Source organism: Paracidovorax anthurii (genome assembly GCF_003269065.1).
Lineage (GTDB): Bacteria > Pseudomonadota > Gammaproteobacteria > Burkholderiales > Burkholderiaceae_C > Paracidovorax > Paracidovorax anthurii.
In genome coordinates this window covers 1-57671 of the sequence record NZ_QLTA01000013.1, presented here as the reverse complement: position 1 = coordinate 57671, position 57671 = coordinate 1, and the positions used below count along the sequence as shown (strand labels likewise).

The 57671-nt window shown below is 62.5% G+C and carries 52 protein-coding genes and 1 tRNA gene (1 of these 53 running past the window's edge); 14 read left to right on the top strand and 39 right to left on the bottom strand.

Features of this window, described 5'->3' with window-relative positions; genetic code table 11:
* Both AX018_RS08695 and sbcD read right to left on the bottom strand, forming a co-directional pair.
* Window positions 1-3153 carry the 5' portion of an AAA family ATPase gene (locus AX018_RS08695; RefSeq protein ID WP_111876900.1) on the bottom strand. The gene continues 303 nt to the left of window position 1, outside the view, so the window shows 3153 of its 3456 coding nt (coding positions 1-3153); it begins with the start codon at window positions 3151-3153; the stop codon falls past the left edge of the window.
* Window positions 3150-4370 carry an exonuclease subunit SbcD gene (gene sbcD / locus AX018_RS08690; RefSeq protein WP_111876899.1) on the bottom strand — a complete coding sequence of 407 codons (1221 nt, stop codon included), beginning with the start codon at window positions 4368-4370 and terminating at the stop codon, window positions 3150-3152. Before sbcD ends, AX018_RS08695 begins: the two co-directional genes overlap by 4 nt.
* A 131-nt stretch (window positions 4371-4501) precedes the next feature.
* Between sbcD and AX018_RS08685 the strand changes: the two genes are divergently transcribed.
* From AX018_RS08685 to AX018_RS08675, 3 genes are all read left to right on the top strand, one after another.
* Complete coding sequence (locus AX018_RS08685) at window positions 4502-4765, top strand: type B 50S ribosomal protein L31 (protein ID WP_111876898.1); 264 nt, start codon at window positions 4502-4504, stop codon at window positions 4763-4765.
* A 171-nt stretch (window positions 4766-4936) separates the two neighbouring features.
* Window positions 4937-6682: a hypothetical protein gene (locus tag AX018_RS08680; RefSeq protein ID WP_111876897.1), complete on the top strand. Its 1746-nt coding sequence runs from the start codon at window positions 4937-4939 to the stop codon at window positions 6680-6682.
* Window positions 6682-8040 (top strand): MATE family efflux transporter, encoded by a 1359-nt coding sequence (locus tag AX018_RS08675; RefSeq protein WP_111876896.1) that lies wholly within the window; start codon window positions 6682-6684, stop codon window positions 8038-8040. The genes AX018_RS08680 and AX018_RS08675 overlap by 1 nt, the downstream gene beginning before the upstream one ends.
* Here the strand turns inward: AX018_RS08675 and phoR are convergent.
* The 7 genes from phoR to pstS form a co-directional block, all read right to left on the bottom strand.
* Entirely contained in the window at window positions 7982-9397 is a 1416-nt protein-coding gene (gene phoR / locus AX018_RS08670) for a phosphate regulon sensor histidine kinase PhoR (RefSeq protein ID WP_111876895.1), read from the bottom strand. The two genes, AX018_RS08675 and phoR, sit on opposite strands and share 59 nt — an antisense overlap.
* Before the next feature lie 188 nt (window positions 9398-9585).
* Window positions 9586-10293, bottom strand: a complete 708-nt coding sequence (phoB, locus tag AX018_RS08665; RefSeq protein ID WP_111876894.1) for a phosphate regulon transcriptional regulator PhoB — start codon at window positions 10291-10293, stop codon at window positions 9586-9588.
* A 15-nt stretch (window positions 10294-10308) separates the two neighbouring features.
* The gene (phoU, locus tag AX018_RS08660; protein ID WP_111876893.1) at window positions 10309-11010 is read right to left on the bottom strand and encodes a phosphate signaling complex protein PhoU; all 702 of its coding nucleotides are present in this window, start codon (window positions 11008-11010) and stop codon (window positions 10309-10311) included.
* Between the two features lie 20 nt (window positions 11011-11030).
* On the bottom strand, window positions 11031-11813 hold the full coding sequence (pstB, locus tag AX018_RS08655; RefSeq protein ID WP_111876892.1) for a phosphate ABC transporter ATP-binding protein PstB: 783 nt from the start codon (window positions 11811-11813) through the stop codon (window positions 11031-11033).
* 32 nt (window positions 11814-11845) lie between these two features.
* Complete coding sequence (gene pstA / locus AX018_RS08650; protein WP_111876891.1) at window positions 11846-12730, bottom strand: phosphate ABC transporter permease PstA; 885 nt, start codon at window positions 12728-12730, stop codon at window positions 11846-11848.
* Window positions 12727-13740 carry a phosphate ABC transporter permease PstC gene (pstC, locus tag AX018_RS08645; RefSeq protein ID WP_111876890.1) on the bottom strand — a complete coding sequence of 338 codons (1014 nt, stop codon included), beginning with the start codon at window positions 13738-13740 and terminating at the stop codon, window positions 12727-12729. Before pstC ends, pstA begins: the two co-directional genes overlap by 4 nt.
* 77 nt (window positions 13741-13817) lie before the next feature.
* Window positions 13818-14858 (bottom strand): phosphate ABC transporter substrate-binding protein PstS, encoded by a 1041-nt coding sequence (gene pstS, locus AX018_RS08640; RefSeq protein ID WP_111876889.1) that lies wholly within the window; start codon window positions 14856-14858, stop codon window positions 13818-13820.
* 265 nt (window positions 14859-15123) lie between these two features.
* On the opposite strand from pstS, the gene AX018_RS08635 reads away from it, so the two are divergent.
* Window positions 15124-16602: a Ppx/GppA phosphatase family protein gene (locus AX018_RS08635; protein WP_111876950.1), complete on the top strand. Its 1479-nt coding sequence runs from the start codon at window positions 15124-15126 to the stop codon at window positions 16600-16602.
* Window positions 16603-16686: 84 nt separating this feature from the next.
* Window positions 16687-17184, top strand: coding sequence for a hypothetical protein (locus AX018_RS08630; RefSeq protein WP_111876888.1), 498 nt, complete (start codon window positions 16687-16689; stop codon window positions 17182-17184).
* A 28-nt stretch (window positions 17185-17212) separates the two neighbouring features.
* Here the strand turns inward: AX018_RS08630 and AX018_RS08625 are convergent, their stop codons facing one another.
* The 3 genes from AX018_RS08625 to AX018_RS08615 form a co-directional block, all read right to left on the bottom strand.
* Window positions 17213-17677, bottom strand: a complete 465-nt coding sequence (locus AX018_RS08625; RefSeq protein ID WP_111876887.1) for a SixA phosphatase family protein — start codon at window positions 17675-17677, stop codon at window positions 17213-17215.
* Window positions 17674-19767, bottom strand: coding sequence for a polyphosphate kinase 1 (gene ppk1, locus AX018_RS08620; protein ID WP_245951487.1), 2094 nt, complete (start codon window positions 19765-19767; stop codon window positions 17674-17676). The genes AX018_RS08625 and ppk1 overlap by 4 nt, the downstream gene beginning before the upstream one ends.
* A 192-nt stretch (window positions 19768-19959) precedes the next feature.
* Window positions 19960-20805, bottom strand: coding sequence for a GNAT family N-acetyltransferase (locus AX018_RS08615; protein ID WP_111876948.1), 846 nt, complete (start codon window positions 20803-20805; stop codon window positions 19960-19962).
* A gap of 252 nt (window positions 20806-21057) precedes the next feature.
* Between AX018_RS08615 and AX018_RS08610 the strand changes: the two genes are divergently transcribed.
* A complete protein-coding gene (locus AX018_RS08610; protein WP_211322399.1) occupies window positions 21058-23295 on the top strand; it encodes a sensor domain-containing protein in 2238 nt (745 codons plus the stop codon).
* Window positions 23296-23329: 34 nt separating this feature from the next.
* Here AX018_RS08610 and glmM read toward each other — a convergent pair whose 3' ends face one another.
* The 4 genes from glmM to AX018_RS08590 form a co-directional block, all read right to left on the bottom strand.
* Window positions 23330-24664, bottom strand: coding sequence for a phosphoglucosamine mutase (glmM, locus tag AX018_RS08605; protein WP_111876885.1), 1335 nt, complete (start codon window positions 24662-24664; stop codon window positions 23330-23332).
* Between the two features lie 38 nt (window positions 24665-24702).
* The gene (gene folP, locus AX018_RS08600) at window positions 24703-25539 is read right to left on the bottom strand and encodes a dihydropteroate synthase (RefSeq protein ID WP_111876884.1); all 837 of its coding nucleotides are present in this window, start codon (window positions 25537-25539) and stop codon (window positions 24703-24705) included.
* A 147-nt stretch (window positions 25540-25686) separates the two neighbouring features.
* A complete protein-coding gene (gene ftsH, locus AX018_RS08595) occupies window positions 25687-27609 on the bottom strand; it encodes an ATP-dependent zinc metalloprotease FtsH (RefSeq protein ID WP_111876883.1) in 1923 nt (640 codons plus the stop codon).
* A gap of 201 nt (window positions 27610-27810) precedes the next feature.
* Complete coding sequence (locus AX018_RS08590) at window positions 27811-28473, bottom strand: RlmE family RNA methyltransferase (RefSeq protein ID WP_111876882.1); 663 nt, start codon at window positions 28471-28473, stop codon at window positions 27811-27813.
* 20 nt (window positions 28474-28493) lie between these two features.
* Here AX018_RS08590 and AX018_RS08585 point away from each other — a divergent pair, with 20 nt between their 5' ends.
* Both AX018_RS08585 and AX018_RS08580 read left to right on the top strand, forming a co-directional pair.
* Complete coding sequence (locus tag AX018_RS08585; protein WP_111876881.1) at window positions 28494-28967, top strand: YhbY family RNA-binding protein; 474 nt, start codon at window positions 28494-28496, stop codon at window positions 28965-28967.
* Between the two features lies 1 nt (window position 28968).
* A complete protein-coding gene (locus tag AX018_RS08580) occupies window positions 28969-29721 on the top strand; it encodes a glycosyltransferase (RefSeq protein ID WP_111876880.1) in 753 nt (250 codons plus the stop codon).
* Between the two features lie 39 nt (window positions 29722-29760).
* On the opposite strand, the gene AX018_RS08575 is transcribed toward AX018_RS08580, so the two are convergent.
* From AX018_RS08575 to AX018_RS08505, 15 genes are all read right to left on the bottom strand, one after another.
* Window positions 29761-30174 (bottom strand): DUF4149 domain-containing protein, encoded by a 414-nt coding sequence (locus AX018_RS08575; RefSeq protein ID WP_111876879.1) that lies wholly within the window; start codon window positions 30172-30174, stop codon window positions 29761-29763.
* A 40-nt stretch (window positions 30175-30214) separates the two neighbouring features.
* Window positions 30215-30691 carry a transcription elongation factor GreA gene (gene greA, locus AX018_RS08570; protein WP_111876947.1) on the bottom strand — a complete coding sequence of 159 codons (477 nt, stop codon included), beginning with the start codon at window positions 30689-30691 and terminating at the stop codon, window positions 30215-30217.
* A 213-nt stretch (window positions 30692-30904) separates the two neighbouring features.
* Window positions 30905-34162, bottom strand: a complete 3258-nt coding sequence (gene carB, locus AX018_RS08565) for a carbamoyl-phosphate synthase large subunit (protein WP_111876878.1) — start codon at window positions 34160-34162, stop codon at window positions 30905-30907.
* The gene (gene carA / locus AX018_RS08560) at window positions 34162-35325 is read right to left on the bottom strand and encodes a glutamine-hydrolyzing carbamoyl-phosphate synthase small subunit (RefSeq protein WP_111876877.1); all 1164 of its coding nucleotides are present in this window, start codon (window positions 35323-35325) and stop codon (window positions 34162-34164) included. The genes carB and carA overlap by 1 nt, the downstream gene beginning before the upstream one ends.
* Before the next feature lie 251 nt (window positions 35326-35576).
* A tRNA-Pro gene (locus AX018_RS08555) sits at window positions 35577-35653 on the bottom strand.
* A gap of 30 nt (window positions 35654-35683) precedes the next feature.
* Entirely contained in the window at window positions 35684-36106 is a 423-nt protein-coding gene (locus AX018_RS08550; protein WP_111876876.1) for a MerR family transcriptional regulator, read from the bottom strand.
* Between the two features lie 115 nt (window positions 36107-36221).
* The gene (locus AX018_RS08545) at window positions 36222-36575 is read right to left on the bottom strand and encodes an integration host factor subunit alpha (RefSeq protein WP_111876875.1); all 354 of its coding nucleotides are present in this window, start codon (window positions 36573-36575) and stop codon (window positions 36222-36224) included.
* Window positions 36575-39016 carry a phenylalanine--tRNA ligase subunit beta gene (gene pheT, locus AX018_RS08540; RefSeq protein WP_111876874.1) on the bottom strand — a complete coding sequence of 814 codons (2442 nt, stop codon included), beginning with the start codon at window positions 39014-39016 and terminating at the stop codon, window positions 36575-36577. The genes AX018_RS08545 and pheT overlap by 1 nt, the downstream gene beginning before the upstream one ends.
* A 78-nt stretch (window positions 39017-39094) precedes the next feature.
* Window positions 39095-40147, bottom strand: a complete 1053-nt coding sequence (pheS, locus tag AX018_RS08535) for a phenylalanine--tRNA ligase subunit alpha (protein ID WP_111876873.1) — start codon at window positions 40145-40147, stop codon at window positions 39095-39097.
* 111 nt (window positions 40148-40258) lie between these two features.
* A complete protein-coding gene (gene rplT / locus AX018_RS08530; RefSeq protein WP_111876872.1) occupies window positions 40259-40621 on the bottom strand; it encodes a 50S ribosomal protein L20 in 363 nt (120 codons plus the stop codon).
* Window positions 40622-40645: 24 nt separating this feature from the next.
* Window positions 40646-40849, bottom strand: coding sequence for a 50S ribosomal protein L35 (rpmI, locus tag AX018_RS08525; protein ID WP_011795946.1), 204 nt, complete (start codon window positions 40847-40849; stop codon window positions 40646-40648).
* A gap of 176 nt (window positions 40850-41025) precedes the next feature.
* On the bottom strand, window positions 41026-41619 hold the full coding sequence (gene infC / locus AX018_RS08520; RefSeq protein WP_111876871.1) for a translation initiation factor IF-3: 594 nt from the start codon (window positions 41617-41619) through the stop codon (window positions 41026-41028).
* Window positions 41620-41702: 83 nt separating this feature from the next.
* Entirely contained in the window at window positions 41703-43622 is a 1920-nt protein-coding gene (gene thrS, locus AX018_RS08515) for a threonine--tRNA ligase (RefSeq protein ID WP_111876870.1), read from the bottom strand.
* A 289-nt stretch (window positions 43623-43911) separates the two neighbouring features.
* Window positions 43912-45231 carry an isocitrate lyase gene (aceA, locus tag AX018_RS08510; protein WP_111876946.1) on the bottom strand — a complete coding sequence of 440 codons (1320 nt, stop codon included), beginning with the start codon at window positions 45229-45231 and terminating at the stop codon, window positions 43912-43914.
* A gap of 248 nt (window positions 45232-45479) precedes the next feature.
* Window positions 45480-45908: a gamma-glutamylcyclotransferase family protein gene (locus AX018_RS08505; protein ID WP_111876869.1), complete on the bottom strand. Its 429-nt coding sequence runs from the start codon at window positions 45906-45908 to the stop codon at window positions 45480-45482.
* A 62-nt stretch (window positions 45909-45970) separates the two neighbouring features.
* On the opposite strand from AX018_RS08505, the gene AX018_RS08500 reads away from it, so the two are divergent.
* Window positions 45971-46921, top strand: a complete 951-nt coding sequence (locus AX018_RS08500; protein ID WP_111876868.1) for a DMT family transporter — start codon at window positions 45971-45973, stop codon at window positions 46919-46921.
* A gap of 51 nt (window positions 46922-46972) precedes the next feature.
* On the opposite strand, the gene AX018_RS08495 is transcribed toward AX018_RS08500, so the two are convergent.
* On the bottom strand, window positions 46973-47464 hold the full coding sequence (locus AX018_RS08495) for an Lrp/AsnC family transcriptional regulator (protein ID WP_111876867.1): 492 nt from the start codon (window positions 47462-47464) through the stop codon (window positions 46973-46975).
* 92 nt (window positions 47465-47556) lie between these two features.
* On the opposite strand from AX018_RS08495, the gene AX018_RS08490 reads away from it, so the two are divergent.
* The 4 genes from AX018_RS08490 to AX018_RS08475 all read left to right on the top strand — a co-directional run bounded on the left by AX018_RS08490 (window position 47557) and on the right by AX018_RS08475 (window position 51138).
* Window positions 47557-48483, top strand: a complete 927-nt coding sequence (locus AX018_RS08490; RefSeq protein ID WP_111876866.1) for an EamA family transporter — start codon at window positions 47557-47559, stop codon at window positions 48481-48483.
* A gap of 173 nt (window positions 48484-48656) precedes the next feature.
* Entirely contained in the window at window positions 48657-48959 is a 303-nt protein-coding gene (locus AX018_RS08485; RefSeq protein ID WP_111876865.1) for an SWIB/MDM2 domain-containing protein, read from the top strand.
* Window positions 48960-49170: 211 nt separating this feature from the next.
* Window positions 49171-50226 carry an extracellular solute-binding protein gene (locus AX018_RS08480; RefSeq protein WP_111876864.1) on the top strand — a complete coding sequence of 352 codons (1056 nt, stop codon included), beginning with the start codon at window positions 49171-49173 and terminating at the stop codon, window positions 50224-50226.
* Between the two features lie 153 nt (window positions 50227-50379).
* Entirely contained in the window at window positions 50380-51138 is a 759-nt protein-coding gene (locus AX018_RS08475) for a 3-hydroxyacyl-CoA dehydrogenase (RefSeq protein ID WP_111876863.1), read from the top strand.
* Window positions 51139-51158: 20 nt separating this feature from the next.
* Here AX018_RS08475 and AX018_RS08470 read toward each other — a convergent pair whose 3' ends face one another.
* The 6 genes from AX018_RS08470 to AX018_RS08445 all read right to left on the bottom strand — a co-directional run bounded on the left by AX018_RS08470 (window position 51159) and on the right by AX018_RS08445 (window position 55962).
* Window positions 51159-52064, bottom strand: a complete 906-nt coding sequence (locus AX018_RS08470; protein ID WP_111876862.1) for an SDR family oxidoreductase — start codon at window positions 52062-52064, stop codon at window positions 51159-51161.
* Window positions 52061-53014: a glutathione S-transferase family protein gene (locus tag AX018_RS08465; protein WP_111876861.1), complete on the bottom strand. Its 954-nt coding sequence runs from the start codon at window positions 53012-53014 to the stop codon at window positions 52061-52063. The genes AX018_RS08470 and AX018_RS08465 overlap by 4 nt, the downstream gene beginning before the upstream one ends.
* A gap of 36 nt (window positions 53015-53050) precedes the next feature.
* On the bottom strand, window positions 53051-53521 hold the full coding sequence (locus tag AX018_RS08460; protein ID WP_111876860.1) for a GNAT family N-acetyltransferase: 471 nt from the start codon (window positions 53519-53521) through the stop codon (window positions 53051-53053).
* Complete coding sequence (locus AX018_RS08455; RefSeq protein WP_111876859.1) at window positions 53521-54537, bottom strand: NADP-dependent oxidoreductase; 1017 nt, start codon at window positions 54535-54537, stop codon at window positions 53521-53523. Before AX018_RS08455 ends, AX018_RS08460 begins: the two co-directional genes overlap by 1 nt.
* Before the next feature lie 122 nt (window positions 54538-54659).
* Window positions 54660-55076, bottom strand: coding sequence for a PaaI family thioesterase (locus AX018_RS08450; RefSeq protein WP_111876945.1), 417 nt, complete (start codon window positions 55074-55076; stop codon window positions 54660-54662).
* 94 nt (window positions 55077-55170) lie between these two features.
* Window positions 55171-55962: an SDR family oxidoreductase gene (locus AX018_RS08445; RefSeq protein WP_111876858.1), complete on the bottom strand. Its 792-nt coding sequence runs from the start codon at window positions 55960-55962 to the stop codon at window positions 55171-55173.
* Between the two features lie 160 nt (window positions 55963-56122).
* Between AX018_RS08445 and AX018_RS08440 the strand changes: the two genes are divergently transcribed.
* Window positions 56123-56905, top strand: coding sequence for a DDE-type integrase/transposase/recombinase (locus AX018_RS08440; RefSeq protein ID WP_170146213.1), 783 nt, complete (start codon window positions 56123-56125; stop codon window positions 56903-56905).
* A 423-nt stretch (window positions 56906-57328) separates the two neighbouring features.
* Here the strand turns inward: AX018_RS08440 and AX018_RS08435 are convergent.
* Window positions 57329-57671, bottom strand: a 343-nt coding sequence (locus AX018_RS08435) for a transposase (protein WP_146749262.1), incomplete at its 5' end; no start/stop codon positions are given.

Genomic DNA, 57671 nt, shown 5'->3' with positions numbered 1-57671 from the left:
CGTGTCGCGGGACGCATCGGCCTGCCAGGTATCGATCACTTCCAGCTCCAGATCCCCCTCGGCGCGCCGGGCCAATTGGTAGCGGCCGTGCAGCCGCAAAAGTTGGCGATTGGCCAGATGCACGAGGTGGTCCAGCGTCAGGCCCTGGGCGAACTTGCGGTACCTGGCGCCATCGGCCGAACCGATGAGGCCGTTGAGGTGCAGCCACGTCTCGCAATCCGACGCCTGCCCGGCGATGCGTTCGAGCAGCGCCTGCAGCCCTTCCCTGCGCCGGGCGTCGTCCCGCAACTGGCTGGTGATCGCGCCCTGGCGCTGCGCTGCGGCGGTCAGGCGCCCCTCCAGATCGACCCGCACGGCATCGAGTTCTTCGCCCGTGCGCTCCGTGCGCGGGGCCTGCTGCAATTCCGCCAGGGCATCGGAGGCGGCGCGGTGCAGGGCCTGCGTCTCGGTGACCGCCTGCCGCGCCCCCTCCACAGCGCTCTGCAGCCGCAGCCTCCGGGGGTCATCCAGGCAAGCGGCCTGGAATGCGGACACATCCGCGAACGGGCTCAGCGCCAGCGCCTGCCCCCACGCCTCCGTGGACCGCGACACCTCGGCGCAGGCCTGCTCATGCGCACGCAGCAACGCCTGGCGCCCCCCGGACAAAACGGCCATCGCCTGGTCTTGCGCATCCACGGCCCGCTCTGCCCGCGCCAGCGCATCCTCTGCATCGTCCTGGGCAGCCTCCACATCCAGGAGGCCATGATCCGGCGACACGTCCGCAGTGGCGCACCGATCACCCCATCCCGATGCCAGCGCCTGCGCGGTCTGCAGGGCCTGCAGCAGTACGGGCTCCTGCGCCGACAGGGCCTGTCTGCGGACATTCGCGGCCCGCCATGCGGCCAGCTCTTGCGCCCGGGCCTCCAGCCAGGATTCGCCCTCCTCGGGCATGGCGTAGCCCAGTTGCGACAGCTCTGCCGACAAGGCCGCACCGGCCTCGCCGTGTTCGGACTCCTGGCGCTCCTGCAACGCCGCCAAAGCCTGCATCTGCTGCTGGCAAGCCAGGAGGTCTCTCTCGGCCAGGGCATGCTGCCGGGCTGCCTCCCCCTCTTCCCGCTCCGCCTGTCTCCAGGTGCTCTGCGCCGCGTCGCTGCAGTCCCGCGCCTCGGCCAGGGCCGTCCAATGCTTCTGTGCATCGTCCTGCAGCCCCGCGTGGCGGCGCTCCGCCTCCGCCAGCCTGGCGTCGTCTGCATCCTCCGCGGGCCACTGCAACCCGGCGCACAGCGCGTGCCATTGCGCCTGCAAAGCAGCGATGGCCCGCTCACCGTCCTCGCCGTCCTGCCGGGCCTGCGCGATCCGGGACTGCAGGGCTCCGAGATCGGCTTTGCGATCCTGGCCCTCTTGCGCCACGGCATCCCGGCCACGGTGTGCGGCATCGAGCGCCGCCTGCGTCGCGGAAACGTCCAGCGCCTCATAGGCCTCCACAGCGGGATGCTCCGTCGCACCGCACACCGGGCATGCCTCGCCCGGCCTCAACTGGCGGCGATGCGCTTCCAGCGCCTGGATGCGCTGCTCCAGAATCAGCAGCCGCTCCTTGTCCTGCACCTGCCGGTGGCACTCGGCATAGCGCTCACGCAGATGCTGGACGGCCACGGCAAGCCGCTCGGCCTGGAGCGACCATTCCCTTTGCTCTGCCGCCCGCCGCGCCTGGCGCTCCTGCGCCCCGTGCCACCCACGCAGGCATTCGCGCAATCGCTGCCAGCCTTGGCCGCGCTCCGCCAGTCGCAGCGCCTCCTGCCGCCAATGGGCTTCGTCCTGGCCAGAAAGCCATTGGACATGGGCCTGCCGCGCATGCTCCATGGCCTCGCGGGCCTGGGACAGCGTGGCCATCGCCCGCTGGTGAATGCCTTTCCACTCCAGCAGCCGCCCATTCAAGGCCCGCCATTGCCCGGCCTGTACCTCCTGCTGCACGCGCGTGCGGTCCGTGGCCTCCCTGTGCTGGGCAAGTGCCTTGAAGCGGCTGCGCCAATCGCTGAGCCTTTCGCCCAGCGCGGCATGGCGGGCATCGTCCGCGGCAGGTTCGTTCAGTGACGCCAGAGCATCCCGGCACGACTGCCAGGCGGCCGTTCGCTGCACCAGCAGGCGCTGGCTGGCGGCGTGCGCCTGCCGCAGCGCCGTGGCGTGCCGCGCCCGGGCCTGCGCATGCTGCCCTTCGTTGTCCCGTAGCTGCGAAGAGCACGCGCTCTCTGCCTGCACGGCCGCCTCGCAGGCCGCCTGCAAAGGCAGCAGCCGCATGGCGGGTTCGCACCGCTCCAGCCGCTGCACGTCGTCCGCCATGGCGTCCCACGCAGCCACGGCCTGCTGCCATTGCAACGCAGTCTGCGCATGGCGGGCCGCCGCGCGCTCGACCCCGGTGAGCCATTCACGCTCGCGGGCGGCCTGCGCACGCTGCTCTTGCAGCGCCCGCCCCTGGGCCTCCAGCCCGGAAAACTCCTGCCGCAGGCCCTCCAACGCCTCATCGCCCAGCAATTCGACGCTTCCGGCCTGCGCGCGCAAGGCCTCCAATGCGGCACGGGCGTCGCGCGTGCGCTCGTGCACGCGCTGCGATATGTGCCCATAGACGTCCGTGCCGGTCAACTCCTCCAGCAGCTCGGCCCGCTTGCCGGCCGGCGCATCGAGAAAGGCCGCGAAGCCGCCCTGGGCCAGCAGCATCGACTTGGTGAATCGCTCGAAATTGAGGCCCGTCAGCATCTCCGTGTGGCGCAGCTTGTCCTGCACCTTCTGCGTGATCGGGCGGGCCGCGCCATGGTCCGACAGCACCTCCGCCAGTTCCACCTGCACGGGCTGCAGGGCGCCGTCCGCTTTGTCGCGGGCCCGCCGCTGACTCCAGAAAGCCCGGTAGCGCCCGCCCCTGGCCTCGAACTCCACCTCGGCCAGGCAGTCCGCGGTGTGCCGAGTCATGAGTTCATTGCTCCCCTGCGACACCCCGCCGATGCGCGGCGTCTGGTGATAGAGCGCCAGGCAGATCGCATCGAGCAGCGTGGTCTTGCCAGCGCCCGTAGGGCCGGTGATGGCAAACAGCCCACCCTCCGCAAAGGGCGATGCCGTGAAATCGATGCGCCATTCCCCCTTGAGCGAATTGAGATTCTTCAGGCGCAGCGCCAGGATCTTCATGCCCCGCCCTCCTCATGCACGTCTGAGAGAACGGCGCGGTACAGCGCCCTCAGCCGCTGCTGCAGGCCTTCGTCCAGGCGCTCTGCCGACAAGCGCCTCTCGAAGACCTCGATGGGCCCCAATTCGTCCAGGGTCTCCTTGGCCGGGGAGACCAGCGTGCGGTTCACGGCACCGCGCGCCCTGCGCACGCGCAGCACCTCCAGCGGCAGGCCTTCGGCCATGCGGGCGATGCGCGCCTGCAGATCGGGCAGGTAATCGTCGTCGGCCACCTCCACGTCGAGCCAGACAGGCCTGTCCGCACCACCGTCCCGGGCGATACGCGCCAGTGCATCGGGCAGTTGCGCAAGGCTTCCCCGCACGGTCGCGAGCGGCTGGAAGCAAGGCACGGGCAAAGGCACCACGGACCTCATGCCCGCAGGGTCGAACTCCACCTTCAGAACCTCCTTGCGCTGCGCCGCCTCGTCGAAACCCAGCGGTATGGGCGATCCGCTGTAGCGGACATGCTCCAGGCCCCCCACCTTCATCGGCTGGTGGATGTGCCCCAGCGCGATGTAATCCGCAGGCGGGAATGCATCGGTGGGAAAGGCTTCGAGGGCCCCCACATAGATCTCCCGGACGGCGTCTCCCGCCGTCGCTCCCACGGTGGTGAGGTGCCCCGTGGCCACGATGGGCAGGCCGCCCAGGGTCTTGCTGCGCTCTTGTGCCAGCCCATGCAGCGCCTTGTAGTGCGCCTGGATCGCCACCTGCAACGCCAGCCGCTTGTCGGCGGCGCTCTCGCCGGGCAGGCTCAGCAGCAGCTCGCGCGCCCGCAGATAGGGCACCGCGCACAGCACGGCGCCGGGCGAGCCGGAACGCGTGCGGAGCACCAGGATCTGCTCGCCGGGCTCTGCCGCGGCGCAGGGCACCACGTGGGTTCCCAGGTGCGCGAGCAGGCTCCGGCTCTCGCCCAACACCGCGGCAGAGTCGTGGTTGCCCCCCAGGACGACCAGTTGGGCTCCGGCATCGCGCAAGGACAGCACGGCGTGGTGGTACAGCTCACGCGCATAACTGGGCGGCGCCCCGGTATCGAAGACATCCCCGGCCACGATCACGGCGTCCACGCCGTGATCGCGCACCTGTTCGGCCAGCCAGTCGATGAAAGCCCGGTGCTCGGGTTGGCGGGTCTTGCCCATGAAATGCTGGCCCAGGTGCCAGTCGGACGTATGCAGCAGGCGCAAGATGTGGCTTTTCCTTGATGTTCCAGTCTCATTGTGAGACCGCTATGCGATAATCGCCGGCTTTTCCGCGGAAAGTGCGTCGCAATGGGTGCGGCGTGGCTCCCGCAGCAGCTCCCAGAAAGGACCATGCCATGAAAGAAGGCATTCACCCCAACTACCGCGAAGTGCTCTTCGTGGACCTGTCCAACGGTTTCAAGTTCGTGACCCGTTCCTGCGTAAACACCAAGGAAACCGGCAAGACCGATGACGGCCGCGAACTGCCGCTCTTCAAGCTGGATACCTCCAGCGAATCGCACCCCTTCTACACCGGCACGCAAAAGTCGGTGGACAACATGGGCGGCCGCGTCGAGAAGTTCCGCAACCGCTTCGGCAAGACGGCGGTGGCGGCGAAGTAATTCCCCCCTTGTCGGACGAACGGGTCGCGCGAGGTCCCTGCACCTCGTATCGTCTGTTCAAGCAAAGGCAGCCCGGCACGACCGCGCTGCCTTTTTTTCTACCCATGAGGCCTGCCCGACGGCCATTCGTTTTCCCCTTATTCTCGGGCGTCTTTTTTCGCCACTGACCGCGTGAATCCTCCCAATCCCGCCATCGTGACACAGAGCGCCGCGCGGCCGTTGCCGCGGTGGGCGCTGCTGCTTCTTTGCCTGGCCTACGTCGTGCCTGGATTCGTGGCCCGGGAGCCCTGGAAGAACGCGGACGTCACGGCCTTCGGCTACATGCTGGAACTGGCGCGCGAAAACACCGCCTGGATGTCCCCATCCCTGGCGGGCATGGCACCCGATACCGAAGGGCTTCTGCCGTATTGGCTGGGGGCGCTGGCCGTCAGGGCGGCCCCGGCCTGGCTGCCCGTGGAGATGGCCGCCCGGCTTCCGTTCGTTGCGCTCCTGGTCATCACGCTCGTCGCAACGTGGTGGGGCATGTACCACCTGGCGCGCAGCCCGGGTGCCCAGCCGGTTGCCTTTGCCTTTGGAGGAGAAGCGCATCCCTCTGACTATGCACGGGCCATGGCGGACGGCGCCCTGCTCGCCCTGCTGGCATGCCTGGGGCTTGCGCAGCTCTCCCATGAAATCACGAGCTATCTCACCCAACTGGCCTGCACGGCGCTGCTGTTCTTCGCTGCCGCCAGCCTGCCGCATCGTCGGCTGCTCGCCTTGGCGGCCGCGGCATTGGGGCTTTTCGGACTGGTTCTGAGCGGAGCCCCGACGATCGCCACCCTGCTGGGCGGGGGCAGCGCCTTGCTGGTGTCCTGCACCGCATGCGCCCCCGAGAACCCGGACAGCCGCTCCCCCAAAACCCCGCGGGGGTGGATCTGGGGGCTGGCCCTGGCGGGCCTCACGCTACTGGCCGCCACGCTCGCGGGGGCCATGGATCTCTGGCGCTGGCGCCTCGCGGCCGAAGGTGAAACCAAGGAATGGCAGAGCCTGGTGCGCATGCTGATCTGGTTCGCCTGGCCGGCCTGGCCGCTGGCCCTCTGGACACTCTGGCGGTGGCGACACCAGATCACCAGCCGAACGCTGCATCGGCATCTGCTCCTGCCGCTCTGGTTCGTGGCCGTGGCCCTGGCCGCCACCCTGACCACCCAGCCTGCCGACCGGGCCCTGCTGCTGGGACTGCCCGCGCTGGCCACCCTGGCAGCCTTCGCACTGCCCACGCTGCGGCGCGCGATCGCGGCACTGATCGACTGGTTCACGCTGCTCTTCTTCAGCGCCTCCGCCATCACGATCTGGGTGATCTGGATTTCCCTGCAAACCGGCGTGCCCGCCAAACCTGCCGCCAACGTCGCCCGGCTCGCCCCAGGGTTCACGCCCCAGTTCTCCGCCATCGCCTTTGGCGTGGCCCTGGCCGCGACGACGGCCTGGTGCGCACTGGCGTGGTGGCGCGCTTCGCGCAACCGCACGGAAATCTGGAAAAGCCTGGTCCTGCCCGCGAGTGGCGCCACCCTCGGATGGCTCCTGCTCATGACGCTCTGGCTCCCCTTGCTGGATTACGGGCGCAGCTACCGCCCACAGGTGGCCCATCTGGCACGCGTGCTGGGCCCGGCGCCCGGCTGCATCCTGGTGACCGGATTGAGCCGGGCGCAGGTGGCCGGACTGCAATACCACGGCGGCTGGACCCTCCATTCGACGACCAACCCGCACCAGGTGCGTGAATCCGGATGCCAATGGCTCGTGGCGGATCTCGCCGCACAATCCTCCGCGGAGCGCCTGACCCATGGCCAAGATTGGGAAAAGGTGGCGGTCCTGCCCCGTCCCACCGACAAGAACGACCAATTGCTGGTGCTGCGCCGCACGGCCTCCGCCGGGCAGCCCTGATGGCCTCCGAGCGCGCCGTCATCGCCCGGCATGCAGCCACGGTGCTGGCCGGGCAACTGGCGGTCATGGCGTTCGGCGTCACCGACACCATCGTGGCGGGCCGCCACGCCCCCTCCTCGCTGGCGGCCCTGTCCATCGGCTCAGCCATCTACATCAGCGTCTATGTGGCGCTCATGGGTGGTCTGCAAGCGCTCCTGCCGGTATGGGCCGAACAGCGCGGCGCGGGGCACACCACGGAAATCGGACGCACGGCCCGGCAATCGCTGTATCTCTGCGCGCTCGCCAGCCTGTTGGGCATCGCGATGCTGGTATCGCCCGGGGCCATCCTGCGCTGGACGGAAGTCCCGCCAGATCTGCGCGTGGAAGTCGGGCGCTATCTCGCCGTTCTGGCGGTAGCGCTGCCCCCTGCGCTCCTCTTTCGCCTCTACAGCACCCTGAACCAGGCATTGGGACGTCCCCAGCTCGTGACCGGGTTGCAGCTCGGCTCCCTGCTGCTCAAGGTGCCGCTGTCCATCGCGTTCACCTTCGGAGGGGCGGGCATTCCCGCGCAAGGGGCCGTGGGCTGCGCGTGGGCCACCCTGGTCGTGAATTACGCGCTGCTGGGGATCGCGCTCTGGCTGGTGCGCACGGCACCTTTTTATGGCCCGCTCGCGCTCTGGAAACGTCTGGAGCCCCCGGACTGGCCCCAGATCCTGCGCTTCGCCCGCCTGGGCATTCCCGCCGGATTGGCGATCCTGGTGGAGGTCACGTCCTTCACCTTGATGGCGCTGTTCATCGCACGGCAGGGCACGGTGGCCGCCGCCGCGCACCAGATCGCCTCCAACCTCACCGCCGTGCTCTACATGGTGCCGCTCTCGCTGGCCATCGCGACCAGCGCACGCGTGAGCTACTGGCGCGGCCGGGGCGACGAAATGCAGGCACGAGCCGTCGCCTGGATGGGTTTTCGGATCGTTGCCGCCATGGCTGCTGGCTTAGCAGCTATTCTTTTCATAGCACGCAATCATCTGGCCCTGCTGTACACAGCCTCACCCGATGTCGTCGCGCTCGCCGGTGCGTTGCTCGCATGGGTGGCGGGCTACCACATCGCAGACGCGTTGCAGACCTTCTGCGCCTTCGTCCTGCGCTGCTACCGCATCACCATCGCGCCGCTGCTGGCCTATGGCGTACTGCTCTGGGGGGTCGGACTTCCGCTGGGCTATGCACTGGCCTATACCGGCGTCGGGGACCGGAGCCCCATGCAATCGCCCGCAGCGTTCTGGATCGGTGGCGCGGCGGCCCTGGCCCTCACGGCCATGGCCTTCACAGGGATGCTGATGGGCGCTCTGAAGTCCCATTCGGGACGTGCGCCGCAGACTTAGCGACGCCGCCCGGCACGCGCGGACGGCTTCCTCGCTGAATGCGGCCAGGGGGAAACGTCACGGAAAACGCAGACCCCTTGCCTACCGTGCTGGCGATTTCCAGCGTTGCCGAATGCCGTTGAACGACATGTTTGACGATCGCGAGCCCCAGGCCGGTCCCCCCCGTCTCGCGGGAGCGGCTGCGGTCCACCCTGTAAAAGCGTTCGGTCAGGCGGGGAATGTGCACAGCCTCGATGCCCGGGCCCGTATCGCGCACGCAGAACCGCGCACCGCCATCCTCCACGGCCAGCCACTCCACCGTGATGGCGCCCCCCGCAGGCGTGTAGCGGATGGCATTCCCGATCAGGTTGGACAACGCACTTTGCAATTCCGCAGGCACGCCCCCCAGCTTGCCGGCCTCGCGCAGGGCCTCGGCTGGCGGAAACTCGATCACGTGCGTGCTGGCGTGATTGCGGGTGAGCAATGTGGACAGCGCACGGGCCTCGTCCTCGCAGCGGCGCAGCAACGACTCCACGGGTGTCCATTCGGTCAGTCCCGGAGGCGGGCTCCCCTCCAGGCGCGAAAGCGTCAGCAGATCCTGTACCACGCTCTGCATGCGCGCCGCCTGCTGCGACATCATGCCGAGGTAGCGGGAGCGCTCTTCCGCGGAAAGGGGAAGCGTCTGCAGCGTCTCAACGAATCCCATGAGCACCGTGAGCGGTGTGCGGATCTCATGCGACACATTGGCGACGAAATCCCGCCGCATGGCTTCCGCCTGCTCCAGGGCCGTCACGTCCCGGGAAAGCAGCAGCTTTCGGCCATCGCCATAGGGATGCAGATGCACGGAAATCCGGACAGGCCGGGAGGGGGTGCTTTCACGTCCCTGAAGGACGACATCCCGCGAAAAGTCCTGCGCGGCATAGTAGGCACTGAACTCGGGATCTCGCAGCAAATTGCCGATCGACTGGGCAACGTCCCTCTGGGCATCCAGGCCGAACTGGCTTGCCGCGGTCTGGTTGCACCACTCGATGCGGCCCTCGGCATCGAGCAGCACCACCCCATTGGGCGTTGCCTGCAGCGCGGCCAGGATTTCATGCAGCCGGGCATCGCTTGCGGCAACGTCGGCCTGTTTCTGGCGCAGCAGGCGCCGGGCCCGATCCGCCACCTCGCCCCACAGGCCTTTCAATGAAGGGGCACGCGCCGGATCCCCCTCGCGCAGCCAGGTGACCACCCGCATGCCACGCCACAGATCCCAGACAAACCAGACCCAGGCCGCAATCGCCGCCGCCGCTACCGCGGTCCAAGGCCCGGCCCACCACCAGCCAAGGGCAACGCCAATGGCTTGAAAGCACGAGAAGAAGATAAAACGCCAAGCCATGCAATGCAGATGGAGACCAGGGGCCGGAGCACGGCGCACCATCGCGCCGCAAGAAAAGCCGATCCGTCTCCTCTTTCAGAAAACGCCAAAAACCGGCAAAGGCCGGGCCCACAGGCTGCGGGGGTATCTGCAGCCCCCTTTACAACCCAGCCCTGATTGTTACCGCTCGGGAGCCCGCAGCGGACACATCAGGCCCGCATCAGGGCCGCGGGCTGCGCCGTCAGGCGGTAACCCGCGCCACGCACGGTTTCCACCATGGCACCGGCAACCCCCAGGGCCTCGCGCAAGCGCTTGACGTGCACATCCACCGTTCGCTCTTCGATGAACACATGGTCGCCCCACACTTTGTCCAGCAGCTGCGCGCGGCTGTGCACGCGCTCGGGATGCTTCATGAGGTAGTGCAGCAGCTTGAACTCCGTCGGCCCCACCTTGAGCTGCTGCCCCTGGTAGGTCACGCGGTAGGTGCCCGCATCGAGCGTCAACTCGGCGATGGTCACGGTATCGGTCGCCTGCTCGGGTGCGCGGCGGCGCAGCACCGCCCGGATGCGCGCCAGGAGTTCCTGGGTCGAGAAAGGCTTGGTGATGTAGTCATCGGCCCCTGCGTCGAGGCCTGCCACCTTGTCCGGCTCGTCGCCACGGGCCGTCAGCATCAGGATGGGAATGGGTTTCGTGCGCGCATCGGCCCGCCACTTGCGTGCCAGTTGCAGACCACTCTGGCCCGGCAACATCCAGTCGAGCAGGATCACGTCGGGCAGCACGGCATCCAGTTCGCGCTGCGCGGACTCGCCGTCCTCGGACCAGATGGGCTGGAAGCCGTTATGCCGCAGATTGACGGCAATCAGCTCGGCAATGGCGGATTCGTCTTCGACGATGAGTACGCGGGGAAGTCTCTTCATGGAGTGCAAGTCCTGTCAGAGGACGGCCGACTCGATCTGCTCGAGGGCGGTGTGGCGCACGTCCTTGCCCTTGACGAGGTAGATGATGAGTTCGGCCACGTTTTTGGAGTGGTCGCCGATGCGTTCGATGGCCTTGGCCAGAAACAGCAGATCCAGGCTCGAAGAGATCGTGCGGGGATCTTCCATCATGTAAGTGATGAGCTTGCGAACGAAGCCGTCGAACTCGCGGTCGATGAGATCGTCCTCCTTGAGGATGGCCACGGCCGCCTTGGTATCGAGCCGCGCGAATGCATCGAGCGCCTTGCGCAGCAGGCCCGACGCCAACTCTGCGGCCACGCGCAGATCGGTGGTCGGCAGCGAACGCGATGCACCGCTCTCGATGATGGACTTGACCATGCGTGCCATCTTGTTGGCTTCATCCCCCATGCGCTCCAGGTTGGCCGTGGCCTTGGAGAACGCGATCAGCAGACGCAGGTCGCGCGCCGTGGGCTGTCGCCGGGCAATGATGGAAGAAAGCTCGTGGTCGATCTCGACCTCCATCGCATTCACCCGGTGCTCCGTGGCCGCCACCTGGTCGGCCGCCTCCACGCTGAACTGGGACAAGGCATAGACAGCCTGGCGGATCTGGGATTCCACCAAGCCGCCCAGCTCCATCACCCGGGCCGAGATGCTGTTGAGTTCGCTGTCGAATTGCGAAGAAAGGTGCTTGTCTGGCATGTGTGGCGCTCCTCGTCCGATCAACCGAAACGGCCGGTGATGTAGTCTTCGGTCTCTTTGCGCTGGGGCTTGAAGAACATCTGCTCCGTCTCACCGAATTCCATCAGGTCGCCCAGGTACATGTAGGCGGTGTAGTCGCTGCAGCGCGCAGCCTGCTGCATGTTGTGCGTGACGATGACCACGGTGTAGTCGTTCTTGAGCTCCGCGATCAACTCCTCGACCTTGGCCGTGGAAATCGGGTCCAGCGCCGAGCAGGGCTCGTCGAGCAGCAGCACCTCCGGCTTGATGGCGATGCCGCGTGCAATGCACAGGCGCTGCTGCTGGCCGCCAGAAAGGCCCGAGCCACTCTGGTGCAGCTTGTCCTTCACCTCGTTCCAGAGTGCCGCCTTGCGCAGCGCCCACTCCACGCGGTCATCCATGTCGGTGGCATTGAGGCTCTCGAACAGCTTCACGCCGAAGGCGATGTTGTCGTAGATCGACATCGGAAACGGCGTGGGCTTCTGGAACACCATGCCGACCTTGGCCCGGATCAGGGCGACATCCTGCTTGCTGGTCAGCAGGTTCTCGCCGTCGAGCATGATCTGGCCTTCGGCGCGCTGCTCAGGATACAGCTCGAACATGCGGTTGAAGGTGCGCAGCAAGGTGGACTTGCCGCAGCCCGACGGACCGATGAAGGCGGTGACCTTCTTCTCGGGAATGTCGAGATTGATGCCCTTGAGGGCATGGAACTTGCCGTAATAGAAGTTCAGATCGCGCACCGTGATCTTGGCGGTCTCGACGGTGTCGGCTTGTTTCGTTGGCATGGAATGGACCAATCTATGGCGGATAGGTTGTCTCAGGATTTGTGGCGCGTCAACACACGGGCCAGGATATTGAGCCCCAGGACGGCGACGGTGATGAGGAAGACACCGGCCCAGGCAAGCTGCTGCCAGTTTTCATACGGACTCATCGCGAACTTGAAGATGGTCACCGGCAGGCTCGCCATGGGCTTGGCCAGATCGGCATTCCAGAACTGATTGTTGAGCGCCGTGAACAGCAGCGGTGCCGTCTCGCCGGCGATGCGAGCGACGGCCAGCAACACCCCGGTGATGACCCCCGCACGCGCGGCACGCAGGGTGACTAGCATGATCACCTTCCACTTGGGCGTACCCAGGGCATAGGCGGCCTCGCGCAGGCTTGCGGGCACGAGCACGAGCATGTTCTCGGTGGTCCGGATGACCACGGGGATCACGATGAGTGCCAGCGCGAGGATGCCGGCGTACCCCGAGAAACTCTTGAAGCGCGCCACCACCATCGCATAGACGAAAAGCCCGATCACGATGCTGGGGGCCGACAGCAGGATGTCGTTCACGAAGCGGGTCGCCGAAGCCAGCCAGCCGCGCTTGTCGTATTCGGCAAGGTACACGCCAGCCATGATGCCGATCGGCGTTCCCACGAAGGTGGCCAGCAGAACCATCACGAAGGAGCCGAAGATGGCATTGGAGATACCTCCCACCTCGTTAGGCGGAGGGGTCATCTGGGTGAAGAGCGCAATGCTGAGCCCCCCGATTCCCAGCCGGATGGTTTCCCACAGAATCCATACCAGCCAGAAAACGCCGAACGCCATCGCGGCCAGCGACAGGGTCAGTGCAAGATTGTTCAGGCGCTTGCGGCTGGCATAGCGGGTTTGCCGTTGCCGGGCCAGCTCGGCCGCGGAGATGAGTTGCTGTGAAGTGCTCATGCGCGGGCTCCTTCACCCTTCTGCAGGCGGGACAGAAGCACCTTGGAGAGTGCCAGCACGACGAAGGTGATGAAGAACAGCACCAGCCCAAGGTAGATGAGCGATGCCTGGTGGAGCCCCTCGCCCGCTTCCGCGAATTCATTGGCCAGCGCCGAGGTGATGCTGTTGGCCGCCTCGAACACGGACAGGGAATTGAGTTGGTTCATATTGCCGATGACGAACGTGACCGCCATGGTTTCTCCCAAGGCACGCCCCAACCCCAGCATCACACCACCCAGCACACCCGTCTTGGTATAGGGAAGCACCACCTTCCACACCACCTCCCACGTCGTGGCGCCAAGCCCGTAGGCCGATTCCTTGAGAAGAGCCGGGGTGACCTCGAAAACATCGCGCATCACGGCGGCGATGAACGGGATGATCATGATCGCGAGGATGATGCCCGCCGAGAGTATCCCGATACCGACCGGAGGACCGGACACCAGCGCCCCCAGGTAAGGCACGCCGGACAGCAGCGATTGCAGTGGCTGCTGGACCCAGGCCGCCAGGATGGGGCCGAACACCATCAGTCCCCACATGCCGTACACGATCGACGGCACCGCAGCCAGCAACTCGATGGCCGTTCCGAGCGGCCGCTTGAGCCAGGCAGGCGAGAGTTCGGTCAGAAACAGCGCGATCCCGAAACTCACCGGGACAGCAATCAGCAGGGCGATGATCGAGGTGGCCAAGGTGCCATAGATCATGACGAGACCGCCATAGTCGTTCTGCACCGGGTCCCACACGCTGCGCGCCAAAAAACCCACGCCATACTTCTCGATCGACGGCCAAGCCCCCACCACCAGCGATGCGAGGATGCCCAGCAGCAGTGCCAACGTCAATATCGCCGCACCGCGCGCAAGCCACGCGAAAATGCGATCCGCCACGGCGCCGGAGAGCAAAGGCGCGCGTGCAGGAGGGTTCGTTCTGGGAATGCCAGCGCCGCCTTGCAGGGGCGGCGCGGGACGGGCGGGCATGGTACTGGACACGGCGGTCGGCCTTCCTTTGGCAGGGTTGCGGCCGGCCCTGCGATCACAGTGCCGGCCGAAAGAACTTACTTCAGCGAGATCGCCTTGCCGGAAGTGTCCTTGATCTCATCCCAAGACTTCATGATCACGGTCTTGACGCCCTCAGGCATCGGCACGTAGTCGAGGTCTGCGGCGGTCTTGTCGCCGGACTTGAAAGCCCATTCGAAGAACTTGAGCGAGGTGACAGCCTGGGCGGGCTTGTCTTGGACCTTGTTCAGCAAGATGAACGTGGCGCCCGTGATCGGCCAAGCCTCTTTGCCAGGCTGATTGGTCAGGATCTGATAGAAGCTCTTGGACCAGTCGGCTCCCGCCGCTGCCGCCTTGAATGCGCTGTCGTCAGGAGAAACGAAAGCGCCGTCGGCATTCTGCAGTTGCACGTAGGTCAGTTTGTTCTGCTTGACATAGGCATATTCCACATAGCCGATGGAGTTCGGCAAGCGCCCAATGAATGCAGCCACGCCTTCGTTGCCCTTGCCGCCCGCACCCGTGGGCCAGTTGACGGCCGTGCCTTCGCCGACCTTGGACTTCCACTCAGCGTTCACCTTGGACAGGTAGTTCGTGAAAATGAAGCTCGTACCGGAGCCATCTGCACGGCGAACCGGTGCAATGGGCGCGTCCGGCAGGTTCACGCCGGGGTTGAGCGCCTTGATGGCCGGATCGGTCCAGTTCGTCACCTTGCCCAGATAGATATCACCCAGAACTTGGCCATTCAGCTTGATCTGCCCTGCGGCAACACCTTTGATATTCACCACCGGCACCACGCCACCGATCACGGTGGGGAACTGCACCAGGCCCTTCTTGGACAGTTCGTCGTCCTTCAGCGGCGCATCGGACGCGCCAAAATCCACCGTCTTCGCCTCGATCTGGCGAAGACCGGCACCCGATCCCACGGACTGGTAGTTGATCTTGACCCCGGTTGCCTTGTTGTAATCAGCCGCCCACTTGGAATACAGCGGGGCGGGGAAGCTGGCGCCAGCGCCCGTGGCTTCCTGCTGTGCCCAAGCACCAGAGAATGCACCGGCAGACACCACACCCGACACCAGAATCCGAATCACAGACAGTTTCATAAAGGAACCTCTTGGTTGAGAAGAATCAGTGGGGGCGACTCTAGAAGTGCTTTATGACAACCTTATGACATTCATCCACGACTGTCATGACTCTGCTCCAAAGGGTAATGCCATGGATTGTGACTCTCGCATGTCATGAAACCGTCACGCATCCGCCGTAGTCTCTCGACACCGGACTGGGCAACGGAGACACCGCCTTGCATGCCGGCAGGAGGGGAGTGCTATGCTGCGCCGCCTGAAAAACCAGAGCGCAGGGCGCCATCACATGCACGACGGAACATTGCTTGCCGCTGTGGATCTGGGATCCAACAGCTTTCGCCTTGAGATTGGTCGCTTTGAGCACGGACTCATCCGGCGCGTCGAATATCTCAAGGAAACCGTTCGTCAGGGTAGCGGGCTGGACGAAGAGCGGAATCTGACGGCAGAGGCCATGCAGCGCGGCTGGGATTGCCTGGCCCGCTTTGCGGAACGCCTCAAAGGCTTCGCCCCCGACAAAGTACGCGCCGTTGCCACCCAGACATTGCGCGAAGCGCGCAACCGGGAAACCTTTCTGCTTCGCGGCAGCGCCATTCTCGGCCACGCCATCGACGTGGTATCTGGTCCTGAAGAAGCCCGGCTCATCTATCAAGGCGTGGCCCACCTGCTGCCCCAGTCCGATGAACGGCGCCTGGTCGTGGATATCGGCGGCCGATCCACCGAACTGATTCTGGGCCACGGCTTCTCGGCAGACGCTGTAGCGTCCTTCCGGGTAGGAAGCGTTGCATGGTCAAGCCGCTATTTCGCCGATGGCTCCTTCACGCCGGAATCGTTTCGCACGGCGGAGGTTGCCGCCCAGGCCGTCCTGGACGAAGCCCTGAACATCTATCGCCCCCAGGCCTGGGACGTGGCATACGGCTCATCCGGAACGGTGGGCGCAGTGGGCGATGTTCTGGCGGCGACTGGCCACCCTGCCGGACGGATCACCCGCGACGGACTGGATTGGCTGAAAGAGCAGCTGTTGCGAGCCCGATCCGCCGACCGGGTCCGCATCGAAGGGCTCAAGGAAGACCGCAGAGCCGTGATCGGAGGGGGCATCAGCGTCTTGCGGGCTGTCTTCGACCTGCTGGGTATCAAGCAGATGCATGTCGCGCAAGGGGCCCTGCGTCAAGGAGCCCTCTATGACCTTCTGGACCGCGAGCTACACGAGAACGATCTGCGCTCAACCACCGTGCGCGGGCTGATGGAGCGATTCAGGGTGGATGTCGAACATGCCGAGCGGGTGGCGAAAACCGCAACCATGCTTCACGCACAAGCCCGGCCCGATGCCCACGAGCGTGGCGAGAAAGAACTGTCCTGGGCCGCGCGCATGCACGAGATAGGCTGCCTCGTCTCGCACGGCGACTACCACCACCACGGAGCCTACATCCTGGACCACACCGACGCGGCAGGCTTCTCCGTGCCGGAGCTGCACCATCTGGGCCTTCTCGTCAAAGGACATCGGGGCAAAGTCCGCAAACTGGAGACGGACCTGGATGATCCGAATCTTGCGCTTCAACTGGCTTGCCTGCGGATGGCCGTCGCCCTGTGCCATGCACGGCGCAATCCGGACATGGAAGGCGTAGCCCTGTCACACCAGGGGCATCGCTTCATCGCCACGGCCCGCCCCGGATGGGCTGCGGCCTACCCCCAATCAGCACACCTTCTCCGGGAAGAAAGCGCCGCATGGCAAAGAACGGCCTGGGAGTTCGAGTCCGAACTGCCTTGACCGGCGGATGCAGCGCCGGTCAAGCCGGCACACAAGAAACGGTATAAACTGTTTATACCGTTTCAACTTTGCATTGCATCGACCATGCCCAATACCCCATCCGCAGCCACCGCCCCACCGGCCACCGTTCACGCCGAAAGTACCGAGAGCGCTGCTGCCAAGCCCTCCAAATCCAGGCGCGCTGAAGCCGCCGCCCCTGCCCCCGCGAAAAGCAGCGGCCAAGGCAGCCGGAGCAAGCGCAGCAAACCAGCGACCACGGCAACGCCCAAGCGGGCAAAGGCCATTGCGCCCCCAGACTCCAAGCCCAGGAAGCCCAAACTCGTTCGCGACAGCTTCACGATTCCCAAGGACGAATATGCGGCAATCGACGAACTCAAGCAGCGTCTGGCCGAGCGCGGCACTCCTGCAAAAAAGAGCGAACTGCTCCGCGCCGGTCTCAAGCTCCTGAGCAGCCTTACTGACGCCGCACTGGAAAAAGCCATGCAGGCTGTCCCCTCCATCAAGACAGGGCGCCCCAAAGCCACTCCGGAAAGCTCCGAGTCAAACATTCCCGCAGCCAAGTCCCCCAAGGCACGCAAGTAAGGCACGCCCGCGGCGTGCTTCGCGCCGGCTACAGGAAATCAGGAGACTGCACAGCCAGCAGGATGGTTTCACTCACATCACTGCGGGTGCGTCTGCGCAGCCACCACACTGCGCCTTTGCGAATGGAGCACTCCGGCATTCGCAACCCCAGCAACTCCGCAACGGTCTGCCCCAACATGGGCTGGTGCCCCACCACCAGCACTGCGCCACGCGCATGGGGCCATTGCACCAATTCCAGCAGCTCAGAAGCACTCCCTCCGGGAAGCAGTTCGGCGCGCAGTTTGTACTTGCGCCCCAGTCGCTCCGCGGTGGCCTCCGTGCGCCTTGAAGGACTTACCAGTACCCGCAAGCCCTCGGGCAACTGGCGATCCAGCCATCCCGCCATTCGGGCAGCCTGCTTTTCCCCTCGAGGGGTCAAAGGGCGCTGCAGATCATCGATCCCATCGCGCGCATCTTCGGCCTCCGCGTGACGCCAAAGGATCAGGTCCATCATGAACGGGCCGCATCGAAAGGTGCGGCACTGCCGGAACTCGCAGAGCCATGGCGCTGCATGAGCGCCTGCTGGGCCCCATGACCGGAGACGGGATGGGGCGCACGGGCATACGTCCCGTCCGCCTGCAACGTCCACGCATCACGATCGTCATGCAGGTATGCCACCAGACATTCGTCGATGATGCGCTGGCGCAGTGCCGGGTCCGTCACGGGCCATGCCAACTCGACACGCCGCAGCATGTTGCGGTTCATCCAGTCCGCACTGGAGAGCAGCAAATCCTCCTGCTGGCCCGCTCGAAAATAAAAGACCCGGGTGTGCTCCAGAAAACGGCCAATGATCGACCTTACGCGGATGTTCTCCGTGGCACCTTCTCGCTGAGCCGGCAGCATGCAAGCGCCACGCACGATGAGATCAATGCGGGCCCCTTGCCGCCCCGCCTTGATGAGTGCATTCATCAACGCTTCATCCGTCAACGCATTCATCTTGGCGACGATTCGCGCATCCTCCCCCCGCGCGGCAGCCATGCCGACAGACTCGATCATCTCCTGCATGTGTCTATGGAGATGGAAAGGCGCCATCACCAGCCGCTTGAGCTTGGGCAGCTTGTTCTGGCTGGCCAAATGATTGAATACCGCGTCCATATCCGCCGTCACGTCGGCGTCCGCCGTGAAATAGCTGAGATCGGTATAGAGACGCGCGGTGCGCGGGTTGTAGTTGCCCGTGGACAAATGCCCATAGCGGCGCAACCGCTGCCCTTCACGCCGCGTCACCAGCAGCATCTTGGCGTGGGTCTTGAGCCCGACCACGCCATAAACGACCTGGGCGCCAATCGATTCCAGCGCCTCGGCCCAATTGATATTGGCCTCTTCATCAAACCGTGCCTTGAGTTCCACCACAGCCATGACTTCCTTGCCCCGTCGCACGGCTTCACGCAGCAACTCCATCATTTCGGAGTCAGCCCCCGTGCGATAGATGGTCTGCTTGATCGCCAGGACCTGGGGGTCATTCACCGCCTCGCGCAGGAACTGGATCACCGAGTCGAAACTTTCGAAAGGCTGGTGCACCAGAATGTCACGGCGACGGATCTGCTCCATCAGTGAAGTGCCCGGCAGCACCTGCCGCGGCCAGGAAGAACGCCACAAGGGAAACAGCAAGGCCGGCTCATTGACCAGATCCACCAGTTGGGAGAGCCTTACCAGATTGACCGGACCGTGCACACGGAACAGCGCGGCATCGGGCAATGCAAACTGGGATTGCAAGAAATCCGACAGGAATCGGGAACAGCTTGCAGAGACTTCCAGCCGAACCGCCTGACCGTAATGGCGATGTTGCAGCCCCTGGCGCAGTGCAGTCCGCAAATTGCGGACATCATCTTCGTCCACCGCCAAGTCGGAGTGCCGCGTGACCCGGAACTGAGAAAATTCCGTCACCTCCCGCCCGGGGAATAGCTCGCTCAGATGTGCCCGCACAATGCTGGACAGACTGACGCACTGAGCCCCCTTGGGAGCCACCTTGACGGGCAACCGGACCAAGCGCGGCAGGACACGAGGCACCTTGACGATCGCGATTTCATTTTCCCTGCCGAAGGCGTCATTGCCTTTGAGTCGCACAATGAAATTCAGCGACTTGTTCGCCACCTGCGGAAAGGGATGGGCTGGATCCAGCCCCACGGGAACCAGCAAAGGCCGGACCTCCCGCTCAAAATATTCCCGAACCCAACGGCGTTGATCGGGAGATCGATCACCATGCGAGACGATATGAATCCCCTGCTCGGCAAATGCCGGCATCAGGGATTCGTTGTAGAGCGCGTACTGCCGCGCTACCAGATCATGGGCCTTGGCAGACAAGGCCTCGAACGACTCCACCGTGTAGGGCCCCTTGGTTTCTCCTCCCTGTGCGGCAGTGATATGCGGTGCCGCCCGAACCTCGAAGAATTCGTCCAGGTTCGACGAAACGATGCAGAGATAACGCAAGCGCTCCAGCAAAGGGACGTCCGTGCGCGCAGCCCAATCGAATACACGCTCGTTGAACGCCAGGATGCTGTGATCCCGATTCAGAAATGGGGTGGTGGAACCTTCTCCTGACGGCATGGACGGTGTCCAGAAATCCTGGGCGCCTGCAGACGGTGCGGACTCCGCAGAAAAAGAAGGCATGGGTGGCATGGAGAAACTATCAGTACTGGAGTTCGTTTCAGTATTGGGGTCGATCATGACAATTTAATGACATACCGATGGGGGTGTCACGTATGAGTGGCCAACACGTCATTAATAGAGCAGCGACTGTCACCGCCCACCAAGAAAGTGCTTGCGATAACGGGGCGGAAGCTCGTCGATCCGCATCAGCATGGGCAAGTCAGCGGTATTGAAATCCGGATCCCAGGCCGGAGCACCCAGAACCCGAGCCCCAAGGCGAAGATAACCCTTGATGAGTGCCGGGGGCTCCACGGAAAGCGAACCATCCAGTTGTTCGACCGGCAGAGGAAGGCGCGGCTGGACTTGGTATTCAGCTGCAGTCAGATGGGTGACCTTCAATTGATTCCAGATGCTGGCCGCCGCGCTGCCGCCCAGCACGCCGTTGTGCATCATCGGGATGCTGGCGCAGCCGATCATGGTGTCCAGCTGATTGCTCACCATGAAATCTGCCAATGCGCCCCACAATGCCATGATCACGCCACCGTGGCGATGCTCGGGATGGACGCAGCTGCGCCCCAGTTCCACCATGCGGCCACGCAGATGCCCCAGACGGGAGAGATCGAACTCCGTGTCGCTGTAGAGTCCTCCCGCACGCTGCGCTTGCGCGGGTGTCAGTACCCAATAAGTGCCGATGACCATGCGAGTCTCCGCATCCCGGACAAGTAGATGCTCACAATAAACATCGAACGCATCCACATCATGCCCCGCCACGTCTGAGTGGAGCCGGGCCCCCATCTCGCCAGCGAATACCTGGTACCTCAGTCTCTGCGCCTCCCGGACTTCAGCAGCATCACGCGCCCAAGCCACCTCGATCCGGTGGGCCGCGCTTCTTTCTTGCCGGGTTTCCAGGATTTCCGTGCGATCTTGGCGATGAAGAGACCCCCGAAAAAGCACATCGGGAGACAAAGGCAGGGTGGGAACAGGCAGATCGCTCACGAGGTCCTCCAGCAAATCGTTAAGTCATGTGTGATTCGTATCAAGATCAATCACACGGCTGGGCGGCACTTTCGCAAGGACGGATGACATACCCAAGTCGCACTCATGGCGAATTCATGACACGCATGCTCCGGAACACCAGCGACCTTGCCCTCCGGGAATTCACGACATACACGAGGACGTGCCCAGGCCCATCGACTGATACACTTTGTCGCCCGCCTTCACACCGGTGCCGGACCCTCACCCCTTTTCATGCCCTCTACGATCGATGCCCGGGAATTGCTCGTACCGGGGATGCCCCCCATTACCGTTCTTGAGCGCCTGCTGCGAGAGCAGCAGACGATTCTGGACAGCGCAGGCGTCGGGATCGTCTTCATCCGCCAGCGTGAAGTGGTGCGCTGCAATCAGCGCTACGCTGAAATCTTCGGCTACGCCACGACATCGGAAGCCACGGGCCAGAGCAGCCAGAGCCTGTACCCGACACTGGAGGCCTTCCGGGAATTGGGCCGAAATGCCTACCCTGTGTTGTCCAAGGGGCACACCTATCGCTGCGAATGCCAGATGCGCCGAAAGAACGGCCGGCTCTTCTGGGGCAGCCTGACAGGGCGGCTCATCAACCCCCGGGACACCTCCGAAGGCTCCATCTGGATCGTGGACGACATCGACGAGCAGCGCCATGCCCAGACTCAGCTGCATGCCGTCGTTCGAGAGAAGCAAGCGCTTTTCGACAATGCGATGGTGGGAATCGCATTCGTGCGCAATCGGCGCCTGACCCGCTGCAATCGCCATTTCGAGCACATGCTGGGTTATCAGGCAGGCGAGCTTGCGGAGAGTTCAACCCGGCAATGGCACTTCAGTGATGAAGACTGGGAAGATGCGGAGCACCGCTGCTACACCCCTCCCATCAGTGGCGCCGCCTTCACGGGAGAAATGGTGCTTCGCGCCAAAAATGGCCGCCCTGTTGTCTGCGAAGTTCGCAGCAAGGCCCAGGATCCCACGCATCCAGAGCACGGATCGATCCTCATCGCACTCGACGTTAGCGAGCAACGCAAAGCCCAGGCCGAACTGGCCCGCATGCACAGCGAACTGGAAAGCCAAGTGCATGAGCGGACACGCCAGCTCAGTGAAACCGTGGAAAACCTGCACCGCGAGATCAATGATCGCAAGCATGACCAGGAACGCATCTACTGGCTGGCCCATTACGACCCGCTGACCGGGCTGCCCAACCGCACGCTTCTGGCCGAGCGCGCCCAGCACGCCATCCGCATTGCACAGGAAAACAGCACACCGCTGGCCGTGGTTTTCCTCGATCTCGACCACTTCAAGCATGTCAATGACTCACTGGGCCACCGGGTCGGAGATGCGCTGCTGGTGGAAATCGCCAAGCGCCTTCGGGCCGTGGTACGCGACCGGGACACGGTCTCGCGCCTTGGCGGCGATGAATTCATTCTGTTGCTGCCTGGCGCAAATGCCCATGGCGCCGCCCGCGTTGCGGCCAAGCTGCAGGAAGCATCGCGCCAGCCGTACCAGATCGGCCACCATGAACTCACCATGGCGCCGTCCATGGGCATCGCCCTCTTCCCCAGCGATGGCACGGATTTCGATACGCTGACCCAGTCTGCGGATGTGGCCATGTATCGCGCCAAGCTCGATGGCCGCAATACCTACCGCTTCTTCACGCCGGAAATGCAGGCGCAGTCGGTACGGGCACTGCTGCTGGAAAATGCCCTGCGCCGCGCCCTGGAGCGCGGCCAGCTTCACCTGCATTACCAGCCGCAGATCACCATCGCCACGGGCGAGATTCGGAGCGTGGAAGCCCTTCTGCGCTGGGAACACCCGGAACTGGGCTCCATCTCTCCCGCCGAGTTCATTCCGATCGCCGAGGACAGTGGCCAGATCCTGCAGATCGGAGAGTGGGTCATGCGCACGGCCCTCGCGCAATTGCAGGCTTGGCATGGCATGGGCCTGGATTGGCTGGCTGTCGCCGTGAATCTCTCCGCGCTGCAGTTCCGCCAGCCCCAACTGCCGGAATTGGTGAGCCGCATTCTGGATGACACCGAACTGCGTCCCAATCGCCTGGAACTCGAACTGACGGAAGGCGTTGCGGTGGACGATCCGCGCTCAGCCATCGCAACCATGGACCAGTTGCACGCACGCGGCGTCCGGATGTCGATGGACGACTTTGGCACGGGCTATTCATCGCTCAGCCAGCTGAAGCGATTCCAGATCTACAAGCTCAAGATCGATCAATCATTCGTCCGCGACCTGGGAGCGGACAACAACGACCGCGCCATTGTCAGCGCCATCATCCGCATGGCGCAGGCCCTGGGAATCCGCACTACGGCGGAAGGTGTGGAAACCGCAGAACAGTTGAATTACCTGCGAGAGCAAGGTTGTGACGAGGCCCAGGGCTACTACTTCAGCCGCCCCTTGTCCGTACAGGAAATCACCCCTCTGATACAAAACCGTCGGCTACCCACCGGCCACTGACGGGCATGCAGTCAACGCACCCCAAGCCTAGGACCTAACTTGCGCGGGCCGCATCGGCCAGTTGATTCGCAAAATGGCTGGCCCGATCCGGGTCGCTGGTTTCCACCATCACGCGCAGCAGCGGCTCCGTGCCGCTGGCCCGCACGAGAACCCGCCCCTCCCCCGCCAGAGCAGACTCCACAGAGCGCATGGCCTGGTCGAGCGCCGTGTTGGTCTTCCAGTCCTGCCCCGAAGCCAGGCGCACGTTGACCAGGACCTGCGGGAAAAGGCGCAAGCGCTCCAGCATCTGCGACAGGCTGCGGCCGCTGCGCACGCAGGCCTGCAGAACCTGCAGCGCACTGATCAACCCATCCCCCGTGGTGTGTCGATCCAGCGCCAACAGATGGCCCGACCCCTCGCCCCCCAGCAGCCAGCGACGGCGTGCAAGCTCTTCCAGCACATAACGGTCTCCCACCTTGGCGCGGACGAGCTCGACACCCTGGGCCTTGAGCGCAAGCTCCACGGCCATGTTCGTCATCAAGGTCCCCACGACGCCGGGCAGTGGTTCGCCGCGGGCAATCCGATCGGACGCCATGAGGTACAGCAACTCATCGCCGTTGTAGAGTCTGCCAGCGGCATCCACCATCTGCAGCCGGTCCGCATCGCCATCCAGCGCAACGCCGTAATCGGCCCGGTTCGCCCGCACGGCACGCACCAGTGCGTCCGGATGGGTTGCCCCCACCTGGTGATTGATGTTGAGCCCGTCCGGAGAACAGCCGATCGCAAGCACCTCCGCACCCAACTCATGGAATACCTTGGGAGCAATGTGGTAGGCCGCACCGTGCGCGGCATCCACCACGATCTTCAGCCCTTTGAGCGTCAGGTCCTGGGAAAAGGTGCTCTTGCAGAATTCGATGTACCGCCCGGCCGCGTCTTCCAGTCGCCGCGCCTTGCCCAGAGAAGCGGAGTCCGCCCAGGCAGGTGCCTCATCCAGCGCGGCCTCCACCGCCAACTCCCACTCATCGGGTAACTTCGTGCCTTGGGCACTGAAGAACTTGATGCCGTTGTCTGGATAGGCGTTATGGCTCGCACTGATGACGACGCCCAGGCTGGCCCGCTGCGCCCGGGTCAGATACGCCACGCCCGGCGTGGGCAAGGGGCCCAGCAGCACGACATCCACCCCTGCGGAATTGAAGCCCGACTCCAACGCGCTCTCCAGCATATAGCCGGAAATACGCGTGTCCTTTCCGATGAGAACGGTCGGGCGCTCCTCTGTGCGCCGCAACACCCGTCCCACGGCATGGGCCAGCCGCAACACGAAGTCTGGCGTGATGGGCGCCTGGCCCACCGTGCCTCGAATACCGTCTGTGCCGAAGTAATTTCGTGCCATCTGTTTTTCTCCTGTTTGGCATCTGGGCCCGATGGGCATCAAGAAGCGAATGGTAAGCGGGCTGCCTGCCACACCCGCAGCGCAGCGACCGTCTCCTGAACATCATGCACCCGGACAATGCGGGCGCCACGCTCGACCGACAGCAGAGCCGCCGCGATGCTGGGCACCAGGCGATCCTCCACCGGCAGTTCCGTCACGGCCCCCAAGGAAGACTTCCGCGACCAGCCCGCCAGCCACGGATAGCCGTTTGCCGCCAGGCGTTCCTGCCCGGCCAGCAACGCGAAGTTTTGCTCCACCGTTTTACCGAATCCAATTCCGCCATCGAGCACGATCCGGTCTTTTTCGACGCCATGTCGCCGTAGATACTGGGCTGAATGCTCTAGAAAAGATAGCACCTGATCCACAGCATCACCTTCCATGGGCGCACTCTGCATGGTCTGCGGATCCCGGTGCATGTGCATCAGGCAAACCCCGCAACGACCATGCGAGGCAACGACCTCCAACGCCCCCGGCTGCCGCAAGGCCCAGACGTCATTGATGATGTCCGCCCCCAGATCGAGCACCGACCGCATCACCTCGGGCTTATAGGTGTCGACAGAGAGCGGTACACCCCACTCGACGGCTTCCTTCACCACCGGAATGACACGTGCCAACTCCTCACCCAAAGGCACAGCCGGGCTGCCGGGCCGCGTGGACTCCCCGCCGATGTCCAGAATGTCTGCCCCCTGCCTCAAAAGATTTTCGCCATGTCGCAGGACATCAGCGACCGACGCATGGCGCCCTCCGTCGGAAAAGGAATCCGGCGTGGCATTCAGAATGCCCATGACGCGAGGACGCGAGAGGTCGATGCGGAAGCGCGAGGTTTGCCAATGCATGCGAGCGGAGATTTGTCGAGTGGAACACTTTGGCTGGAATGCGCTGCAACACGCAAAAACGGGGCCGAAGCCCCGTTTCTGAATGGACCTGTCGCAAGGTCGCCCACGATGAAAACCACACCCAGCCACCACGGCCAGGGGGACGGATCAAGCAGCGGTGGGTGCCGGATCGGTCGCCACGGGGGCCGGTGTTCCACCACCGGGATGATCGCCTCCCGACGATGGAGTCCGCGGCGTCCAGTCCTTTGGAGGACGGGGCGGCTTGCCCGCCATGATGTCATCCAATTGCTCGGCGTCGATCGTCTCCCATTCAAGCAAGGCCTTGGCCATTGAATGCATCTTGTCGCTGTTGTCCTCAATGAGCTTGCGGGCCAGAGCATATTGCTCGTCGATGATGCGCCGCACCTCGCCATCAACCTTCTCCATCGTCTGCTCGCTCATGTTGTTGGTCTTGGTCACCGAGCGGCCCAGGAACACTTCGCCTTCGTTTTCGGCATACACCATGGGACCAAGCGCTTCCGTCATGCCATAGCGCGTCACCATGTCACGGGCGATCGACGTCGCGCGCTCAAAATCGTTGCTCGCACCCGTGGTCATCTGGTTCATGAAGACCTCTTCGGCGATCCGGCCACCGAAAAGCATGCTGATCTGGTTCAGCATGTACTCCCGATCGTAGCTGTAGCGATCTTTCTCTGGAAGACTCATCGTCACCCCCAGAGCGCGGCCTCGCGGGATGATGGTGACCTTGTGCACCGGATCGCACTTGGGCAGCAACTTGCCGATCAGAGCGTGCCCGGCCTCGTGGTACGCCGTGTTGCGGCGCTCCTCTTCCGGCATCACCATGCTCTTGCGCTCCGGGCCCATGATGATCTTGTCCTTGGCCTTTTCGAAATCCTGCATCTCGACCGTGCGCGCATTGCGCCGGGCAGCCATCAAGGCCGCCTCATTGCACAGGTTGGCAAGATCGGCGCCGGACATCCCCGGCGTGCCACGCGCGATGACTGCCGCATTCACATCCTGCCCCACAGGCACCTTGCGCATGTGCACATTCAGGATCTGCTCACGGCCACGGATATCCGGCAACGTGACGTACACCTGCCGGTCGAAGCGGCCAGGGCGCAGCAAAGCGGCATCCAGGATGTCGGGCCGGTTGGTGGCGGCGACGACGATCACGCCGAGATTCGTTTCGAAACCGTCCATCTCGACAAGCATCTGGTTCAGCGTCTGCTCACGCTCGTCATTTCCGCCCCCCAGGCCAGCGCCACGCTGACGGCCCACGGCATCGATTTCATCGATGAAGATGATGCACGGCGCATTTTTCTTGGCGTTCTCGAACATGTCGCGAACCCGCGCAGCACCCACCCCGACGAACATCTCCACGAAATCGGAACCGGAGATGCTGAAGAAAGGCACTTTGGCTTCACCCGCAATCGACTTTGCGAGCAAGGTCTTGCCCGTACCGGGCGGCCCGACCAACAGAAGGCCACGGGGAATGCGTCCACCCAGCTTCTGGAACTTCTGCGGGTCCTTGAGGAAGTCCACCACCTCCTTGACCTCTTCCTTGGCCTCATCGCATCCAGCCACGTCGGCAAAGGTCACGGTGTTGTTGTTCTCATCAAGCATGCGCGCCTTGCTTTTGCCGAAGCTGAAGGCACCGCCCTTTCCGCCACCTTGCATCTGGCGCATGAAATAGACCCAGACCCCGATCAGCAGCAGCATGGGGCCCCAGCTGACCAGCAGAGTCATCAGCAGCGAGCCTTCTTCGCGCGGCTTGACGTCGAACTTCACGTTGTTGTTGATCAGGTCACCCACCAATCCGCGGTCAAGATAGGTTGCAGTGGTGCGCAGCTTGCGATCATCCGACGTCGTGGCGACGATCTCCGTGCCGCCCTGCCCCTCCTGAATGGTGGCGCTCTTGATCCGATTGCTGCGGACTTCCTCCAGAAACTCGGAGTACCCGATGGTGCCCGCACCTGCGCCCGCACGCGTGTCGAACTGCTTGAACACCGTAAACAGCACCATGGCTATCACCAGCCATACGGCAACTTTCGAGAACCATTGATTGTTCAAAGCGAAGCTCCAGAAACGATGGGTAGAACGGCCGGACCACACCCCATTAGTGGCAGGTACTAGCGCATCTGAGGTGCATTTTAGGCCTTTCAAGCCTATGAGGCCCGCCGTTTACCCCAACGAGGCCTATGGTCACCATAGGCAGGCACGTTCTCGAGATGCGATGCCACTCCCCGGTGTTCACCATCATGACGGGAAATGTCATGCTCTTTTCTTCACACCGACACCTACCAGGAAAGTTTCGGACGACTTGTCCCTGGATGCTTTCGGTTTCAACGACTTGACCATCTGGAAGCTCTCTTTGAAAAGCTGAACCAGTTGGGCATAGCCACTTCCGTGGAACAGCTTCACCACCAGGGCCCCTTCCGGCTTGAGGTGGCTCAACGCGAAATCCACGGCGAGTTCGATCAGATGGGCGATGCGCACGGCATCCACGGATTCCACGCCGGACAGATTCGGTGCCATATCGGAAACCACCACATCCACAGCACGCCCCTGCACCGCCTCCTGCAAGCTCGCCAACACGTCTTCCTCGCGAAAATCCCCCTGGAGAAATATCACGCCTTCGATGGGCTCCATCGGCAATATATCCAGCGCAATGATGGTTCCGTTGAGCTGCCCCATCGCAGCGCCCTCCGGAGACAAACGCCTCCTCAGATACTGACTCCAGGCACCGGGCGAAGACCCCAGGTCGACCACCACTTGCCCAGGCTTGATGAGCTTGAGCACCTCATCGATCTCCTTGAGCTTGTACGCGGCCCGAGCGCGATAGCCCTCTTTCTGGGCGAGCTTGACATAGGTGTCGTTGACATGGTCGTTAAGCCATGCCTTGTTCACCTTCTTGCTTTTTGTGTTGACTTTCATCCTGCCTCGATAATACGGCCATGCCCCAAATTCAACTGACTCCCGCAGAGCGCCGGGAACACCGAGCCAACGCCCACCACCTGGACCCGGTGGTCCTGATCGGAAGCGATGGCCTGACTGCAGCGGTTCAAAAGGAAATCGACGCTGCGCTGACAGCCCATGGCCTCATCAAAGTGCGCATCTTTGGCGATGACCGCACCGCGCGAGAACAGATCTACCAGCAACTGGCCGATCAACTGGGCGCGGCTCCGATCCAGCACATTGGCAAGCTGATCGTTCTGTGGCGCCCTGTGCCGCCCAAGGCCAAGACGATAGATGAAGACCGCAAGCCGGGGCCGCGTGACGTCAAGGTGCTGAAGTTCAGCAAACGTGGAGGACCTCGTCCGGAAATCAAGCAATTGCGGGTGCTGGGCAATCAGCGATTGACATCCGGGGGCCAGATCAAACGTGCCAAGCCCAAGCAGAAGTCCATCAAGAAGCGCCAAGCCGACTGACATGATTCCCCCCGCAGCCACGCCGCCTCAGCAGCGCCATGTCATTTGCATGAAGTGGGGCAGCAAATACGGCCCCGAATACGTCAATCGACTCTATGCCATGGTGCGCAGGCATTTGAGTGGTCCATTTCGCTTTATCTGCCTCACGGACGACTCACAAGGCGTGCGCGCCGAAGTGGAATGCCTTCCCATCCCCCCCCTTGAGCTGCCCAAAGGCATCCCCGAAAGAGGCTGGACCAAACTGGCCACCTTCAGCGCAGATCTGCACGGCCTGCGCGGCACAGCGCTTTTTCTAGACGTCGATGTAGTCGTCGTTGGCGGATTGGATGAATTCTTCGCTGAACGTGGAGAGTTCCTCATCATTCATGATTACAAGCGTCCCTGGAGGATCACCGGCAATTCATCGGTATACAGATTCGAACTGGGAGCACATCCAGATGTTCTGGAGCATTTCCGCAAGCACTTCGAATCCGTTCGCACTCGTTTTCGCAATGAGCAAGCGTACCTCTCAGATTTTCTGCATCGACAAGGCAAGCTCACTTACTGGCCTGCCGAATGGTGCCCAAGCTTCAAATACCACAGCATCCCCAAATGGCCGACCAACTACTGGCGCCCCCCAGTCATTCCTGCAGGAGCAAAGATCGTAGTCTTCCACGGGGAGTGCAATCCACCTGATGCGCAGGCAGGTCGCCGCAATCGACGCTTTCGCCACATTGAGCCGGCCCTCTGGGTCGCCGAGCATTGGAAAGAGTGAGGGGGCGTCCGCACAAGTCATGCGGACCGCTTCCCGCAGTTATTTCTTGGTGATCGATGTGCGCCAAAGGATGAGCAATGCACACCCCCATTGCAAGGCATACATCACCGTGCCAACGCTGTGCCAGATTTTCAAGTTGGCTCTGGCCATGATCCGTGGAGCGACCCCATACTGCACAAGCAACGACAGCAAGAGGCCACCGATGACATACGCCATCGTCGCCCTCGCCCAATCTTCTTGATGAGCAGTCTCCTTTCGGGTTGAGAGCAACAGGAGTAGAACGCCGCAAACGACCGAAACGTGCGTTTGCGCTTCGAACAGGCGCGCCGCCATGTTTCCAGCCATTGCCGGTGTGGGCATATGCACGAACAACATGGGCACGGCAATGAAACCAATCGCCGATAGACTGCCCCACCAGAGAGCAGCCAGCAACACAGGCAATCGTTCGCGCATCAAATAGGGCTTTCCGGTTGCTTTTGGCTCCAACACGCTATCAAAGATAGCGCACACCCACTACTTCATAGCGGCGCAAGCCACCTGGAGCTTGAACCTCCGCAGTATCGCCCTCCTCCTTGCCTATGAGTGCGCGGGCAATGGGGCTAGAAACATTGATAAGGCCCTGCTTCAAATCGGCCTCATCCTCACCAACGATCTGGTACGTCACTTGATCGCCTGCGTCCTCGTCCTCCAGATCCACCGTCGCACCAAAAACGACTTTACCGCCAGCATCCAACTGCGAAGGATCAATGACCTGGGCGGCCGACAGCTTGCCCTCCACCTCTTGAATACGGCCCTCGATGAAGCCCTGACGATCTTTAGCGGCTTCGTACTCTGCGTTCTCGCTCAAATCCCCCTGGGCCCGCGCTTCGGCAATCGCGTTGATGACTGAGGGTCGTTCGATGGTCTTGAGGCGGTGCAACTCTTCCTTGAGCTTCTCAGCGCCACGCTTGGTAATGGGAATGGTTGCCATTGAATCAGTCTCCACGTTCAATTCCGCGCGATACACGCGGCTTACCGGCGCCAGAGCCCTCTTCATGAAGGTTCTCCAGAAACGCCCAAAAGCAAACCGCCGCGCGTTGCCGCGCGGCGGTCTTGGTTCAGTCACTCATAAATTATGCCGTCTTTGCGTCAACCGAACTGAACTCTCCTGCCAGAGTTCAGGCCAATGACGCAAAACGACACGTCAGGCGAGTAGTTGTGCGTGCAGCTCCTGCACCGAGTACACATCCAGACTTTGCAAGTGCTTCATCCCCTCTACCGCAGCTTCTGCCCCAAAAATAGTGGTGAAGGTGGTTACCCGCGCCTGCAACGAACTGGTGCGAATCGCGCGCGAATCGGCAATCGCGTTGCGGCGCTCTTCCACCGTATTGATGACCATCACGATCTCATCGTTCTTGATCATGTCAACGATATGAGGCCGGCCCTCGGTTACCTTATTGACCACTTTTACAGGCACTCCTGCCTCAGCGATCGAGGCGGCCGTGCCCTTGGTTGCGACAAGCTCGAACCCCATCACAGCCAACTCTCTGGCGATCGCCACGGCGCGTGGCTTATCCCCATTCTTGACCGTCAGGAACACCTTGCCCGAAGTCGGCAACTTGGTTCCCGCACCGAGCTGGCTCTTAACGAATGCCTCACCGAAGGTTTTGCCAACACCCATGACTTCACCGGTGGACTTCATCTCAGGGCCCAGAATGGTGTCCACCCCAGGGAACTTGACGAAGGGGAACACCGCTTCTTTCACACTGAAATAAGGCGGCGTCACTTCACGCTCAATCCCCTGAGACTCCAGCGATTGCCCCACCATGCAACGCGCTGCCACCTTGGCAAGCTGGATACCCGTTGCTTTCGAAACGAACGGCACCGTGCGCGAAGCTCTCGGATTGACTTCAAGCACATAGATCACATCACGCTTCGTACCGCCCTCTTCCACTTCTTGAATGGCAAACTGGACATTCATGAGACCGACCACATTCAAACCCTCCGCCATGGCCTGGGTTTGGCGCTTGAGCTCATCAACCGTGGTCTTGCTCAAATAGTAAGGCGGCAGCGAGCAAGCCGAGTCGCCGGAATGCACACCAGCCTGCTCGATGTGCTCCATCACGCCACCGATGAAAACCTTCCCTTCGGGATCGCGCAGGCAGTCCACATCACATTCGATCGCATCGTTCAGAAAACGATCCAAAAGAACAGGAGAGTCATTGCTGACCTTTACGGCCTCGCGCATGTAACGCTCAAGATCGCGCTGCTCATGCACGATTTCCATCGCGCGGCCACCCAGCACATAGCTGGGACGAACCACCAGTGGATAGCCCAGTGCCGCAGCTTTCTCCAGCGCTTCGGATTCCGTTCTTGCCGTGGCGTTGGGTGGCTGCCGCAGGCCCAAGTCATTCAGCAGTTTCTGGAAACGCTCGCGATCTTCCGCAGCATCGATCATGTCCGGGCTGGTGCCGATGATCGGCACGCCCTCGGCCTCCAACCCCAAGGCCAGCTTGAGTGGTGTCTGACCACCGTATTGCACGATCACGCCCGCAGGCTTTTCCTTATCCACGATTTCCAGCACATCCTCCAGTGTGAGGGGCTCGAAATAGAGACGATCAGACGTGTCGTAATCGGTCGACACGGTCTCTGGATTGCAGTTGACCATGATGGTTTCGTAACCATCCTCGCGCATGGCCAGGGCAGCGTGCACGCAGCAGTAGTCGAACTCGATCCCTTGCCCGATGCGATTCGGACCACCGCCCAACACCATGATCTTTTTCTTGTCCGATGGATCTGCCTCACACTCGTCCTCGTAGGTCGAGTACATGTACGCGGTATTGGTGGCGAATTCAGCAGCACAAGTGTCTACGCGCTTGTAGACCGGGCGCACATTCAACGAGCGCCGTACTTCGCGCACAGCCTTCTCGGAAACCTTCAGAAGCTTGGCCAGCCGACGATCAGAGAATCCCTTCTTCTTGAGGGCACGCAGCGTGTCTGCATCTAGCGCAGCAAGAGCTACATCGCCCTTTTCGGCAGCCAGTCGATCCAGTTCGAGTTCGATCTTCACGATTTCCTCGATCTGGACAAGGAACCACTTGTCGATCTTGGTGAGATCATGCACCTCGTCGACCGATAGCCCCATCGCAAATGCATCCCCAACATACCAGATGCGCTCAGGCCCAGGCTCACCCAGTTCCTTTTCAAGCAACTCCCGATCCTGGGTCTTCTCGTTCATCCCGTCCGCGCCCACCTCCAGCCCGCGCAAGGCCTTCTGGAAAGACTCTTGGAAGGTACGCCCCATGGCCATCACCTCTCCGACAGATTTCATCTGCGTTGTCAGGCGACTGTCGGCTGCTGGAAACTTCTCGAACGCAAAGCGCGGAATCTTGGTGACCACATAGTCGATCGAGGGTTCGAAAGACGCAGGCGTAGCTCCTCCCGTGATGTCGTTCTTGAGTTCGTCCAGCGTGTAGCCCACGGCAAGCTTGGCTGCAACCTTGGCGATGGGGAAACCCGTGGCCTTGGAGGCGAGTGCCGAAGAGCGAGAGACGCGCGGATTCATCTCGATCACGATCATTCGCCCGTCCTTCGGATTCACCGAGAACTGCACATTGGAGCCCCCGGTGTCCACGCCGATCTCACGCAGTACGGCGAGAGAGGCGTTGCGCATGATCTGGTATTCCTTGTCCGTCAGCGTCTGCGCGGGTGCTACTGTGATCGAGTCGCCTGTATGAACACCCATCGGATCCAGGTTTTCAATGGAGCACACGATGATGCAGTTGTCCTTCTTGTCCCGGACCACTTCCATCTCGTACTCTTTCCAGCCGAGGAGTGACTCCTCGATCAGCAACTCATTGGTAGGCGAAGCCTCCAGTCCACGCTTGCAGATAGATTCGAACTCCTCCGGGTTATAGGCAATCCCGCCCCCCGTACCCCCCAAAGTGAAACTGGGGCGAATCACTGTGGGAAATCCCACATTCTTTTGCACCGACCAGGCTTCTTCCATGGAGTGGGCGATACCCGATCGCGCGGAGCCCAGCCCGATCCGGGTCATGGCATCCTTGAACTTCAGCCGATCCTCGGCCTTGTCAATAGCTTCTGGCGTAGCTCCAATCAGCTCCACCTTGTACTTGTGCAGCACGCCATTGCGCCACAAATCGAGCGCGCAATTCAGTGCCGTCTGCCCGCCCATGGTCGGCAAGATCGCATCCGGACGCTCCTTGGCGATGATTTTCTCGACCGTCTGCCACGTGATGGGCTCGATGTAAGTGACATCTGCCGTTGCGGGGTCGGTCATGATCGTTGCAGGATTGCTGTTGATCAGAATGACTTTGTAGCCTTCCTCGCGCAATGCCTTGCATGCCTGGACACCAGAGTAGTCAAACTCGCAGGCCTGACCGATGATGATCGGGCCGGCTCCAATGATGAGGATCGATTTGAGATCTATGCGCTTGGGCATTACTTCTTCTCCATCAGCGCAGTGAAGCGATCAAACAGGTAAGCGATATCGTGCGGCCCCGGCGAGGCTTCGGGGTGACCTTGGAAGCAGAAAGCTGGCCTATCCGTGCGCTCCAACCCTTGCAAAGTGCCATCAAACAAGCTGATGTGCGTGGCACGCAGGTTTGACGGCAGCGAGACCGCATCCACGGCAAATCCATGGTTTTGGCTGGTGATGCTGACGCGCCCGGTATCCAGATCCTTGACCGGATGATTTGCGCCATGATGGCTGTTGTCCATCTTGAACGTCTTGGCTCCGGAGGCGAGTGCCATGATCTGGTGACCCAGACAAATCCCGAACATCGGCACTTTGGCCTCGATGATCTGCCGCACCGATTGGATAGCGTATTCGCATGGCTCCGGATCACCAGGGCCATTGGAAAGGAACACGCCATCCGGGTTCATGGCCAGCACCTCCGCAGCAGGGGTCTTGGCAGGCACGACGGTGATCTTGCAGCCACGCTCGGCCAACATGCGAAGAATGTTCTTCTTCACTCCATAGTCGTACGCCACCACGTGGAAGCGCGCGGCCTTCTGAGTGCCGTATCCTGAACCCAGCCTCCACTCCGTCTGCTCCCAAATATAGGACTTGGTGGTGCTTACGAGCTGAGCGAGGTCCAAGCCTTTCATGCTGGGTGCCGCATTCGCGGCAGCCACTGCCTCTTGGATCCGTGACGGAGTAATAGCTTCTCCTGCAGGCAAGCCGAGGATCGCACCATTTTGCGCCCCCTTGGACCGCAGGATGCGGGTGAGCTTACGCGTATCAATGCCGGCAATTGCCACGGTCTTTTCGCGCACCAAGTAGTCCGACAAGGTTTCGGTGCTGCGGAAATTACTGGCCAGAAGAGGCAAGTCCTTGATGATGAGACCTGCGGCATGGATCTTTTCGGCCTCGATGTCCTCACCATTGACGCCATAGTTACCAATATGCGGATACGTCAACGTGACAATCTGCTGGCAATAACTGGGGTCTGTAAGGATTTCCTGGTAGCCGGTGATTGCAGTGTTGAACACTACCTCACCCACCGTGGTGCCCACGGCGCCGATCGAGTGACCAATAAAGACCGTGCCGTCTGCGAGCGCCAGAATGGCGGGCGGGAAGGATCCCTTGAGAGACAAAAGCACTGGGTTCTCCGAATGGTTGCGGGTCGCCCGGAGTCCTCAGAAGGCAAGCTCCTGGAGACTGCTTTTTATAGAGGGATTGCTTTGGTTGCGGCCGGGCGACGTTTTTGCGGGAAAGCCTCCAATTGTAGCCTTAGCCGCCCGAGCCTCAAACCCAACCACCGGTTATTCACGACATCGATGTGCCGCACCATCCATCGACGGATAAAGCACAAAGGGCTGCAGCTTTTACACTGCAGCCCTTTTTTTATAAATGGTCGGCGTGGCGGGATTCGAACTCGCGACCCCTTGCACCCCATGCAAGTGCGCTACCAGGCTGCGCTACACGCCGACAAGACTTAGATTGTATATCGAAAAATCACTACTCAGACAAAAGTGCACGAATTTCCAATAATTCTTTGCGAAGCAGGTCTACCGAGGATGCGTTAGAAGCCTGAACGTCAGCCCCCGCCACCCCGGCAACACCGTCCCCTTGAAGCGGCGCATCCACATCCTCCTGCTCTGGCCCGGGGTCCACAACCTGCAGGATTTCTGGTTCCTGCAACCGATTCCGCGCACCGCTGATCGTGAAGCCTTGGTCGTACAAGAGCTCACGAATGCGGCGGATCATCAACACCTCATGATGCTGGTAGTAGCGGCGATTGCCGCGCCGCTTCATAGGTCGCAACTGGGTGAATTCCTGCTCCCAATAGCGCAACACATGGGGCTTCACGCCACACAACTCTGCGACCTCTCCAATCGTGAAGTACCGCTTGGCAGGAATGAGAGGAAGCAGAGTGCCCATAGGACGCACTTGAAGAGACTGGTGAACGAGAAAGCGTACTTCAGGGCTGACGAACAGACCAGCGGAAAGTCACGAAAGCTACCAACATATCTTTCGATACAAAGCACTCGTCAACTTAGGACCCCGCATTTCCGCCATTCTGAATCTGCTCCTTGAGCTTGCTGCTGGCATGGAAGGTGACCACCTGACGCGCCTGAATGGGAATGGCTTCGCCTGTCCGCGGATTTCGACCAGGGCGCGGCGCTTTCGTACGAATCTGGAAATTTCCAAACCCCGAAATCTTGACGTCGTGCCCATCGATCAGCCGCTGGGCAATCAGATCGAAAAACGCGTCGATCATGTCCTTGGACTCACGCTTATTCAATCCAATCTGATCGAACAGCAGATCGGCGAGCTGCGCCTTGGTCAGCGCAGGCGTTTCCAAGCTCTCCACGGTCAGTTCCAACAAATCACCACTCCCATTCCACATCACCGCAACCTCGCACCGAGCTGTTGAGTCAGTTGATTCAGTACGGCCTGTAGCGATGCCTCAACCTCCCCATCGGTCAAGGTTGCGGCATCGTCACTCAAGGAAAGACGCACCGCCAAACTCTTTTCGCCAGATGCCAAGCCTCCCGCAGTGACTTCGCCATCCTTGCCTGACCTCATGCGGAAAACATCGAACAAGATGGCAGAGCGCAGGCGTGTGGGGGGCACAGCAGATTCGATCACCCGCATGACCTCGGCACAGGTTACACGCTCAGCTACCACAATCGCGATATCACGTTCTACGGCTTGCTGCTTCCCAACGGACTTGAACCGCGGAACGTCCCGTTGCTGCACCGCATTCAACTCCAATTCAAACATCACGGGAGCTTGCGCCAAATCCCAAGCTTGACGCCACCGTGGATGCAACTCTCCGACGAAACCAATGTCCCGGCCATCCATCACAACGCGCGCACAACGCCCCGGGTGCATTGCCGGATGCACGGCCGGCTCGAATGCAGCCTTGCGCGGCGCAAGCAGCGCCTCAACATCCCCTTTTGCATCAAAGAAATCGACAGGCTGCTCTTTTCGCCCCCACTGCAAGGCATCTCCGAAACCGTATGCCATACCGGCAATTCGCATCGGCTGAGAAAATCCATCTACCGTTGTGTCGGTATCTTTCACACTGCCGTCACGCAAAAATACGCGCCCCAGCTCGAACACACGAACTCTTTGCGCCTTGCGGTCCACATTGAATTTCACGACCTGCAACAGCGAGCCCAGCAAGGAAGAGCGCATCACGCTCATGTGACTTGCAATTGGATTCAACAATCGGATTGGATCGGCGTTTCCAGCCAGCTCCTGCTCCCAACGGGCATCCACAAAGCTGAAATTAATGGTTTCTTGATAGCCGCATGCTGCCAACGCCCGGCGCACCGCAAATGGACTACGAAGTTCCTCACGCTGCAGCTTTGGCGTGATGGGCGCGACCGGAGGCGTGGTCGGTAGCTGGTTGTATCCCACCATCCGAGCGACCTCCTCGATCAAGTCCTCCTCGATGGCAATATCGAAACGATAGGATGGTGGATATACGGTCACACTCCCTTCGTCTTGCTTGAGCGAAAGACCCAATCGACCAAGTGCCTGCACACACTGCGCCAATGTGAGCGGCATGCCAATGACTTTGGACGCCCTATCCACACGCAACGTCACAGGCTGAGGTTCCGGGAGATTCACACGCTGATCGTCAAGCGGTCCGCAGACGGTCTCCGGCGTACCGCAAATCTCCAGCACCAATTGGGTGATGCGCTCTATGTGCTCCACCGTCAATTCCGGATCCACTCCGCGCTCGAACCGATGACCGGCATCGGTTGAAAAGTTGTACCTGCGCGAACGCCCAGCAATCGCCCTGGGCCACCAGAATGCAGCTTCGATATAGATGTGTCGCGTGACATCGGAGACGGCTGTGGTATCGCCCCCCATGATCCCCGCCAGAGATTCCACCTGGCGATCATCAGCGATGACGCCCACTTGATCATCTACTTCCACGCTGCTGCCATTGAGCAGCTTCAGCTGCTCACCCTTGCGCCCCCAACGCACATCCAATCCACCATGGATTTTTTCCAGATCAAAAATATGCGAAGGCCGCCCCAACTCAAACATCACATAGTTGGAAATATCCACCAAGGGTGAAACACCACGCTGCCCACAGCGCGCCAGGCGATCAAGCATCCAGCGGGGAGTGGCTGCGCACGTGTTGACATTGCGTACGACCCGTCCCGAAAAACGCCCACACAGGTCAGGCGCGCTGATCTTGACGGGTACGACATCTTCTAGATCCACTGGCACTACAGGGAAAACAGGCTGACGAAGAGGTGCCCCTGTCAGCGCAGAGACCTCTCTGGCAATGCCATACACGCTGAGGGCATGGGCCAGATTGGGGGTGAGTTTCAGCGTGAATAGCGTGTCGTCGAGCTGCAAGCAGACTCGGACATCCTGTCCGACGGGAGCATCCAAAGGCAACTCCAGCAAACCATCATGGTCTACGGACAGCTTGAGTTCCCGAGCCGAGCACAGCATGCCCTGGCTTTCTACACCCCGGAGCTTGCCAACTTTGATGACAAAAGGCTTGCCATCTTCCCCTGGAGGCAACTCAGCCCCTACCAAGGCACATGGAACCTTGATGCCGACGCGCGCGTTGGGTGCTCCGCACACGATATTGAGCAGGTTCGCCTGCCCTACATCCACTTGGCAAACCCGCAAGCGATCAGCGTTGGGATGCTGGATTGCCTCCTTGATTTCCCCGACCACGATGTGATGAAACGGAGGGGCAACGGGCACCAGTTCTTCAACCTCCAATCCTGCCATGGTCAAAGTCTCGGCCAATTCCGCGGTAGAGATGGGAGGATTGCAAAATTCACGCAACCAGGATTCAGGAAATTGCATAGTTGGATGGGAAAGGGATAGCAGGCAGCCACCGAGAAACACTAAACATCGGCAGCACCTAATAAATCGGACACAGCGTTACTGGAATTGCGAGAGAAACCGGATATCACCATCAAAGAAGAGGCGAAGATCATTCACGCCGTAGCGCAACATCGTGAGCCGGTCGGGCCCCATGCCAAAAGCAAACCCAATGTACTTCTCGGGATCCAGCCCCATATTGCGTACCACATTCGGATGAACCTGCCCCGAACCTGCCACCTCCAGCCAACGCCCAGCCAATGGGCCAGTCTGGAACTGGATATCAATTTCCGCACTGGGCTCAGTGAAAGGAAAAAAGCTTGGTCGAAAGCGCAACACCAAATCACTGCTTTCGAAAAATGTGCGGCAAAAGTCCGTGAATACGACTTTCAAATCCTTGAAACTCACACTTTCGCCAATCCAAAGACCCTCGCACTGGTGAAACATGGGTGAATGGGTTGCATCGCTATCCACGCGATAGGTACGTCCCGGAGCAATCACACGAATCTCTGGCATGGATTGCCCCGCATCCAGCAGGGCTCGGTACTTTTTGACATGCTGTACAGCGTGCCGGATCTGCATGGGGCTGGTATGGGTCCGCAACAGGTTGGGCGCCGACTTTGAGCCACCTTCTACATAGAAGGTGTCATGCATAGATCGCGCGGGATGGTCTTCAGGGGTATTCAATGCGGTGAAATTGAACCAATCGGACTCAATCTCCGGTCCATCGGCCACATCAAACCCCATGGATCCGAAAATACCTTCAATCCGCTCCAACGTCAGCGATACAGGATGCAGACCGCCCTGCCCTCTTTGCCTTCCAGGCAGCGTCACGTCCAACGCCTCGGCTTTCAATTGGACTTGCAATTCCATGTCGGCCAGTTCCTGCCGCCGCTCGTTGAGCGCAACTTCAATGGCCTGCTTGGCCATGTTCACCGCAGCACCGCGTGACTTCTTCTCTTCCACAGGCAGTTGGGCCAACCCCTTCATGAGCTCCGTGACTCTCCCCGCCTTGCCGAGAAACTGCGCCTTGGCGTTTTCCAAATCAGCGGGAGTGATCGCTTGCGCAAACATCTGCCGCGCGGCTTCTACCAAGGAATCCAGCTCGTTCATACCAACTCTTTATCGTTACGGAGAAATAAACAAGGGCTAGTGCCCTCTCAAGCCCTAGCCCTTGCTGTTATTGCGTTTTTAGCTATCAGAAAGATAGCTACGAACGTCAGATCAAGCCGCGGCCAACTTGGCCTTGACTTGCTCCACGATGCTACCAAAGGCAGCCTTGTCGTGCACTGCGAGATCGGCCAGCATCTTGCGGTCAATCTCGATGGCAGCCTTCTTCAGGCCGTTTGCGAACTGGCTATACGTCAGACCCAGTTCACGGGAAGCGGCATTGATACGGGCGATCCACAGTTGGCGGAACACGCGCTTCTTCGTACGACGATCACGGTAGGCGTACTGACCAGCCTTCATCACCGCCTGTTTGGCAATGCGGAAGACGTTGCCGCGGCGACCGCGGAAACCCTTGGAAAGGGCCAGGACTTTCTTGTGACGGGCGCGTGCCGTTACACCACGTTTGACGCGAGGCATGTGTTTACTCCTTGTTCGTCTAAATTACAGGCCAGCAAAGGGCAGCATCTGTGCCATGTGACCCATGTTGGTCTCATGCACGGAAACTGCGCCACGCAGATGGCGCTTGTTCTTGGTGGTCTTCTTCGTCAGGATGTGACGCTTGAAGGCTTGACCGCGCTTGACGGTGCCACCGGGACGAACGCGGAAACGCTTTTTCGCGCTGCTTTTGGTTTTCATTTTGGGCATTTCAATGCTCCTTTTGTTTGTGCTCGCGAGGCGTTTGCAAACCAATTCGCAAACTTGTTGGCCCCGAGCCACTTTTTAACGACCCCCTTGGGAGTCGCGGCAGGGCTAGCGCCCCGCCTATGTTCTGCAATGCACCGGTTGGTGCATCGCAGACCAATCCATGAACTGCGACACCGTCAAGCCGTCGGTGCCGTCGCCCCTTCTGCTGCAACCTTGCCTGCAGGCTTTCTTTTACCAGGTGCGATCATCATGATCATCTGACGACCTTCCAGCTTGGGAAACTGTTCGATCGCAATGCTGTCCCCCAAGTCATCTCGAATGCGATTGAGCAACGCCAGTCCGAGTTCTTGATGGGTTATTTCACGACCGCGGAAGCGCAACGTGATCTTGCACTTGTCGCCATCAGCCAGAAAACGCCGGATATTGCGCAGCTTGATGTTGTAGTCGCCATCGTCAGTACCGGGGCGGAATTTGACTTCCTTGATTTCAATGACCGTCTGCTTGGCTTTGGCCTCGGCCGCGCGCTTTTGCTCTTGGTACTTGAACTTGCCATAGTCCACAAGGCGGCACACGGGAGGATTAGCGGTAGCAGCGATCTCCACCAAGTCCACATCCAGCTCGCCCGCCATACGAAGGGCTTCCATGAGGCTGACCACGCCGAGCGGCTCATTCTCTGGCCCCGAGAGGCGAACCTCAGGAGCCATGATTTCACGGTTCAGGCGGTGCTTGCGCTCTTCGCGCTGGCGACGATCACGAAATTCAGTAGCGATGGCTGTCTTCCTTCAATCTAGATGCTACAGATCATGTAGCTCACCCCTCACAGTTCGCGCAACAAGGCAGACTCCGACTTTCATCAAGCTTTGGATGCGATGTCTTGCCCAATCAGCGATATGAATGCATCTATGGGCATCACTCCGAGGTCTCGATTGCCTCGGGCGCGCACTGCGACGGCTCCGGCTGCCTTCTCCTTGTCGCCAACGACGAGGATATAAGGCAGTTTTTGCAACGAATGCTCCCGTATTTTATACGTAATCTTTTCGTTACGCAGATCGAGGGCCACCCTAAGGTCTTGATTCGGCAGAGCTTTTTGTAGCTTTGCGGCTATTTCGCGACAGTAGTCGTCCTGGGCGCCCGTGATGTTGAGCACCGCGATCTGTACCGGGGCCAGCCACACCGGCAACGCACCGGCGTGCTGCTCGATCAAGATTCCGATGAAGCGCTCAAGACTACCTACGATGGCACGGTGCAGGACAATCGGATGATGGCGCTGCCCATCTTCTCCCACATACTCGGCCCCGAGACGCTCGGGCATGGAAGGGTCGACCTGTATGGTCCCGCATTGCCAATGCCGGCCGATGGCATCGCGCAGCGTGTATTCAAGCTTCGGGCCATAGAAGGCACCATCGCCGACAGCGATTTGGTAGTCGCATCCTGAAGCCTTCAGGCTTTCGATCAGCGCATTCTCTGCCTTGTCCCAGCTCTCTTCAGAGCCGATTCGCTTTTCTGGACGGGTTGCCACCTTGTAGATGATGTCAGTGAAACCGAAGTCCCGGTAAACCTTCTGCAGCAAGGCCGTGAACTGGATGCATTCCTGCTGGATCTGATCTTCGGTACAGAAGATGTGTCCATCATCCTGCGTGAACGCCCTGACGCGCATGATGCCGTGCAGCCCGCCTGTCGGCTCATTGCGATGGCATTGGCCAAATTCGCCGAAGCGGAGCGGCAAGTCGCGGTAGCTCTTCACGCCCTGATTGAAGATGAGGATATGGCCAGGACAGTTCATCGGCTTGAGCGCGTAGTCGTGCTTCTCGCTCTCCGTCGTGAACATGTTTTCCCGGTACTTGTCCCAGTGCCCGGTTTTCTCCCAAAGATGCTTGTCAAGGATCTGTGGCCCCTTGACTTCCTGGTAGCCGTTGTCGCGATAGACCTGGCGCATGTACTGCTCCACGCCCTGCCAGATCGTCCAGCCTTTGGGATGCCAGAACACCGTGCCCGGGGAATGCTCATCGATATGGAACAGATCCAGCTCTCGCCCGAGGCGGCGATGGTCGCGCTTTTCCGCTTCTTCGATGCGCTTGACGTAAGCATCCAGGTCTTTTTTATCAGCCCAGGCGGTGCCATAAACGCGCTGCAACTGCTCGTTCTTGGCATCCCCCCGCCAGTAGGCACCCGATACGCGCGTGAGCTTGAAAACCTTGAGGAAACGGGTATTGGGCACGTGAGGACCACGGCACATGTCCACGTATTCCTGGTGGAAGTAAAGGCCCATGGCCTTTTCATCGGGCATGTCCTCGACAAGGCGGAGTTTGTAGTCTTCCCCCCGGGCCTTGAAGACGGCAATCACCTCATCGCGGGGCGTCATTTTCTTGATGACGTCGTAGTCCTGCGCGATGAGTTCCTTCATGCGCTGCTCGATGGCCGCGATGTCTTCCGGCGTGAAGGGGCGCTCGTACGCGATGTCGTAGTAGAAGCCCTCTTCGATCACCGGGCCGATCACCATCTTGGCGGTGGGATAGAGCTGCTTGACGGCATGCCCCACCAAGTGGGCACACGAATGCCGGATGATTTCCACCCCTTCCTCATCACGGGGGGTGATGATCTGCAGCCTTGCGTCATGCTCGATGCGATCGGATGCATCCACCAGGCGCCCATCGATTTTCCCAGCCACAGTCATCTTGGCCAGCCCGGGTCCGATGGACTGCGCCACTTCAGCCACGGTGACCGGGCCTGGATATTCGCGTTGGGAGTTGTCTGGGAGGGTGATCCGGATCATCTTGAAATCGCCTTGTATCAACGAGGGCTCGGAAAAGCAGAAATAAAAAAGCGCGGAACGGAGTCCGCGCTTTTGAAGAGAAGTGCAAGCGATCAGCGAGTGACGTGCAGGCGCGAACTACAGCCCTCAGACCAGAGGGTGGGCTCCGTCGTAGTTCGCGGTGTCATAACCGTCATGCCTTTCTCGCTCTTACAAAAATTGATGCGTTGGCATTCTAACGCCGGTCACGGAAAAGCCCGCACGCATCGCTGCGTGCGGGCCCCGGATCTCAACGATCGACGATGGCACCTCAGTGAAACTGCTCTTCTTCCGTGGAGCCCGTGAGCGCCGTCACGCTAGACTTGCCGCCCTGGATCACCGTCGTGACCTCGTCGAAATAACCGGTCCCCACCTCCTGCTGATGGGACACGAAGGTGTAGCCACGCTCCCTCGCGGAGAACTCGGGCTCCTGCACCTTCTCGACATAGGCAGACATGCCGCGCTTCACGTAGTCCTGGGCCAGATCGAACATGTTGAACCACATGCTGTGGATGCCCGCCAGGGTGATGAACTGGTACTTGTAGCCCATGGCACCCAATTCGCGCTGGAATTTCGCGATGGTGGCATCGTCCAGGTTCTTCTTCCAGTTGAACGAAGGAGAGCAGTTGTAGGCAAGGAGCTTGCCCGGATGCTTTGCGTGCACGGCCTCCGCGAATTTCTTGGCGAACTCCAGGTCGGGCGTGCCCGTCTCGCACCACACCAGATCAGCGTAGTCGGCATACGCCACCGCGCGGCTGATCGCCTGCTCCAGGCCCTTTTTGGTCTTGTAGAAACCTTCGGCCGTGCGCTCGCCCGTCAGGAAAGGCTTGTCGTTCGCGTCATAGTCGCTGGTGAGCAGATCGGCCGCCTCCGCATCGGTACGTGCGATCACCAGTGTCGGCACACCATAGACGTCCGCCGCCATGCGGGCCGCGATCAGCTTTTGCACGGCCTCCTGCGTAGGCACCAGCACCTTGCCACCCATGTGGCCACACTTTTTGACGGAGGCGAGTTGATCCTCGAAGTGGACACCCGCCGCGCCGGCACGGACCATGGCCTTCATCAACTCGAATGCATTCAGCACGCCACCAAAGCCGGCTTCGGCATCCGCCACGATCGGTGCGTGGTAGTCGATAAAACCCTCGTCGCCTGGATTGAGGCCCTTCGACCACTGGATTTCATCCGCCCGGGTGAAAGTGTTGTTGATGCGCTCGACCACCTTGGGCACGGAGTCCACCGGATAAAGCGACTGATCGGGATACATGGCCGCGTACTCGTTGTTGTCCGCGGCGACCTGCCAGCCGGAAAGGTAGATCGCCTTGACGCCGGCCTTGACCTGCTGCATCGCCTGCCCGCCCGTGAGCGCGCCCAGACAGTTCACGTAAGGCTCGTTGTGGACCAATTCCCAGAGCTTCTCGGCTCCGCGGCGCGCCAGCGTGTGCTCCACCTGGAAGGACCCGCGCAGGCGCACGACATCGGCCGCGCTGTAGCCGCGCTTGATACCTTTCCAGCGGGGGTTTTGCGCCCAGTCTTTTTCGAGGGCGGCGATTTGCTGTTCACGGCTCAATTGCTCATTGAAGGATTGGGGCATGGTCATCTCCAAAGGTTGAGGAAAAGCGGGGAACAGCACCGGGCTGTCCTTGGAGACAACTTTAGGTCTTGCACAAGACCTTGCCAAGCTCTTATGTCTTATACAAGACAAAAAAGTTTTCCTTTGATATCAACATCTTATCAATCTCATTTCTCAATGAGAAAAACAATTTCTCATATTGAGAAATATTGCGGCAGTGCAGCATCGCCATTTATCACAATACAAAAAAACATCTCGCCAACGAAAAATCATCCGCGAGGCCCCATCCAGTCACCGTACAGCAGCCGGGGGGCGCCGCGCAAGACAGCCGGATTGATTTCGTAGACCAGGCATATGAGCGCTTCGCCCGAAGCGAGACGCACCAGGATCTCGCGTTTCGCGTATTCTCCGCTGGGCTCGGGCCAGACCTCCTCGATCCGGTCGAGCCTTTGCTCGAGTTCCGCTGTGATGGCATACACCTCGCCAAGCACGGGCACCCTGCCAGCCCCCTCCGACGCCGGCCCCGACAACGCGATGCCGGGATAAGCGCCCAGGTCGTACAAGACACCCACGACGGTGGCGGCGCCAAGGTACCGAGGCGGCGGCGCAAGCCGAGTGATGTCGTTGCGGCCTCCCCGGCGCAGGGTTCCATAGACGAAGACATGGCGGAGGGCAGAGTCCGGCAGAGGCTCAGGCATGATGCAGTTTCATCCGTGTAATCAGCTTCGGCGCCGCAGTCTATCGGTGGCGCCGCGCCCGCATGCCAAGCCGCCCCATTGCCTATCTGTGCCTCGCCCTCAGCATGACCCTGGTGGGCAGCTACGTCGCCCTGTCCAAGCCGCTGTCCGCCGCCCTGCCCGTCTTCCTGCTGGCCTGGCTGCGTTTCGGCATTGGCGGCCTGGGCATGCTTTCCTGGCTGCGCAAGCCCACCGGGGAACCGCCACTGACGCCGCAGGTGCGGCGCCTGCTGTTCCTGGAGTCGTTCCTGGGCAATTTCCTGTTCACGCTGTGCATGATTTCCGGGGTCAGCCTGACCAATGCCGTCACGGCCGGCGTGACGATGGCGGGCATCCCCGCCGCCGTGGCGGTGATGAGCTGGTTCTTCCTGAAAGAGCAGGTCTCGCGCCGCACGTGGGCCGCGGTGGCCCTGGCGGTGGCGGGAATCGCGCTGTTCTCCGTCGCGCAGCCCGCCGGACACACCGGACACGGAGCGCCTGCGCCCGCGACGGATTCCAGCGATTGGGCCTGGCTGAGGCAATTGCTGCTCATCGGCGCAGTGCTGTGCGAGGCCGCCTATTCGGTGATCGGCAAGAAACTCACGGGATCGATGGGCCCGCGCCGCATCACGTCCTTGATCAACCTGTGGGGCTTCGTGCTGGCAACGCCTCTGGGGCTGTATGCGGCGCTGCAGTTCGACTTTGCCACCCTGGGTCCGGGCACGTGGCTGCTGCTGGTCTTCTATGCGCTGGCGGCCAGCGTCTGGACCGTGTGGCTCTGGATGACGGGCCTCAAGGTGGTGCCTGCGGCGCAGGGCGGCGTGTTCACCGTCATGCTGCCGGTCAGCGCGGCACTCGTGGGCGTGCTCGTGCTGGGCGAGCGCCTCACGCCGCTGCAATGGGTCGCATTCGCCATCGCGATCGCCAGCGTGGTGCTCGCAACCCTGCCGGCCCGTGTGCCATGGGCACGGCGCAACTCGCCCCCTGGCCGCTGAAATGCGAGGCACCAGGCCTCCCACCACGGCTTGCCAGCACGCCGCGCCGCGTTACTTGCCCGTCACCTTGCGGATGGGCGGCTTGATGCTGTCGCGGCGCGCAGGAAGCACGGGCGCATGCTCCCGGGGCGCATTGAGCACGATGCAGGTCGAGGTTTCGGCGAGCAGGCAAAAAGCGGTGACGACGGCATCGAGGTGGCTGACGTCGATCACGGCGATTTCCAGGATCCAGCTGTCGTCGCCCGTCACGTTGTAGGCATTGAGGACTTCGGGCGTCTGCCCGATCAGTTTGACCACCCGCGCGTACTCCGCCCTGCCGACGCGGATGATCGCGCGGATGCCATAGCCAAGCGCCGCGCAGTCCACGCGCGCGCCGTAGCCCTGGATGACGCCAGCCGCCTCCAGCTTGCGCACCCGCTCCGTCACGGCCGGCTGACTGAGGTGCACGCGCCGCCCCAGTTCCGCCATGGTGATGCGGCCGTCCTGCTGCAGGGCGGCAAGGATGCGGGCATCGTAGGCATCCAGATCATGGGTTTCGGTCATTTTGGGATTTCACCATGAAAACACAGGCAGGCTATCGATTCAACCGTTGAAGTGGCATGTCCTGCAACGCAATGCCTGCATACCATTCGGGCATGCAAATCACATCGCCCATCATGGCAGGTGCCGTGCGGCTTCCTGCCGGTGTTCTCATCGCCCTGCTGGCCTGCTACCTGCTGTGGGGATCGACGTATCTGGCCATCCGCATCGCGCTCGCGGGTTTTCCGCCGTTCTTCCAGATGGGTTCGCGCTTTCTGCTGGCAGGCGGTCTGTTGATGCTGTGGGCCGCATGGCAGGCACGTGGCCGTGGCGACACGGCGGCCGCGATGCCCACGCTCCGGCAATGGGGCCATGCCTTTGTCGTCGGCACGCTGATGCTGGGCGGCGGGATGGGCCTGATCGCCACGGCCAGCGTGCACATCGGCTCGGGCCTGATCGCGGCCTGCGTCGCCGTGGTCCCCATGATGATCACGGGCTGGGGTTTGCTGTGGGGACGCCGCCCGGGGCGCCGCGAACTCGCGGGCATGGCCATCGGTGCCATCGGCGTCCTGATGCTGGTGCGCGGGGAGAGCTTTTCCGCATCGCCCGCCAGCATGGCATGCGCCCTGGCGGCCACGGCCTGCTGGTCGCTGGGATCGGTGCTCTCCACCACGCGCATGCCACTCGCGCCGGGGGCCAGTGGCTTCGCCAGCGAGATGCTGTGCGGCGGCGCGGTGCTGATGGCAGTGTCCATGGCCTTGGGCGAGCAGCCCGCCTGGCCGCCCCGGCCGGCGGCAACGGCCGCGTGGCTCTATCTGGTGGTGGCGGGCTCGCTCATCGGCTTCAGCGCCTACATGTACCTGCTGGCCCATGCCAGCCCCGCGCTGGCGTCGAGCTATGCGTTCGTGAATCCGGTGATCGCGCTGCTGATCGGCAGCACCCTCGCGGGCGAAATCGTGACGGTCCATGAATGGCTGGCCTGCGGTGTGATTCTTATGGCCGTGGTGCTCATCATCGGGCAACGGCGCCCTCGCCCGGAGTGATTTCCGCACTCCGAAACGCCACGGGCCCACAGGCGGCACGACCGCAACAACTGGAGGCAAAAAAACGGTCCATTCCCTTGGAAACGCGTTTTTTTGCCATTAGCATCGGCGAGCCAGTGGAGAGCAGGTTTTCGCTGGTGACCGCTATTTCACTCCCAACAAGGAAAACCAACATGGCAACTGCAAAGAAAGCTCCGGCCACCGACGCCGCGGCGCCCGCCAAGAAGCGCACGCCCAACGCCGCCTTCATGAAGGCGCTGACGCCCAGCCCCGCGCTGGCCGCCGTCGTGGGCACGGCCCCGCTGCCCCGCACGGAGATCATCAGCAAGCTGTGGACCTACATCAAAGCCAACAATCTGCAGGACTCCGCCAACAAGCGCATGATCAACGCCGACGCGAAGCTCAAGGAAGTGTTCGGCAAGCCCCAGGTCTCGATGTTCGAGATGGCCGGCCTGATCGGCAAGCACGTCAAGTAACCGCAGATCGCAGCGGGCCGGCCCAGCCGGCTCCGCAGCCAGACAAAAGCCGGCACCTGCCGGCTTTTGTCTTTTCAGGCCGGAGCCGCGGCCAGGAGGCCAATGCCATGGATCCTTGACGGCCTTTGATCGCGAATGATTCGCGTCTGCCCTATCATTCGGCGGCTTTCCGCATCCCATTCGTTCAGAGACCCATCAAGAGACCCACCGCATGCGCATCCGCTTCCTGAATCTCATCGTCTCCGCCGGCCTGCTGGCCGCTGCCACCGGTACCGCGTCCGCTCAGGAGCAGGTCGTGAACCTGTACTCCGCCCGCCACTACGCCACCGACGAAGCGCTGTACACCGGCTTCACGCAGGCCACGGGCATCAAGATCAACCGGGTGGACGCCGACGATGCCGGCATCATGGCGCGCCTGAAGGCCGAAGGCACGGCATCGCCCGCCGACGTGATCCTGCTGGTGGACGCGGCCCGCCTCTACCGCGGCGAGGCGGACGGCCTGTTCCTGCCCATCAAGTCGAAGGTGCTGGAAGACGCCATTCCCGCCAACCTGCACGCCAAGCCCGCCGCCGATGGCGGCATCACCTGGTTCGGCCTGTCCACGCGCGCCCGCGTGATCGTCTACAACAAGGCCAAGGTGAACAAGGACGACGTGGACACCTACGAAGAGCTCGGCGACCCCAAGAACAAGGGCAAGATCTGCATCCGCTCGGGCTCGCACTCCTACAACCTGAGCCTGTTCGGCGCCGTCACCGAGCACATGGGCGAGCAGAAGGCCGAGGCCTGGCTCAAGGGCGTGGTGGCCAACCTCGCGCGCGCACCCAAGGGCGGCGACACCGACCAGATCCGCGCCGTGGCGGCCGGCGAATGCGACATCGCCGTCACCAACAGCTATTACCTCGCGCGCATCCTGCGCTCGGACAAGCCCGAGGACAAGGATGTGGCCAGCAAGGTGGCCGTGGTGTTCCCCAACCAGCAGTCGTGGGGCACGCACCTGAACATCGCCGGCGGCGCGGTGGCCCGCCATTCCAAGAACCAGGCCAACGCCATCAAGTTCCTGGAATATCTCGCCAGCCCCACGGCCCAGAACTACTTCGCCAACGGCAACAACGAGTGGCCTGCCGCCAAGGGCGTGACCTCGGACAACCCGGCGCTGCGCGCAATGACCGGCGGCCAGCCGTTCAAGAGCGAGACGATCCCGATCAGCGCCGTGGGCGAGCACATGCCCAAGGTGCAGCAGATGCTGGACCGCGTGGGCTTCAAGTAAGCCCTCGCGAGACGCGCACGGCGCGGGCCCGGACAGGCCCCGCCTCTTCCAGGAAAGCCCGGCATGCCGGGCTTTTTTTCGTCCGGGCGCGCGGATTCTTCCAACATAATTGACGTTTACGTCAACGTCATATCCATTCAGGGAGACAGATCCATGGACATCCAGGGCAAGGTTTTCATCGTCACCGGCGGCGCATCGGGGCTGGGAGAAGGCACGGCGCGCATGCTGTCGGCGCAGGGGGGGCACGTGGTGATCGCGGACATGCAGGCCGAGCGGGGCGAGGCCGTGGCGCGCGAGATCGGCGGTACCTTCGTGCGCTGCGACGTGACAAGCGAGGCCGACGGGCAGGCCGTGGTGGCGCAGGCCGTGGCCCGGGGCAAGCTCATGGGCCTGGTCAATTGCGCGGGCATCGCCCCGGCCGAGAAGACCGTGGGCAAGAGCGGCGCGCACGGCCTGGCGCTGTTCACCAAGACGGTGACGGTGAACCTGATCGGCAGCTTCAACATGATCCGCCTCGCCGCCGAGGCCATGTGCCGCAACGATCCCGAGCCCACGGGCGAGCGCGGGGTGCTGATCTCCACGGCCAGCGTGGCCGCGTACGACGGCCAGATCGGCCAGGCGGCCTATTCCGCCTCAAAAGGTGGCATCGTGGGGATGACGCTGCCCATCGCGCGCGATCTGGCGCGCAACGGCATCCGCAACATGACCATCGCCCCCGGCATCTTCGGCACCCCGATGCTGTTCGGCATGCCCCAGGAGGTGCAGGACGCGCTGGCTGCGGGCGTGCCCTTCCCCAGCCGGCTGGGCACGCCGGAGGACTACGCGCGCCTCGCGCGGCACATCTTCGAGAACGACATGCTCAACGGCGAGGTGATCCGGCTGGACGGCGCGATCCGCATGGCGCCGCGCTGAGCCGCCGCACGGGCGGCGGGCTACGCGCCCGCGCGCAATTGCTCGCGCAGGCGCTGCCCGATGTCCGGCCGCTCCAGGAACGGGTCGGGCGGATTGCGCACGGCCACGATGCTCTCGATGCGGCTTTGCACGTTGCCCAGGGCCTGCGGGTGGCTGAAGAGGTAGAAACGGTTGGCGGCGATGCCGTCGAACACCATCCGCGCCACGTCGGCCGCCGTGACCTTGCCGCTGTCCACGGCCTTGCCGGTCATGGCTTGGCCGATGAGCTGGCTGCGCGTGAGGGGCGCGGCCGGCGCATCGGGGCGGTTGCGCTCGCTGCGGCCTATGCCGGTGGGCACGAAGTACGGGCAGAGCACGCTGGCGCCGATCTGGTCGGTGACCAGGGCCAGGTCCTGGTAGAGGGTTTCGGTGAGGCTCACCACGGCATGCTTGCTCACGTTGTAGATGCCCATGTTGGGCGGCGTGAGCAGGCCGGCCATGCTGGCCGTGTTGACGATGTGGCCGCGCCAGGCGGGGTCTTGCCGCGCGGCGTCGAGCATCATGGGGGTGAAGAGGCGCACGCCGTGCACCACGCCCATGAGGTTCACGCCCAGCACCCAGTTCCAGTCGGCGACGGAGTTCTCCCACACGAGGCCGCCCGCGCCCACGCCGGCGTTGTTGAACACGAAGTGCGGTGCCCCGAAACGCGCACGCACGTCTGCCGCCAAGCCCTCCATCTGGGCGGCATCGGACACGTCCACGCGCCGCGCCAGCACCTCGGCGCCGGCCGCGCGCAGCTCGGCCTCGGCGGCGTCCAGCGCGTCCTGCTGGACGTCCACCAGCACGAGGCGCATGCCGCGCTGCGCGCCGATGCGCGCGCATTCGAGGCCGAAGCCCGATCCCGCGCCAGTGAGCACGGCGGTTTTTCCCTGGAAGTCATCGATCATGGCGAGGGGGTCTCCACGGTGGAGAGGGTGTAGCCGATGCGCGGGAAGTGCACGTGCAGCAGGCCCGCGCGCGGATCGGTGCGCGCCAGCGTATAGCGCGTGCGCGTGGCGGCGATGAGCGTGCCCTCGGTGGGCTCGGTGCCGAAGCTCTCGGCCGCGATGGCCACGCGCGTGCCCAGGGGGATGCCATGCTCGTCCTGGAACACGTCGCCCACCAGCGGCAGAGGTTCGGCATTGGCGGCGACGGTGATGGCGTCCTGCGCGCTGAATTTCTCCAGGCGCCCGTGGCCGATGGCGGCGATGCGGTCCATCCATTCGAGCACGGCGGGCGTGGCCTTGAAGATGTCCGCCATCACCGGCACGCACTGGCGGGTGAACCACAGCGGGTGGTAGGCCGCGAAATCCGCCACGCAGGGCTCGGCGCCGAAGAGGTATTCATGCTCTTCCACCATGTGCGCGATGCGCCGCAGGTACGAGCGGTAGGCGGCCGAGGCGTCCTGCGGGCGCAGCCGGCTCATGCCGGCGCTCATGGTGCGGCGATCGGCGCCGAAGGCCTGGGCCATCGCCGGCGGCAGGTTGGCGAAGAGCTCGGCCGCGCCGCGCGGCTGCAGGTTGTAGGCCATCGCGGCCCAGAAGAGCGACGTGTCCGCCCACTGGGCGAACACCCGCGCCACGCCCTTGAGGTGCGGCGGGTAGAGCACGGGCTCGGGCTGGAGGTGTTCGAGCACGTCGCAGATCAGGGCCGTGTCGCAATGGATGTCGGCGCCGATCTGCAGGAACGGCGTGCGCCGGTAGCCGCCGGTGAGGGCCACCACGTCGGGCTTGGGCGCGATGCTGGGCACGACCACCGACTTCCAGGCGACCTGCTTGAAGCCGAGCGCGATGCGGATCTTCTCGGAGAAGGGCGACGAGGGATAGTGGTGCAGGATGGGTTCGGGCGAGCTGGTCATTGCATCTCCTGGAAGAAGAAAGGCCGGACGGCAACACTACCCGCGTGCGGGCGGCGGTGTCCAGAGCATCTCGACATGGGGAATGCCATCTTCGAGGTATTCGGGCGACACGGTGGCGAAACCCGCCTCGCCATAGAAGCGCTGCAGGTGCGCCTGCGCGCTGATGCGCACCGCGTGCCCGGGCCAGGCCGCCGCGCAGCGCCCCAGGCCCTCGCGCACCAGCGCGCGGCCCGCGCCGGTGCCGCGCGCCTCGGGCGCGGTGACCACGCGGCCGATGGAAGGCTCGGGGTATTTCACGCCGGGGTCGGTCACGCGCAGGCCGGCCTGCAACCGGCCCGCATCGTCGCGGCCCAGCAGGTGCCACGACCGCTTGTCGGCATCGTCCGGGTCCTGGTAGGGGCCCTGCTCCAGGATGAACACGCGGCAGCGCAGCGCGAGCGCATCGTGCAGCGCATGCACGCCCAGATCGTCGAAGCGGGACCAATGCCAGTGCAGGCCCGGCGCCATCAGGCGAGCTTCACCAGCTGCTTGCCGAAGTTCCGGCCCTTGAGCAGGCCCAGGAAGGCCTCGGGCGCGGCCGCGATGCCCTGCGCCACGGTCTCGCGCGGGCGCAGCTTGCCCGTGGCCACCAGCCCGCCCAGCTCCTTGAGCGCCTCGGGCCAGACCTCCATGTGCTCGCTCACGATGAAGCCCTGCACCTTCATGCGGTTGACGAGGATGAGGGTCGGGTTCTGCAGCGGCAGCGGCTGGCCGTCGTAGCCGGCGATCATGCCGCACACGGCAACGCGGGCGAAGGCATTGGCGCGCAGCAGCACGGCATCGAGGATATGGCCGCCCACGTTCTCGAAGTAGCCGTCGATGCCGTCGGGGCAGGCGTCCTTGAGCGCCTTGGACATGGCCTTGAGGTCGCCGTGCTCGCGGTGGTCGATGCAGGCATCGAAGCCCAGTTCATCGACCACATAGCGGCATTTGTCCGGCCCGCCCGCGATGCCCACCACGCGGCAGCCGCGCGCCTTGGCGAGCGCGCCGAAGGCGCTGCCCACGGCACCCGAGGCAGCACTCACCACCACCGTTTCGCCGGCCTTCGGCTCGATGATCTTCACGAGGCCATACCACGCCGTCACGCCCGGCATGCCCACGGCGCCCAGGTAGTGGGACAGCGGCACGTGCGTGGTGTCCACCTTGCGGAGCATGCCGGGCGCATTGCCGTCCACCACGCTGTATTCCTGCCAGCCGCCCATGCCCACCACCTTGTCGCCCACGGCGAACTTCGGATGCCGGCTCTCGGCCACCTCGCCCACCGTGCCGCCGATCATCACCTCGCCCAGAGGCTGCGAGGCCGCATAGCTCTTGCTGTCGTTCATGCGACCGCGCATGTACGGGTCCAGGCTCAGGTAGTGGTGGCGCACCAGTATCTGGCCGTCCTGCAGCGGGGGCGTGTCGGTGGCGGTCAGCCTGAAATTGCCGGCCGTGGCCTCGCCCTGCGGGCGGTTGTCCAGAAGGATCTGCTGGTTGCGGGGCATGGGGAATCTCCTTTCAAGGTTGGGGATGGGAACACCCATCGATCACTATTCTTTTAATAGCAAAGAATGCAGAAAACACGGCGACATGGAGGCTCTTTGAATCAAAAACGCCCCCAGCGGACTCAATCGGTGGGCACCGAGGCCGCGGGCGGCGCGGGGCGCTTCATGTACTTGAAGGTGCCGGTGGCGTGGCTGCACAGGCGCCCTTCGGCGTCGAACACGCTGGCCTCGGTGAACGCCAGCGCCAGCGTGCGGTGCAGCAGCCGGCCGCGCGCCACCAGGGGGCCGCGCGCGGCCTGCATGAAGCTGGTCTTCATCTCGACGGTGACCACGCCCATGTCCGCGGGCCCCTCGCTGCGCGCGGCGGTGGCCATGGCCACGTCGATCAGCGCCATGGTGGCGCCGCCGTGCGTGACACCGAAGGAATTCAGGTGCTCGGGCTGCGCGGCATAGCGCAGCTCGGACTCGCCGCCCTCCATGCGGTGCAGCGTGAAGCCGAGATGGCTGACAAAGGGGATTTCGACACCGAAACTCAACACGGGCAGACACTCCATCGTTGCAAGGGAGCCGGCAGCATAGCGAAGCGCGAGGCCGCCCGCACGCCTGCGCGGCGGGCCATCGCGCGCGGCCGCATCAACCGCCGGTGACCACGCTCACGCCGCCGTCCACGGCCAGCCACTGCCCCGTGATGTGCTTGCCCGCATCCGACGCATAGAGCAGGCACAGCCCCTTCAGGTCCTCGTCGTCGCCCAGCCGGCGCAGCGGCGCGTGCGCGGCCATCTTCTCCTCGCCCAGCGTCTCGATCAGCGCGGACGCCATCCGGGTCTTGAAGAAGCCCGGGCAGATCGCGTTCACGTTGATGCCGTGCACGCCCCACTCCGCCGCCAGCGCCCGCGTGAAGTTGATCACGGCGCCCTTGGAGGTGTTGTAGGCGATGGTCTTCATTTCGATCGGATTGCCCGCCAGCCCGGCGATGGAGGCCACGTTGATGATGCGGCCACCGCGGCGCGGGATCATGCTGTGCCGGGCGATGGCCTGCGAAAGCAGGAAGTAGCCGCGCACGTTGAGGTTCATCACCTTGTCCCACGCGGCCGTGGGGTGGTCCTCGGCCGGCGCGCCCCAGCTCGCGCCCGCGTTGTTGACGAGGATGTCCACGTCGCCCAGGCGCTGCAGCGTCTCCTGCGCGAGGCGCTGGATGTCGGCCTCCTGCCCGCAGTCGGCGGCGATCCAGCGCGCGTCGATGCCCGCGTCCTGCAGCGTGGCCACGGCCTCCTCCAGGTCGGCCGCCTTGCGCGAGGTCAGCATGATCTTCGCCCCCGCCTCGCCCAGCGCATGGGCCAGTTGCAGACCCAGCCCACGCGAGCCGCCGGTAACGAGGGCGGTCTTGCCGGAGAGATCGAAGAGTTGCTGGACCGTGCGCGGCATGGGGGCTCCTGTGAGGCTGAAGGCAGTGCGAAAGATTGTGGGGCGGCTGGCCGGACGCGGTTGTCGCGTGGGTGATTGGGGGTGTTTGAAGACCGCATCGAGCCGTCGCAGCAGGCGCAAACCCCAATCAACGATTCCCGTCATCCCTGGATGGATGGGCGTGGAGCTTTCTCTCCTGTGCTTTGCCATCTTTTCGGGCATTTTTCTGGCCTTCGTCCTTGCGGCCATGGCTCACGTGCCGCCACCGAGCCCATGGCATTGGAGACGCCGCAGAGGCACACCCCATGCCTGGCATCCTGCGCCCCAAGGCAGACGCAAGCCCGAATGGGTCATTCGCCAAGTCTTGCGCCTGAGCCTGCACATCCCCAGCGGACGCCAAGTCGCCCACGTGTTCAATCGGCTTCATGGCAATCGGCTCATCATCAGCAAGACCTTTGTCTATCAGTGCCGTGCGCAGCATGCCGAGCGTCTGGCCGAGATGCGCCGTGCGATGCGGCGGCGTTCCCCCTGGCCCCTGGCAACGAACCAGACCTGGGGCCTCGACCTGAGCAGCGTGCCAGTGTCCGATGGCGCCCGCGTGAACATCCTTGGCATCCTGGATCACGGCTCGCGCCTGTGCATCCAGCTGCAGGCCCTGCCGGGCAAATGCACCTGGACCTTGCTCGGGCATCTGCTGATCGCCATCGGGCACCATGGCAAACCCCACGCCATCCGCACCGACAATGAGGCCATGTTCACCAGCCGGCTCTGGCGCACTGCATTGGGCCTGCTGGGCATTCGACACCAACGCAGCGCGCCGGGGTGCCCGTGGCAGAACGGCCGGATCGAGCGGTTCTTCAGCACGCTCAAGCCCGTTCTACGATCCATGCGCCTGACGGCCGAAAAACTGCCAGCGGCGCTGGCCGGGTTCGCCAACTTTTACAACGGAACCTGGGCGGCTTGACGCCACACGAAGCTTGGCAAGGCATTACCTGGGCAGATGTGCACCGGGCGCAGGGCCGAGGGGAATGGGTGCAGGCATGCGAGGGGCTGCTGTGGGGTTAGCGGCCTCGATGTTGAAGCTTCACCTGCCTACCAACGCCCGCCGAGCCATGCTGTCCGCAATGCAGCAGGGCGGATTGCGCCTGGAAGGCGGTTTCTCCTGCATCCATCGCGCAAACGAGGTGAAATTCTTCCTGGCCAGGAACCGATTCAGTCCTTGGTAGGCCGGGATTGCTGAAGAAATGGGCAAGGTATCTTGAAAAAATGTCTTGTTTCTCAGCAGCCGAGATGTTGCGGACATGCGGACAGAACAGGACAGGAAAAATGGATTTAGCGCATCAGCACGCTCATGCGTTTATTGTGCAGACCTTCCCTAAGAACGTGTTTACGATCTTCTGAGTAGCAGAGCCAGAAACGCCAAGTGGACGAACTGTAAGCTGGTGTTGAGCCATCGCTCACAGTTCTTCCATAGCCGCCGGTTCTTGTCCAGCCAAGCAAAGCTGCGCTCAACCACCCAGCGCTTGGGCATGACCTTGAAGGTGTGCAACTCGCTTCTCTTGGCGATCTGCACCGTCACATGCTCACCCAGGATGTCCTTGACGCCTTGCGCGAAGGGCTCGCCTGTGTAACCGCTGTCCGTCAGCACACTTTGCACCCGCCCCAGCGAGCGCTTGCAGCGCTTGAAGGCCGCAAGCGCTCCCTTGCGATCAGTCACTTGGGCTGTGGTT

What these genes read in the sequence shown, in the direction of transcription:
- pheS (WP_111876873.1), bottom strand. Translation starts at nt 40,147, where the DNA reads ATGAACGAGCTGGATTCCTTGGTAGAAGCCGCGCGGCAGATGTTTGCG.
- pstS (WP_111876889.1), bottom strand. Translation starts at nt 14,858, where the DNA reads ATGAAACTGTCTGTGATTCGGATTCTGGTGTCGGGTGTGGTGTCTGCC.
- AX018_RS08465 (WP_111876861.1), bottom strand. Translation starts at nt 53,014, where the DNA reads ATGACCAGCTCGCCCGAACCCATCCTGCACCACTATCCCTCGTCGCCC.
- phoB (WP_111876894.1), bottom strand. Translation starts at nt 10,293, where the DNA reads ATGAAGAGACTTCCCCGCGTACTCATCGTCGAAGACGAATCCGCCATT.
- phoR (WP_111876895.1), bottom strand. Translation starts at nt 9,397, where the DNA reads ATGGCTTGGCGTTTTATCTTCTTCTCGTGCTTTCAAGCCATTGGCGTT.
- AX018_RS08475 (WP_111876863.1), top strand. Translation starts at nt 50,380, where the DNA reads ATGGACATCCAGGGCAAGGTTTTCATCGTCACCGGCGGCGCATCGGGG.
- AX018_RS08625 (WP_111876887.1), bottom strand. Translation starts at nt 17,677, where the DNA reads ATGATGGACCTGATCCTTTGGCGTCACGCGGAGGCCGAAGATGCGCGC.
- AX018_RS08675 (WP_111876896.1), top strand. Translation starts at nt 6,682, where the DNA reads ATGGCCTCCGAGCGCGCCGTCATCGCCCGGCATGCAGCCACGGTGCTG.
- AX018_RS08635 (WP_111876950.1), top strand. Translation starts at nt 15,124, where the DNA reads ATGCACGACGGAACATTGCTTGCCGCTGTGGATCTGGGATCCAACAGC.
- folP (WP_111876884.1), bottom strand. Translation starts at nt 25,539, where the DNA reads ATGCATTGGCAAACCTCGCGCTTCCGCATCGACCTCTCGCGTCCTCGC.
- pstA (WP_111876891.1), bottom strand. Translation starts at nt 12,730, where the DNA reads ATGAGCACTTCACAGCAACTCATCTCCGCGGCCGAGCTGGCCCGGCAA.
- AX018_RS08545 (WP_111876875.1), bottom strand. Translation starts at nt 36,575, where the DNA reads ATGTGGAATGGGAGTGGTGATTTGTTGGAACTGACCGTGGAGAGCTTG.
- glmM (WP_111876885.1), bottom strand. Translation starts at nt 24,664, where the DNA reads ATGGCACGAAATTACTTCGGCACAGACGGTATTCGAGGCACGGTGGGC.
- AX018_RS08455 (WP_111876859.1), bottom strand. Translation starts at nt 54,537, where the DNA reads ATGCCCCGCAACCAGCAGATCCTTCTGGACAACCGCCCGCAGGGCGAG.
- AX018_RS08585 (WP_111876881.1), top strand. Translation starts at nt 28,494, where the DNA reads ATGCCCCAAATTCAACTGACTCCCGCAGAGCGCCGGGAACACCGAGCC.
- phoU (WP_111876893.1), bottom strand. Translation starts at nt 11,010, where the DNA reads ATGCCAGACAAGCACCTTTCTTCGCAATTCGACAGCGAACTCAACAGC.
- AX018_RS08490 (WP_111876866.1), top strand. Translation starts at nt 47,557, where the DNA reads ATGCAAATCACATCGCCCATCATGGCAGGTGCCGTGCGGCTTCCTGCC.
- ppk1 (WP_245951487.1), bottom strand. Translation starts at nt 19,767, where the DNA reads ATGCCGTCAGGAGAAGGTTCCACCACCCCATTTCTGAATCGGGATCAC.
- aceA (WP_111876946.1), bottom strand. Translation starts at nt 45,231, where the DNA reads ATGCCCCAATCCTTCAATGAGCAATTGAGCCGTGAACAGCAAATCGCC.
- thrS (WP_111876870.1), bottom strand. Translation starts at nt 43,622, where the DNA reads ATGATCCGGATCACCCTCCCAGACAACTCCCAACGCGAATATCCAGGC.
- pstB (WP_111876892.1), bottom strand. Translation starts at nt 11,813, where the DNA reads ATGCCAACGAAACAAGCCGACACCGTCGAGACCGCCAAGATCACGGTG.
- carB (WP_111876878.1), bottom strand. Translation starts at nt 34,162, where the DNA reads ATGCCCAAGCGCATAGATCTCAAATCGATCCTCATCATTGGAGCCGGC.
- AX018_RS08685 (WP_111876898.1), top strand. Translation starts at nt 4,502, where the DNA reads ATGAAAGAAGGCATTCACCCCAACTACCGCGAAGTGCTCTTCGTGGAC.
- AX018_RS08575 (WP_111876879.1), bottom strand. Translation starts at nt 30,174, where the DNA reads ATGCGCGAACGATTGCCTGTGTTGCTGGCTGCTCTCTGGTGGGGCAGT.
- AX018_RS08630 (WP_111876888.1), top strand. Translation starts at nt 16,687, where the DNA reads ATGCCCAATACCCCATCCGCAGCCACCGCCCCACCGGCCACCGTTCAC.
- pheT (WP_111876874.1), bottom strand. Translation starts at nt 39,016, where the DNA reads ATGCAATTTCCTGAATCCTGGTTGCGTGAATTTTGCAATCCTCCCATC.
- AX018_RS08505 (WP_111876869.1), bottom strand. Translation starts at nt 45,908, where the DNA reads ATGCCTGAGCCTCTGCCGGACTCTGCCCTCCGCCATGTCTTCGTCTAT.
- rpmI (WP_011795946.1), bottom strand. Translation starts at nt 40,849, where the DNA reads ATGCCCAAAATGAAAACCAAAAGCAGCGCGAAAAAGCGTTTCCGCGTT.
- AX018_RS08590 (WP_111876882.1), bottom strand. Translation starts at nt 28,473, where the DNA reads ATGAAAGTCAACACAAAAAGCAAGAAGGTGAACAAGGCATGGCTTAAC.
- AX018_RS08460 (WP_111876860.1), bottom strand. Translation starts at nt 53,521, where the DNA reads ATGGCGCCGGGCCTGCACTGGCATTGGTCCCGCTTCGACGATCTGGGC.
- rplT (WP_111876872.1), bottom strand. Translation starts at nt 40,621, where the DNA reads ATGCCTCGCGTCAAACGTGGTGTAACGGCACGCGCCCGTCACAAGAAA.
- AX018_RS08470 (WP_111876862.1), bottom strand. Translation starts at nt 52,064, where the DNA reads ATGATCGATGACTTCCAGGGAAAAACCGCCGTGCTCACTGGCGCGGGA.
- pstC (WP_111876890.1), bottom strand. Translation starts at nt 13,740, where the DNA reads ATGCCCGCCCGTCCCGCGCCGCCCCTGCAAGGCGGCGCTGGCATTCCC.
- AX018_RS08500 (WP_111876868.1), top strand. Translation starts at nt 45,971, where the DNA reads ATGCCAAGCCGCCCCATTGCCTATCTGTGCCTCGCCCTCAGCATGACC.
- greA (WP_111876947.1), bottom strand. Translation starts at nt 30,691, where the DNA reads ATGGCAACCATTCCCATTACCAAGCGTGGCGCTGAGAAGCTCAAGGAA.
- AX018_RS08610 (WP_211322399.1), top strand. Translation starts at nt 21,058, where the DNA reads ATGCCCTCTACGATCGATGCCCGGGAATTGCTCGTACCGGGGATGCCC.
- AX018_RS08445 (WP_111876858.1), bottom strand. Translation starts at nt 55,962, where the DNA reads ATGCCGCGCACGGTCCAGCAACTCTTCGATCTCTCCGGCAAGACCGCC.
- AX018_RS08550 (WP_111876876.1), bottom strand. Translation starts at nt 36,106, where the DNA reads ATGGGCACTCTGCTTCCTCTCATTCCTGCCAAGCGGTACTTCACGATT.
- AX018_RS08580 (WP_111876880.1), top strand. Translation starts at nt 28,969, where the DNA reads ATGATTCCCCCCGCAGCCACGCCGCCTCAGCAGCGCCATGTCATTTGC.
- AX018_RS08480 (WP_111876864.1), top strand. Translation starts at nt 49,171, where the DNA reads ATGCGCATCCGCTTCCTGAATCTCATCGTCTCCGCCGGCCTGCTGGCC.
- AX018_RS08495 (WP_111876867.1), bottom strand. Translation starts at nt 47,464, where the DNA reads ATGACCGAAACCCATGATCTGGATGCCTACGATGCCCGCATCCTTGCC.
- AX018_RS08485 (WP_111876865.1), top strand. Translation starts at nt 48,657, where the DNA reads ATGGCAACTGCAAAGAAAGCTCCGGCCACCGACGCCGCGGCGCCCGCC.